55 protein-coding genes, 2 tRNA genes and 2 rRNA genes (1 of these 59 cut by a window edge) are annotated in these 57,031 nt (G+C 55.4%); 31 read left to right on the top strand and 28 right to left on the bottom strand.

Annotated elements, in window-relative coordinates; genetic code table 11:
* From lhgO to csiR, 5 genes are all read left to right on the top strand, one after another.
* Positions 1-294 carry the final stretch of an L-2-hydroxyglutarate oxidase gene (gene lhgO / locus PGR29_RS21050; protein ID WP_015704497.1) on the top strand. Its footprint begins 975 nt before the window's first position, so the window shows 294 of its 1,269 coding nt (coding positions 976-1,269); its start codon lies beyond the left edge, outside the window; its stop codon occupies positions 292-294.
* A gap of 22 nt (positions 295-316) precedes the next feature.
* A complete protein-coding gene (gene gabD, locus PGR29_RS21045) occupies positions 317-1,765 on the top strand; it encodes an NADP-dependent succinate-semialdehyde dehydrogenase (RefSeq protein ID WP_113374944.1) in 1,449 nt (482 codons plus the stop codon).
* A gap of 14 nt (positions 1,766-1,779) precedes the next feature.
* Entirely contained in the window at positions 1,780-3,063 is a 1,284-nt protein-coding gene (gene gabT, locus PGR29_RS21040; protein WP_015368062.1) for a 4-aminobutyrate--2-oxoglutarate transaminase, read from the top strand.
* 113 nt (positions 3,064-3,176) lie between these two features.
* Positions 3,177-4,577, top strand: a complete 1,401-nt coding sequence (gabP, locus tag PGR29_RS21035; RefSeq protein ID WP_015704496.1) for a GABA permease — start codon at positions 3,177-3,179, stop codon at positions 4,575-4,577.
* Positions 4,578-4,622: 45 nt separating this feature from the next.
* A complete protein-coding gene (gene csiR / locus PGR29_RS21030) occupies positions 4,623-5,315 on the top strand; it encodes a DNA-binding transcriptional regulator CsiR (protein WP_316425238.1) in 693 nt (230 codons plus the stop codon).
* 1 nt (position 5,316) lies between these two features.
* Here csiR and PGR29_RS21025 read toward each other — a convergent pair whose 3' ends face one another.
* Together PGR29_RS21025 and PGR29_RS21020 are read right to left on the bottom strand one after the other, a co-directional pair.
* Positions 5,317-5,685, bottom strand: coding sequence for a hypothetical protein (locus PGR29_RS21025; protein ID WP_228302482.1), 369 nt, complete (start codon positions 5,683-5,685; stop codon positions 5,317-5,319).
* Positions 5,686-5,793: 108 nt separating this feature from the next.
* A complete protein-coding gene (locus PGR29_RS21020) occupies positions 5,794-6,687 on the bottom strand; it encodes a LysR substrate-binding domain-containing protein (protein ID WP_015368059.1) in 894 nt (297 codons plus the stop codon).
* 150 nt (positions 6,688-6,837) lie between these two features.
* On the opposite strand from PGR29_RS21020, the gene PGR29_RS21015 reads away from it, so the two are divergent.
* The 16 genes from PGR29_RS21015 (at position 6,838) to PGR29_RS20940 (ending at position 23,469) form a co-directional block, all read left to right on the top strand.
* Positions 6,838-7,848, top strand: a complete 1,011-nt coding sequence (locus tag PGR29_RS21015; RefSeq protein ID WP_087859123.1) for an aldo/keto reductase — start codon at positions 6,838-6,840, stop codon at positions 7,846-7,848.
* 44 nt (positions 7,849-7,892) lie between these two features.
* The gene (locus tag PGR29_RS21010; protein ID WP_316425237.1) at positions 7,893-8,690 is read left to right on the top strand and encodes an SDR family NAD(P)-dependent oxidoreductase; all 798 of its coding nucleotides are present in this window, start codon (positions 7,893-7,895) and stop codon (positions 8,688-8,690) included.
* A 32-nt stretch (positions 8,691-8,722) separates the two neighbouring features.
* Complete coding sequence (locus tag PGR29_RS21005) at positions 8,723-9,139, top strand: SRPBCC family protein (protein WP_045391102.1); 417 nt, start codon at positions 8,723-8,725, stop codon at positions 9,137-9,139.
* Positions 9,140-9,296: 157 nt separating this feature from the next.
* Positions 9,297-9,509: a DUF1471 domain-containing protein gene (locus PGR29_RS21000; protein WP_087859121.1), complete on the top strand. Its 213-nt coding sequence runs from the start codon at positions 9,297-9,299 to the stop codon at positions 9,507-9,509.
* A 371-nt stretch (positions 9,510-9,880) separates the two neighbouring features.
* Positions 9,881-11,284, top strand: a complete 1,404-nt coding sequence (locus PGR29_RS20995; protein ID WP_087859120.1) for an undecaprenyl-phosphate glucose phosphotransferase — start codon at positions 9,881-9,883, stop codon at positions 11,282-11,284.
* Positions 11,274-12,560 carry an outer membrane beta-barrel protein gene (locus PGR29_RS20990; RefSeq protein ID WP_316425235.1) on the top strand — a complete coding sequence of 429 codons (1,287 nt, stop codon included), beginning with the start codon at positions 11,274-11,276 and terminating at the stop codon, positions 12,558-12,560. The genes PGR29_RS20995 and PGR29_RS20990 overlap by 11 nt, the downstream gene beginning before the upstream one ends.
* Complete coding sequence (locus PGR29_RS20985; protein WP_032707499.1) at positions 12,557-13,111, top strand: polysaccharide biosynthesis/export family protein; 555 nt, start codon at positions 12,557-12,559, stop codon at positions 13,109-13,111. Before PGR29_RS20990 ends, PGR29_RS20985 begins: the two co-directional genes overlap by 4 nt.
* Position 13,112: 1 nt before the next feature.
* Entirely contained in the window at positions 13,113-15,200 is a 2,088-nt protein-coding gene (locus PGR29_RS20980) for a GumC family protein (RefSeq protein WP_271031972.1), read from the top strand.
* A gap of 5 nt (positions 15,201-15,205) precedes the next feature.
* The gene (locus tag PGR29_RS20975; protein WP_316425234.1) at positions 15,206-16,423 is read left to right on the top strand and encodes a lipopolysaccharide biosynthesis protein; all 1,218 of its coding nucleotides are present in this window, start codon (positions 15,206-15,208) and stop codon (positions 16,421-16,423) included.
* Positions 16,414-17,796 carry a capsular biosynthesis protein gene (locus PGR29_RS20970; RefSeq protein WP_087859116.1) on the top strand — a complete coding sequence of 461 codons (1,383 nt, stop codon included), beginning with the start codon at positions 16,414-16,416 and terminating at the stop codon, positions 17,794-17,796. The genes PGR29_RS20975 and PGR29_RS20970 overlap by 10 nt, the downstream gene beginning before the upstream one ends.
* Positions 17,789-18,814 (top strand): glycosyltransferase family 2 protein, encoded by a 1,026-nt coding sequence (locus tag PGR29_RS20965; RefSeq protein ID WP_045391122.1) that lies wholly within the window; start codon positions 17,789-17,791, stop codon positions 18,812-18,814. The genes PGR29_RS20970 and PGR29_RS20965 overlap by 8 nt, the downstream gene beginning before the upstream one ends.
* Complete coding sequence (locus PGR29_RS20960; protein ID WP_271031971.1) at positions 18,795-20,009, top strand: glycosyltransferase family 4 protein; 1,215 nt, start codon at positions 18,795-18,797, stop codon at positions 20,007-20,009. The genes PGR29_RS20965 and PGR29_RS20960 overlap by 20 nt, the downstream gene beginning before the upstream one ends.
* Positions 20,006-21,106 (top strand): glycosyltransferase family 4 protein, encoded by a 1,101-nt coding sequence (locus PGR29_RS20955; RefSeq protein ID WP_113374934.1) that lies wholly within the window; start codon positions 20,006-20,008, stop codon positions 21,104-21,106. Before PGR29_RS20960 ends, PGR29_RS20955 begins: the two co-directional genes overlap by 4 nt.
* Positions 21,107-21,117: 11 nt before the next feature.
* Positions 21,118-21,531: a hypothetical protein gene (locus PGR29_RS20950; protein ID WP_015704480.1), complete on the top strand. Its 414-nt coding sequence runs from the start codon at positions 21,118-21,120 to the stop codon at positions 21,529-21,531.
* A gap of 7 nt (positions 21,532-21,538) precedes the next feature.
* The gene (locus PGR29_RS20945; RefSeq protein WP_316425232.1) at positions 21,539-22,954 is read left to right on the top strand and encodes a DUF4832 domain-containing protein; all 1,416 of its coding nucleotides are present in this window, start codon (positions 21,539-21,541) and stop codon (positions 22,952-22,954) included.
* An 11-nt stretch (positions 22,955-22,965) separates the two neighbouring features.
* Positions 22,966-23,469 carry a serine acetyltransferase gene (locus PGR29_RS20940; RefSeq protein WP_087859111.1) on the top strand — a complete coding sequence of 168 codons (504 nt, stop codon included), beginning with the start codon at positions 22,966-22,968 and terminating at the stop codon, positions 23,467-23,469.
* A 45-nt stretch (positions 23,470-23,514) separates the two neighbouring features.
* Here PGR29_RS20940 and PGR29_RS20935 read toward each other — a convergent pair whose 3' ends face one another.
* From PGR29_RS20935 to gpt, 4 genes are all read right to left on the bottom strand, one after another.
* Positions 23,515-25,779 (bottom strand): FdhF/YdeP family oxidoreductase, encoded by a 2,265-nt coding sequence (locus tag PGR29_RS20935; RefSeq protein WP_271031968.1) that lies wholly within the window; start codon positions 25,777-25,779, stop codon positions 23,515-23,517.
* A gap of 409 nt (positions 25,780-26,188) precedes the next feature.
* Entirely contained in the window at positions 26,189-26,587 is a 399-nt protein-coding gene (gene crl, locus PGR29_RS20930) for a sigma factor-binding protein Crl (RefSeq protein WP_316425231.1), read from the bottom strand.
* A gap of 57 nt (positions 26,588-26,644) precedes the next feature.
* Positions 26,645-27,889: an esterase FrsA gene (gene frsA / locus PGR29_RS20925; RefSeq protein ID WP_113374930.1), complete on the bottom strand. Its 1,245-nt coding sequence runs from the start codon at positions 27,887-27,889 to the stop codon at positions 26,645-26,647.
* A 107-nt stretch (positions 27,890-27,996) separates the two neighbouring features.
* Positions 27,997-28,455, bottom strand: coding sequence for a xanthine phosphoribosyltransferase (gene gpt, locus PGR29_RS20920; RefSeq protein WP_002889733.1), 459 nt, complete (start codon positions 28,453-28,455; stop codon positions 27,997-27,999).
* Positions 28,456-28,712: 257 nt separating this feature from the next.
* Between gpt and pepD the strand changes: the two genes are divergently transcribed.
* The gene (gene pepD, locus PGR29_RS20915) at positions 28,713-30,170 is read left to right on the top strand and encodes a cytosol nonspecific dipeptidase (protein WP_213317727.1); all 1,458 of its coding nucleotides are present in this window, start codon (positions 28,713-28,715) and stop codon (positions 30,168-30,170) included.
* Between the two features lie 248 nt (positions 30,171-30,418).
* On the opposite strand, the gene PGR29_RS20910 is transcribed toward pepD, so the two are convergent.
* A complete protein-coding gene (locus PGR29_RS20910) occupies positions 30,419-30,880 on the bottom strand; it encodes a GNAT family N-acetyltransferase (protein ID WP_308958710.1) in 462 nt (153 codons plus the stop codon).
* Between the two features lie 2 nt (positions 30,881-30,882).
* A complete protein-coding gene (gene dinB / locus PGR29_RS20905) occupies positions 30,883-31,938 on the bottom strand; it encodes a DNA polymerase IV (protein ID WP_015704475.1) in 1,056 nt (351 codons plus the stop codon).
* Positions 31,939-32,097: 159 nt separating this feature from the next.
* Between dinB and PGR29_RS20900 the strand changes: the two genes are divergently transcribed.
* Positions 32,098-32,958 (top strand): glycerophosphodiester phosphodiesterase family protein, encoded by an 861-nt coding sequence (locus tag PGR29_RS20900; RefSeq protein WP_316425228.1) that lies wholly within the window; start codon positions 32,098-32,100, stop codon positions 32,956-32,958.
* 55 nt (positions 32,959-33,013) lie between these two features.
* On the opposite strand, the gene nqrM is transcribed toward PGR29_RS20900, so the two are convergent.
* Genes nqrM through PGR29_RS20865 form a run of 7 tightly spaced genes read right to left on the bottom strand, consistent with a single transcriptional unit; the run spans position 33,014 to position 39,077 of the window.
* Positions 33,014-33,229, bottom strand: a complete 216-nt coding sequence (nqrM, locus tag PGR29_RS20895) for a (Na+)-NQR maturation NqrM (RefSeq protein ID WP_015368113.1) — start codon at positions 33,227-33,229, stop codon at positions 33,014-33,016.
* A 2-nt stretch (positions 33,230-33,231) separates the two neighbouring features.
* Positions 33,232-34,455: an NADH:ubiquinone reductase (Na(+)-transporting) subunit F gene (gene nqrF / locus PGR29_RS20890; protein ID WP_087859105.1), complete on the bottom strand. Its 1,224-nt coding sequence runs from the start codon at positions 34,453-34,455 to the stop codon at positions 33,232-33,234.
* A gap of 12 nt (positions 34,456-34,467) precedes the next feature.
* On the bottom strand, positions 34,468-35,064 hold the full coding sequence (gene nqrE, locus PGR29_RS20885; RefSeq protein WP_015368115.1) for an NADH:ubiquinone reductase (Na(+)-transporting) subunit E: 597 nt from the start codon (positions 35,062-35,064) through the stop codon (positions 34,468-34,470).
* Positions 35,065-35,070: 6 nt separating this feature from the next.
* The gene (locus tag PGR29_RS20880; RefSeq protein ID WP_002889716.1) at positions 35,071-35,709 is read right to left on the bottom strand and encodes an NADH:ubiquinone reductase (Na(+)-transporting) subunit D; all 639 of its coding nucleotides are present in this window, start codon (positions 35,707-35,709) and stop codon (positions 35,071-35,073) included.
* On the bottom strand, positions 35,702-36,496 hold the full coding sequence (locus tag PGR29_RS20875; protein WP_015704472.1) for a Na(+)-translocating NADH-quinone reductase subunit C: 795 nt from the start codon (positions 36,494-36,496) through the stop codon (positions 35,702-35,704). The genes PGR29_RS20880 and PGR29_RS20875 overlap by 8 nt, the downstream gene beginning before the upstream one ends.
* Positions 36,489-37,727: an NADH:ubiquinone reductase (Na(+)-transporting) subunit B gene (locus PGR29_RS20870; protein ID WP_015704471.1), complete on the bottom strand. Its 1,239-nt coding sequence runs from the start codon at positions 37,725-37,727 to the stop codon at positions 36,489-36,491. Before PGR29_RS20870 ends, PGR29_RS20875 begins: the two co-directional genes overlap by 8 nt.
* A gap of 3 nt (positions 37,728-37,730) precedes the next feature.
* A complete protein-coding gene (locus PGR29_RS20865; RefSeq protein ID WP_213794308.1) occupies positions 37,731-39,077 on the bottom strand; it encodes a Na(+)-translocating NADH-quinone reductase subunit A in 1,347 nt (448 codons plus the stop codon).
* Positions 39,078-39,486: 409 nt separating this feature from the next.
* Between PGR29_RS20865 and dpaA the strand changes: the two genes are divergently transcribed.
* Positions 39,487-40,227, top strand: coding sequence for a peptidoglycan meso-diaminopimelic acid protein amidase (gene dpaA / locus PGR29_RS20860; protein WP_113374924.1), 741 nt, complete (start codon positions 39,487-39,489; stop codon positions 40,225-40,227).
* Here the strand turns inward: dpaA and PGR29_RS20855 are convergent.
* Together PGR29_RS20855 and lpcA are read right to left on the bottom strand one after the other, a co-directional pair.
* The gene (locus tag PGR29_RS20855; RefSeq protein ID WP_015368120.1) at positions 40,198-40,965 is read right to left on the bottom strand and encodes a class II glutamine amidotransferase; all 768 of its coding nucleotides are present in this window, start codon (positions 40,963-40,965) and stop codon (positions 40,198-40,200) included. The two genes, dpaA and PGR29_RS20855, sit on opposite strands and share 30 nt — an antisense overlap.
* Positions 40,966-41,061: 96 nt before the next feature.
* Positions 41,062-41,643: a D-sedoheptulose 7-phosphate isomerase gene (gene lpcA / locus PGR29_RS20850; protein WP_316425226.1), complete on the bottom strand. Its 582-nt coding sequence runs from the start codon at positions 41,641-41,643 to the stop codon at positions 41,062-41,064.
* Positions 41,644-41,883: 240 nt separating this feature from the next.
* Between lpcA and fadE the strand changes: the two genes are divergently transcribed.
* Both fadE and PGR29_RS20840 read left to right on the top strand, forming a co-directional pair.
* Positions 41,884-44,328: an acyl-CoA dehydrogenase FadE gene (gene fadE, locus PGR29_RS20845; RefSeq protein ID WP_047047387.1), complete on the top strand. Its 2,445-nt coding sequence runs from the start codon at positions 41,884-41,886 to the stop codon at positions 44,326-44,328.
* 169 nt (positions 44,329-44,497) lie between these two features.
* Complete coding sequence (locus PGR29_RS20840) at positions 44,498-45,268, top strand: amidohydrolase (RefSeq protein WP_042895758.1); 771 nt, start codon at positions 44,498-44,500, stop codon at positions 45,266-45,268.
* 30 nt (positions 45,269-45,298) lie between these two features.
* Here the strand turns inward: PGR29_RS20840 and eamB are convergent, their stop codons facing one another.
* Entirely contained in the window at positions 45,299-45,889 is a 591-nt protein-coding gene (gene eamB, locus PGR29_RS20835) for a cysteine/O-acetylserine transporter (RefSeq protein ID WP_316425225.1), read from the bottom strand.
* 103 nt (positions 45,890-45,992) lie between these two features.
* On the opposite strand from eamB, the gene PGR29_RS20830 reads away from it, so the two are divergent.
* Complete coding sequence (locus PGR29_RS20830; protein ID WP_316425224.1) at positions 45,993-46,874, top strand: LysR family transcriptional regulator; 882 nt, start codon at positions 45,993-45,995, stop codon at positions 46,872-46,874.
* Positions 46,875-46,934: 60 nt separating this feature from the next.
* Here the strand turns inward: PGR29_RS20830 and PGR29_RS20825 are convergent.
* Positions 46,935-47,011: transfer RNA gene (locus PGR29_RS20825), tRNA-Asp, on the bottom strand.
* A 133-nt stretch (positions 47,012-47,144) separates the two neighbouring features.
* Positions 47,145-47,876, bottom strand: coding sequence for a DNA polymerase III subunit epsilon (gene dnaQ / locus PGR29_RS20820; protein WP_015368125.1), 732 nt, complete (start codon positions 47,874-47,876; stop codon positions 47,145-47,147).
* A 64-nt stretch (positions 47,877-47,940) separates the two neighbouring features.
* On the opposite strand from dnaQ, the gene rnhA reads away from it, so the two are divergent.
* Entirely contained in the window at positions 47,941-48,408 is a 468-nt protein-coding gene (rnhA, locus tag PGR29_RS20815; RefSeq protein WP_015368126.1) for a ribonuclease HI, read from the top strand.
* Here the strand turns inward: rnhA and PGR29_RS20810 are convergent.
* Positions 48,405-49,127 (bottom strand): class I SAM-dependent methyltransferase, encoded by a 723-nt coding sequence (locus tag PGR29_RS20810; protein WP_047047163.1) that lies wholly within the window; start codon positions 49,125-49,127, stop codon positions 48,405-48,407. The two genes, rnhA and PGR29_RS20810, sit on opposite strands and share 4 nt — an antisense overlap.
* 33 nt (positions 49,128-49,160) lie before the next feature.
* Between PGR29_RS20810 and gloB the strand changes: the two genes are divergently transcribed.
* Both gloB and mltD read left to right on the top strand, forming a co-directional pair.
* Entirely contained in the window at positions 49,161-49,916 is a 756-nt protein-coding gene (gene gloB / locus PGR29_RS20805; RefSeq protein ID WP_316425223.1) for a hydroxyacylglutathione hydrolase, read from the top strand.
* Between the two features lie 71 nt (positions 49,917-49,987).
* A complete protein-coding gene (gene mltD / locus PGR29_RS20800) occupies positions 49,988-51,355 on the top strand; it encodes a murein transglycosylase D (protein WP_316425222.1) in 1,368 nt (455 codons plus the stop codon).
* A gap of 54 nt (positions 51,356-51,409) precedes the next feature.
* Here the strand turns inward: mltD and PGR29_RS20795 are convergent, their stop codons facing one another.
* The 3 genes from PGR29_RS20795 to PGR29_RS20785 all read right to left on the bottom strand — a co-directional run bounded on the left by PGR29_RS20795 (position 51,410) and on the right by PGR29_RS20785 (position 54,358).
* The gene (locus PGR29_RS20795; RefSeq protein ID WP_316425221.1) at positions 51,410-52,180 is read right to left on the bottom strand and encodes a class I SAM-dependent methyltransferase; all 771 of its coding nucleotides are present in this window, start codon (positions 52,178-52,180) and stop codon (positions 51,410-51,412) included.
* An 86-nt stretch (positions 52,181-52,266) separates the two neighbouring features.
* A complete protein-coding gene (locus PGR29_RS20790; RefSeq protein WP_015704463.1) occupies positions 52,267-53,064 on the bottom strand; it encodes an endonuclease/exonuclease/phosphatase family protein in 798 nt (265 codons plus the stop codon).
* Between the two features lie 103 nt (positions 53,065-53,167).
* Positions 53,168-54,358, bottom strand: a complete 1,191-nt coding sequence (locus PGR29_RS20785; protein ID WP_045380776.1) for an MFS transporter — start codon at positions 54,356-54,358, stop codon at positions 53,168-53,170.
* A 104-nt stretch (positions 54,359-54,462) separates the two neighbouring features.
* On the opposite strand from PGR29_RS20785, the gene yafC reads away from it, so the two are divergent.
* On the top strand, positions 54,463-55,365 hold the full coding sequence (gene yafC / locus PGR29_RS20780; protein ID WP_123273271.1) for a DNA-binding transcriptional regulator YafC: 903 nt from the start codon (positions 54,463-54,465) through the stop codon (positions 55,363-55,365).
* A 48-nt stretch (positions 55,366-55,413) separates the two neighbouring features.
* Here the strand turns inward: yafC and dkgB are convergent, their stop codons facing one another.
* The 4 genes from dkgB to PGR29_RS20760 form a co-directional block, all read right to left on the bottom strand.
* Positions 55,414-56,217 carry a 2,5-didehydrogluconate reductase DkgB gene (gene dkgB, locus PGR29_RS20775; protein WP_049061038.1) on the bottom strand — a complete coding sequence of 268 codons (804 nt, stop codon included), beginning with the start codon at positions 56,215-56,217 and terminating at the stop codon, positions 55,414-55,416.
* Between the two features lie 167 nt (positions 56,218-56,384).
* Positions 56,385-56,461 (bottom strand) — tRNA-Asp (locus PGR29_RS20770).
* Positions 56,462-56,517: 56 nt separating this feature from the next.
* Positions 56,518-56,633, bottom strand: a 5S ribosomal RNA gene (gene rrf, locus PGR29_RS20765).
* Positions 56,634-56,828: 195 nt separating this feature from the next.
* Positions 56,829-57,031, bottom strand: a 23S ribosomal RNA gene (locus PGR29_RS20760); the annotation flags it as partial.

Genomic DNA, 57,031 nt, shown 5'->3' with positions numbered 1-57,031 from the left:
GTGCAGAAATACTGCCCCAGCCTGACATTAAGCGATTTGCGCCCGTGGCCTGCCGGCGTGCGGGCACAGGCGGTATCGCCGCAGGGCAAGCTGATCGACGATTTCCTCTTTGTCACTACCGCGCGTTCCATCCACACCTGTAACGCGCCGTCGCCGGCGGCCACGTCGGCTATCCCGATCGGCGCGCACATCGTCAGCAAGGTGCAAACCCTGCTGGCAAGCCAGAGCAATCCCGGACGCACGCTGCGTGCGGCACGTAGCGTGGAGACACTACACGCCGCTTTTACTCGTTAACCCCTTAAGACAGGAAGCGATTATGCAACTTAAAGATGCAACTCTGTTTCGCCAGCAGGCGCTAATTGATGGCCAGTGGCGCGATGCGCAAAACGGCGACGTGATTGCGGTGACCAACCCCGCCAACGGCCAGCAGCTGGGTAGCGTGCCGAAAATGGGCGCCGACGAAACCCGCGAAGCGATTGAAGCCGCCAACCGCGCCCTGCCAGCCTGGCGTGCCCTGACCGCCAAAGAGCGCGCCACGCTTCTGCGCCGCTGGTTCGATCTGATGATGGAGAACCAGGACGATCTCGCCCGCCTGATGACCCTCGAACAGGGGAAACCGCTGGCGGAAGCCAAAGGCGAAATCAGCTACGCCGCCTCCTTTATTGAGTGGTTCGCCGAAGAAGGTAAGCGCATTTACGGCGATACCATTCCCGGTCATCAGGCCGACAAGCGCCTGATTGTCATCAAGCAGCCCATCGGCGTTACCGCCGCCATCACCCCGTGGAACTTCCCGGCGGCGATGATCACCCGTAAAGCGGGCCCGGCGCTGGCCGCCGGCTGTACCATGGTCCTGAAACCGGCGAGCCAGACGCCGTTTTCCGCGCTGGCGCTGGCCGAACTGGCGAATCGCGCCGGTATTCCCGCCGGGGTATTTAACGTGGTCACCGGTTCCGCCGGGGCCGTCGGCAACGAACTGACCAGCAACCCGCTGGTACGCAAGCTCTCCTTCACCGGCTCGACCGAAATTGGCCGCCAGCTGATGGAGCAGTGTGCGAAAGACATCAAAAAAGTGTCGTTAGAACTCGGCGGCAACGCGCCGTTTATCGTCTTTGACGACGCCGACCTCGATAAAGCCGTCGAAGGGGCGCTGGCGTCGAAGTTCCGCAACGCCGGGCAGACCTGCGTCTGCGCCAACCGACTGTATGTGCAGGACGGCGTCTATGACCGTTTCGCTGAAAAACTGCAGCAGGCGGTGGAAAAACTGCATATCGGCGACGGCCTGCAGGACGGCGTCACCACTGGCCCGCTGATCGATGATAAAGCGGTAGCTAAGGTCGAAGAACATATTGCCGACGCCCTTGCGAAAGGCGCGCGCATCGTCACCGGCGGCAAACCACACGCGCTGGGCGGCAACTTCTTCCAGCCCACCATTCTGGTCAACGTCCCGAGCAGCGCCAAAGTGGCGAAAGAAGAGACCTTCGGCCCGCTGGCGCCGCTGTTCCGCTTTAAAGATGAAGCCGATGTCATTGCCCAGGCCAACGATACCGAATTCGGCCTCGCCGCCTATTTCTACGCCCGCGACCTGAGCCGCGTCTTCCGCGTCGGCGAAGCGCTGGAGTACGGCATCGTTGGCATCAATACCGGCATTATCTCCAACGAAGTCGCGCCGTTCGGCGGCATTAAAGCCTCCGGTTTGGGCCGCGAAGGTTCGAAGTACGGCATCGAAGATTATTTAGAAATCAAATATATGTGTATCGGCCTTTAACAGGAGAGCAGGACATGACCAGCAATAAAGCGTTAATGCAGCGCCGTAGCGACGCGGTGCCGCGCGGCGTCGGACAGATTCACCCTATCTTTGCCGACCGTGCGGAGAACTGCCGGGTATGGGACGTTGAAGGCCGTGAATATCTCGATTTCGCCGGCGGTATCGCGGTGTTAAATACCGGCCACCTGCATCCTGAGGTGATCGCCGCGGTGGAAGGCCAGCTGAAGAAGCTGACCCACACCTGCTTCCAGGTGCTGGCCTACGAGCCCTACCTGCAGCTTTGCGAAATGATGAACCAGAAAGTGCCCGGCGATTTCGCCAAGAAAACCCTGCTGGTGACCACCGGTTCGGAAGCGGTGGAAAACGCGGTCAAAATCGCCCGCGCGGCGACCGGGCGTAGCGGCACCATCGCCTTTACCGGCGCCTATCATGGCCGTACCCATTACACCCTGTCGTTAACCGGTAAAGTGAACCCTTACTCCGCGGGCATGGGGTTAATGCCGGGCCACGTTTATCGCGCGCTCTACCCGTGCGCACTGCACGGCATCAGCGATGATGACGCGATCGCCAGCATCCATCGCATCTTCAAAAATGACGCCGCGCCGGAAGATATCGCCGCTATCGTCATCGAACCCGTCCAGGGCGAAGGCGGGTTCTACGCCGCCTCTCCGGCCTTTATGCAGCGCCTGCGCGCGCTGTGTGACGAGCACGGTATCATGCTGATCGCCGATGAAGTCCAGAGCGGCGCGGGCCGTACCGGCACGCTGTTCGCGATGGAGCAGATGGGCGTGGCGCCGGATATCACCACCTTTGCCAAATCCATCGCCGGCGGTTTCCCGCTGGCGGGCGTCACCGGACGGGCGGAAGTCATGGACGCCATCGCGCCGGGCGGATTGGGCGGCACCTATGCCGGCAACCCGATTGCCTGCGCCGCCGCGCTGGCGGTACTCAAGGTTTTCGAACAGGAAAATCTGTTGGAAAAAGCCAATCAGCTCGGCGACAAGCTGCGTAAAGGCCTGCTCAATATCGCCGAAACGCATCGCGAAATCGGCGACGTCCGCGGCCTGGGGGCGATGATCGCCATTGAACTCTTTGAAGAGGGCGATCACAGCAAACCCAACGCCAAACTGACGGCGGATATCGTCGCCCGCGCGCGCGATAAAGGCCTGATCCTGCTCTCCTGCGGGCCGTACTACAACGTGCTGCGTATTCTGGTGCCGCTGACTATCGAAGATGCGCAGATCGCGCAGGGACTGAAGATTATCGCCGACTGTTTTAACGAAGCTAAACAAGGCTAACACTCCTGCACCGGATGGCGACGCTCATGCGCCCCGTCCGGTTGCCTGTCGGCCGGATTGGGCGCAACCGCCATCCGGCAAACGGCGCCAAAAAACAATAAAAGGGGTTAATGATGGGGCAACTGTCGCAATCACATGATTTAGGGGGCGGGCTGAAATCACGCCACGTCACCATGTTATCTATTGCCGGCGTTATCGGCGCAAGTTTGTTTGTCGGTTCCAGCGTCGCCATTGCCGAAGCGGGCCCGGCGGTGCTGCTCTCCTACCTGTTCGCCGGGCTATTGGTGGTGATGATTATGCGTATGCTGGCCGAAATGGCCGTCGCCACCCCGGATACGGGCTCCTTTTCGACCTACGCCGACAAAGCGATCGGCCGCTGGGCGGGTTATACCATCGGCTGGCTGTACTGGTGGTTTTGGGTCCTGGTTATCCCCCTGGAAGCCAATATCGCCGCCATTATTCTCAACTCATGGATCCCCGGCGTACCGGTATGGCTATTCTCGCTGGTCATCACCCTCGCCCTCACCGGCAGTAATCTGCTGAGCGTCAAGAACTACGGCGAATTCGAGTTCTGGCTGGCTATCTGTAAGGTTATCGCCATTCTGGCCTTTATCGTGCTGGGCGCGGTGGCCATCACCGGCTTCTATCCCTATGCCGAAGTGAGCGGGATTTCGCGCCTGTGGGATCACGGCGGCTTTATGCCTAACGGCTTCGGCGCGGTGCTCAGCGCGATGCTCATTACCATGTTCTCATTTATGGGCGCGGAGATAGTCACCATTGCCGCCGCCGAATCGGATACGCCGGATAAACATATTGTTCGCGCCACAAATTCCGTTATCTGGCGCATCTCTATCTTCTATCTGTGCTCCATTTTCGTGGTCGTCTCGCTGATCCCGTGGAACATGCCGGGGCTGAAGAACGTCGGTTCATACCGTTCGGTACTGGAGTTACTGCATATCCCCTACGCCAAGCTGATTATGGACGGCGTGATCCTGCTGTCGGTGACCAGTTGCCTGAACTCGGCGCTGTATACCGCTTCGCGAATGCTCTATTCCCTGAGCCGCCGCGGCGATGCGCCAGCTATAATGGGCAAAACCAACCGCAGTAAAACGCCGTATGTGGCGGTGCTGCTCTCCACCGGCGCGGCCTTCTTAACGGTGGTGGTGAACTACTATGCCCCGGCGAAAGTCTTTAAATTCCTCATCGATAGCTCCGGCGCCATCGCCCTGCTGGTCTATCTGGTCATTGCCGTATCTCAGTTGCGGATGCGCAAAATCCTGCTGGCGAAAGGCGGTGAAATTCGCCTTAAGATGTGGCTCTATCCGTGGCTCACCTGGCTGGTTATCGCCTTTATCACCTTCGTACTGGTGGTGATGCTGTTCCGTCCGGCGCAGCAGCTGGAGGTCATTTCCACTGGCGCGCTGGCGATCGCTATCATCTGTACGGTGCCGATTATGTCGCGCTGGAAAAAGCTGCTATTGTGGCAAAAACTGCCGCTACAAAATACGCGTTAACCCTGTTCCCGGCGCAGGCCGGGAAATGTATTCAGGAGCAAGACTATGACCGCCATTCCCCAAGCGACGGCCATTGATGGATACCGCTGGTTGAAGATCGACATCATCCGCGGCGTTTATCAGCCTGATGAAAAACTGCGTATGAGCCTGCTGACGTCGCGCTATGAGCTTGGCGTCGGGCCGCTGCGGGAAGCGCTCTCGCAGCTGGTGGCCGAGCGGCTGGTGACGGTGGTCAACCAAAAAGGCTATCGTGTCGCCTCGATGTCCGAGGCGGAACTCCTCGATATCTTCGATGCCCGCGCCAATATGGAAGCCATGCTGGTGCGCCTCGCCATTGAGCGCGGTGGCGATGAGTGGGAAGCCGAGCTGCTGGCCCGCGCGCATCTGCTTAATAAGCTGGAATCCAGCGAAGCCAGTGAGCGCTTACTCGATGAATGGGATCAGCGCCATCAGGCGTTTCATACCGCCATTGTCGCCGGCTGTGGTTCGCAGTATTTACTGCAGATGCGCGAACGGCTGTTCGATCTGGCGGCGCGCTACCGCTTCATCTGGCTACGCACCACCGTGCTGTCGGTAGAAATGCTGGAAGATAAACATGTCCAGCACCAGACGCTGCTGGAAGCCATCCTGGCGCGCGACGCCGAGCGAGCCAGCGCGCTCATGCGCGAGCACTTACTTACCCCCATCCCGATTATCCAACAGGCGATGGCCGGCAAACTGCAGACGCAGCAGACCTGATTCAGGCGGCGGGCTTTTTATAATACGGCAGCTGCGTGACCGGATACTCGTAGTGTTCCTCCACCACGCAGCGGTCCGGCGTCGCCATTCCCGAGTAGAAGAAAAAGTACTCCTGACTGTCCGGGAAAAAGACCAGATCGTCGCCGTTACGAAAGCTGGTTACCCGATAGGGAATATGATTTTTGGTCTGCGCCTGACGCATGCCGGAAGCGACCTGGAAATGGTCGCCCCACTTCATGGTCGATAGCTGGTAATGGAAACGCGAGATGGTCACGTTTTTGCGTAAAGAGCAGGATAATTTTACCGCTGTGCCGGCGAAAGCCGGAGAAAGGAAGCAGCTTAATAAACTGATAGATAATAAAAATTTCATGAAGATCTTATAATTTTAGGGTCAATATTTGACGGTAACATGAATTGGCTGCGCAGGCAGGGATCGCGGCGGATTTTCGTGCCGCCACGTCCTATTCCAGGAATATTCCTAATTATTCTCGCCGCGTAGCACTTCGCGAAAGTGCATCACCAGCGGGCGCTGGTTAGCTTTGTGCCATACCGCCCACAGCTGGGTCGAATAGCTCATCCACGGAATTTCCCGCAGCACGACCCCCTCAGGGGCGTTATGCCGCAGGCTGTGCTGGATCAGCGCCACGCCCAGTCCCGCAGCCACCAGCCCCAGGGCCGTTAATGGCTCTCCGGCTTCCAGACGAATATCCGGATTAAAACCCGCACGCACGCAGGCGGCGACAAAATCATCGCGCGAATGGGCATCGTCGTTATGGATAACCGCGATCCACTGCTGATCGGCCAGCTGCGCCGGCTGCAAGTTTTCCGCAGCGGCCAGCGGATGATTCTGCGGCAAAGCCAGCAGCATCCGGTCATCAAGCACCTGGGTATACTCCAGATCCTGTTCGCCCGCCGAAGGCGGCATGTCCACCAGCGAGAAGTCCAGACTGCGCTGGCGCAGGCCCTCAATCTGCGTGGCTGGCGGCTGGCTATACAGCGCGATATGCACGTCCGGGCGAGACGTTCGTAGGGTGCGCAGCGCGGTAGAAAGCACGCCGGAGTGCATGGCGTTTTCGATATAACCGATACACAACCCGCCATCTTCGCCGCGCCCCAGTCGTTTACCTAATGATTCGAGACGGTTGGCATGGGTCAGCAACGAGCGCGTTTCGGCCAAAAACGTCTGCCCGTCCGCCGTCAGGCGAATACGCTGCTGGTTACGTTCAAACAGCATGAGCCCAAGGCGCTCCTCCAGCTGGGCTATCTGGCGGCTGAGCGGCGACTGCGAAATATGTAAGCGTTCGGCGGCACGGCCAACATGCTCCTCTTCCGCTACCACCACAAAGTACTTCAACTGGCGTAAATCAATCATGTGAGACCTCAAAGGACTTAAGTCAGACGAATTATGTCCTATCAAGTCATAACACCGCAAGGTATTGTGATCTCCGTCACAGGGCGACAGCACAAATCGCCCGCACAGAACCCTTCCCAAAACGGGAACCCAATATCGAGGACATCTTAGATGAGCATCAAACATATTCTACCAGGCAACATCGGTTTAGGCGGCGCGCCGCTGGGTAACATGTTCCGCAACATCCCGGAAGACGAGGCGCACGCCACCGTCGCCGCCGCCTGGGATCTGGGCGTTCGTTACTTCGATACCGCTCCGCTGTACGGGTCCGGTCTTTCTGAAATCCGGATGGGCGAAGCGCTCTCGCAATACCCTCGCGACCAGTTCGTTCTGAGCAGCAAAGTCGGCCGCATCATGCTTGATGAAATGGAAGACCCGGCTACGCGTGATTTCGGTGAGAAAGGTGGTCTTTTCGAATACGGCCTGAAGAACAAAATCCTCAACGATTACTCGGCCGACGCCACCCTGCGTTCTATTGAAGACAGTCTAAAACGGCTGAAAACCGACCATCTCGACATCGTATGGATCCACGATCCGGCGCAGGATTTCTACGGCGACAGCTGGCTGGAGCAGTTCAACATCGCCCGTACCGGCGCCTTCCGCGCGCTGACCCGCCTGCGTGAAGAAGGCGTAATTAAGGCATGGGGGCTGGGCGTAAACCGCGTCGAACCTTGTGAATTGACCTTAGCGCTCGACGAACCGAAGCCGGATGCGTTCCTGCTGGCTGGCCGCTACTCGCTGCTGGACCACAAACGCGCCCTGCAGCGCCTGATGCCGGAAGCGCTGGAACAGAATGTCGATATCGTTGTCGGCGGCCCTTACAGCTCGGGCGTTCTCGCCGGCGGTGAACACTTCGAATACCAGAAAGCCTCTGCGGCGATCCACCAGCAGGTGGCGCAGATCAAGGCCATTGCCGCCCGTCATCAGGTGGATGTGAAAGCCGCGGCGCTGCAGTTTGCCCTGGCTCATCCGGCGGTGGCTGCCGTGATCCCAGGCTCCAGCCGTCCGGGCCGTATGGCGGAAGATCTGGCCGCGTTGAAAGCGACCATCCCTGCCGCTTTCTGGGAAGAGATGCGCAGCCAGAATCTGGTGGCTGATAACGCGCCGCTGCCGATTCGTTAATTTTAGCGGGGCCACAGGGCCCCTCTTAAAACAAGAGAGACACCATGAAACTGGATCTAACTCATAAAGTCGCCGTGGTGAGCGGCTCCACTTCCGGCATCGGGCTTGGCATCGCTAAAGGCCTTGCTCAGGCGGGCGCGACCGTGGTCATCGTCGGCCGTCAACGGCGCGGTGTTGATACCGCCATAGCGGCGATTAATGCCGAACTCCCGGATGCGCAGCTGCGCGGGGTGGTCGCCGACCTCAGCACCGAGGAGGGCGTCAGCGCGCTGCTCGTCGCCGAGCCGCATGCTGATGTGGTGGTTAACAACCTCGGCATCTTTAACGATAAAGATTTCTTTAGCGTACCGGATAGCGAGTGGATGCACTTTTATAACGTCAACGTGCTTTCCGGCGTGCGGCTGTCGCGCCACTACGCCCGGGGGATGATCGACAACGGCTGGGGACGCATTATTTTCGTCTCCTCGGAATCCGGCGTCGCGATTCCTGCCGACATGATCAACTACGGCGTGACCAAAAGCGCCAATCTCGCGGTCTCCCACGGGCTGGCGAAACGGCTCGCCGGTACCGGCGTCACCGTTAACGCTATTCTGCCCGGCCCCACCTTCACCGAAGGTTTGCAGGAGATGCTGGCGGAGGCCGCCGCGCAGTCTGGCCGCAGCCCGCGTGAACAGGCTGATGAATTTGTGAAGACCGCGCGCCCAAGCTCGATTATCCAGCGGGCGGCGGACGTCGACGAAGTGGCGAACCTGGCGGTGTATCTCGCCTCGCCGCTTTCGTCGGCCACTACCGGCGCTGCACTGCGCGTCGATGGCGGCGTCGTCGACACCCTGGCAATGTAATTCTAATCATCTGACATAAAGAGAGAAATAAAATGGCTAATACTACTGTATCTATCGAAATCCCGGCTTCTGTCGACCAGGTCTGGCAACTGATGGGCGGCTTTGACTCGCTGCCCGACTGGCTGCCGTTCATCCCGAAAAGCGTAGTGAGCGAAGGAGGACGCGTGCGTACGCTGACCACTTCCGATGGCGGCACGGTCATTGAACGTCTGGAGGCGTTTGATAACCGCCAGCGCAGCTATAGCTACTCGATAATCCAGGCGCCGTTCCCGGTTGTGGATTACCTCTCCACGATCGCGGTAGTGGCCACTGCCGATAGCAATATCACCCGCGTCGAGTGGTCCGGCAGCTTCACGCCGGTTAACGTCAGCGACGCGGATGCCGAAGCGCTGTTCAGCGGTATTTATCGCGACGGCCTGCAGGCATTGAAAAATAACTTTAGCGCCTGATTGTTGCCAGGAATGGCCAGGCCATTCCTTTTATGAACAAAAGAAGAAAAGTCTATTGCCCGTTGCCGTCTTTTTCAGACAACGGGCGGGGCATATCCTTTACGCCATCACGTTGCAACGGGCGACGTTAACGAAACAACTTACCAGGATTATGAACATGAAAACCGTATCGACTATTTTTTCCGCAGCCGCACTTTCACTTTTTGCCTTTACCGCTTCCGCGCATAGCGTCACTGCGACCGGTAATACGCTTGACTCCGCTGAAGCGGTGATTGCCAAAAAAGCGAAAGAACTGAATGCGAGTGATTATAAAATCACCAGCGCCCATATGGGGAATAAGGTGACGATGAGCGCCGAGCTGTACAAGTAAAGTCGGGTACTCTTCAGAGCCCCGGCAACTCAGCATCTTGAGTTGGCCGGGGGCTAAGAACTCTCACTCTCCAGACTCCGGTTGTTTCACCTGCAATTAGTCCTACACCCTGAATTCCACTCTATGTTTACGCTCAACAACAATTAATACTTCGGTATTAATCCTCCTCTTTCCCGCTTAAATAACTCGCATAAAGAACATTAAAAAACAGTTTTATTTTTAAAGTGAGATTTGTCGACACTACCCAACTCATAGTCTACAATGATGATTGATAACCATTTATTGCAAATGTGAATGATTATCAGGCTTTCCAGTTAGTTTAAAACTAAAGCATAACGATGTTTAAATAACTCATTTTAAACGAGCAAAAAATGGCAGATAACAATATAAAAATTTATCACTCCCGTTATAGCAAGTTGATAAAACTACTGGATTTCCTCACCGTCAACATTTTGATTTTTATCTATTTAAAATATTTTTACACTGAACCCTCTACCGCTTCCGCGCTCGTTGGCATTATCTATTCATTAGTATTCATAAGAATTAATGAGTATTTCCAACTGTATTCCGGACAATTTAAAGGCCACTATTTCACAAAATCAGCCGCACTTATATTAAGCGTATGCCTAAGTAGTATTGTTTCATTTTTATTTTTTGTCGTTGCCGAGTGGTTAATTAACGCACAATCTGTAGTTAATTTTATCCCGCTGGCCGTCAGTTTGGCTAAGTGTTCGATATTTATATTTTTAATTGTCTTTGTGGTGCGGGCAATCACCGCGCATTATCTGTTTAACTCGGTGTTACGGGTGGCGATTCTTGGTATTACGCCTGCGGGCCTGGCCATCGAGCAGGCTTTACAAAAAGAGTACTCACAGCGCGGCATCATCATCAGCTATTTTGAAGATCGCAACAACCAGCGCGATAGCCGACTGATGAGTATTGAAAGAAAAGGCAACTCGCGCGATCTGCTGGCTCTGGCGAAAACAGGCGGCGTTGATGAAATTTACATCGCGCTCCCCATGGTTGCGCAGCAGCGTATTAAGCAGTTTCTTAATGAATTCTCTGACACAACCGTCGATGTATTCCTGGTACCGGATCTATTCTCTTACAGCTCGCATATTTCCCAGCTGCGCATGTTCGGCAATCTGCAGACTATCAGTATCTTCACTTCGCCTTTTGATGGCGAAGGGGCGATCATCAAGCGTATTGAAGATATCATTCTCGGCTCTTTCTTTACCTTAATTAGCCTGCCGGCGATGCTGTTCGTGGCGATTGGTATCAAGCTCACCTCGCCGGGGCCGATTTTATTTAAACAGAATCGTTATGGCCTCAACGGCAAGCAAATAGAAGTATGGAAATTCAGGACCATGCGGGTCATGGAAAATAGCGCCGTGGTCACTCAGGCGACCCGCAACGATCCGCGCATCACCAAATTCGGCGCTTTTTTGCGTAAAACCTCACTGGATGAACTGCCGCAGTTTTTCAACGTGCTACAGGGGCGGATGTCGATCGTCGGTCCGCGCCCGCACGCGGTGGCGCATAACGAGCAGTATCGCGTGCTGGTGGAGAACTACATGATTCGCCATAAGGTTAAACCAGGGATCACGGGGCTTGCGCAGATTAACGGCTTCCGCGGCGAGACCGATACGCTGGACAAAATGGAGAAGCGAATTCAGTACGACCTGGCCTACATCCAGTCCTGGTCGCTGTTCCTCGATCTCAAAATCGTCTTTTTGACTTTCTTCCGGGGCTTTGTAGGCAAAAATGCGTTCTAGGTTCGCCGTTCTGGCCGGTTTGCTGTCTGTGCCTTACGCACACGCCGACCTGCAGGCAAAACCGCATACCGGTGTTGCCGGCATCGATTTCGAGAGCCAGTTGGGTTATGACATCGGTTACGATGACAACGTGACCTGGCAGCGCTACGACCAAAATAAAATCGGTTCCAGCTACCAGAATATTAAACCTATCGTCAAAGCCATCGGCGAACGGTATGAAGACCGCTACCTGTTGATGTATTCCGGCGATTACCGCAACTATGGCAACGATAGCGCGGATAATCGCAATAACCATTTTTTTATGTTTAACGGCAAATGGCGATTTGGCAGCATGCACGGGCTGTCATTGGATCTCGATGAGACGCTGGGTCATGAAGAGCGCGGCCGCGACACCACCGAAGGCTTTTTGCCCGAGCAGTTTAAAGAGTTTGGCATCAACAAACCGATCGGCACCCGCTTCTTTAATAGCGAGCTTCGTTACAGCTACGGCGCGCCGGAAGGCCGCGGTAAAGTTGAAGTCGCGCTACTGCATAAACAGTTGCGTTTTCGCGACCTCGACAGCATCAAAGACGCCAGCGATGACTTTAACTATTACATGCACGATCAGGAGTGGCATGAAAACAGCCTGGTGGCCGAACTGTTCGACCAGAAAGCTAAAACGCTGCGCTATCGCTATAGCTTTATCACCAACCAGCGCCGCTACGAGCTGAATCCGTTAAAAGACAGCAATGAGTATTATCTACTGGTCGGCATGAAGAATCGCCTGTCGGGTAAAACGGAGATTAACGGTAACGTCGCCTGGCTCTACAAAGACTTTATCCATAACCCGGACTCACAGGGTTTTAACGGCTTGAACTGGGATATCAACGCCGACTGGAAACCGCTGGAACAAATGAAAGTTAACCTACACAGTTCCCAGCGCATCAAGGACCCCACCGACTCCGGCGGCTATATCCTGGTGTCAAATTTCGGCGTCGGCTATGAACATCACTGGCTGGTGGATCGTTTCTCAACTCTGGTCGATTATTCATATATCACCGAAGACTATAAGCATCAGAGCAATAAGCGCAAAGATAAGTCTAATCTGCTGTCGCTGACCTTTAACTATGATTTCCGACCATCGGTTAACTTTAAGCTGAAGCTGCAATGGAACACCATGCACTCAAATAAAGATACGGACACTTTTTATATTGGCCCGGACTACTCGCATGCGGTTGACCGCACCCTGGGCTACGACGATTCGGCCATTATTTTTATGACGCAGGTACAACTATGACCTTTTTAAACAGGACACTGGTGATGCTTCCGCTGCTGGCGCTACTGCTGGCGGGCTGTTCGACGCCGCCGCAGACCATTAAAACGCCGCCGGACGCCGTCTACCTTTTGGACCAGGGCGATGAAGTCAATATTGCAGTCTCCGGGGAGCAGGATCTGACGATGCGGGTAAAAATCGATAATAGCGGCAGCATTGATTACCCCTATATCGGATCGCTGCTGTTAAAAGGCAAAACGCCTGAACAGGTGAGTAATGAAATCGCCGATAAACTGCGCGGTAACTACCTACAGGCGCCGATGGTCACGGTGAGCATCGCCGAATACCGCAAAGTTTATCTGCTCGGCGAAGTGAAAAAACCGGATGGATATGCCTGGGAGCCGGGTTTAACGGCGGAAAAAGCCATTGCCCTGGCCGGCGGTTTCACCGACCGCGCCGACCGTCATGATATTCAAATTCGACAGGCCCGCGGCGGAAGGCTGCTGGAAAATGTCGCCGCCGACTCCGCCGTGCAGGCAGGAGATACCATCATTATTGGCATGAGTTTCTTCTGATATGGCAATTTCACTGGTCGAAAACGCGAAAAAGAAAGAAGGCTTTATCGACTTCACGCCTTATTTCAACAAAATTAAGCACAAGCTTATCTGGTGCCTGGCGGTGGTGATTGTCGCCGCCGTGGCATCGTTTATTCTGACGCGCTTTATGTCCTCCAGCTACACGGCGACCGCTACCGTGCTGTTCAAAGCGCAGTCGCAGGACGTCTCTCCCCTACCGCGGCTGGAAAACTACGACTCCACGCGCAGCGATTACTACGAGACCAAGTACGCGTTAATGGGGTCACGAGTGGTGCTCGATGCCGCGGTGCGCAAATTAAAGCTGGAGCAGGATAGCGAATTTAACGGCGGCGATAATCTCGACGAAACCGCGCGTATTAATAATGCTATTCAGGCGCTGCAAAAAAGCCTGACCATTTCCGGCGTGCGCACCACCCAACTGGTTGCCGTGTCGATGGAAGCGAAATCACCGCAGAAAGCCGCCGATATCGCCAACGGCGTCGCCCAGGCATTCATCGATTACAGCCTGCAGCAGAAGCAAAATACCTTGCTTCAGGCGCAGGGCTGGAACGAAAAAATGATGGACGACCTGAAAACCAAAATGGATCAGCAGAAGGCAGACATCGATAACTTCCTCAAGCAGAACGGATTACTAACCTTCCGCAGCATGGATGGTTATGAGACCGAGCGGCTGGGGATTGTGATTAACCATCTGGCCGACGCCACCCAGCGCCGCCTGAAAGCGCAGACGGTATGGGACAAGGTCCGTCGCCAGCAGGGTAAACCGGTAGAACAGATTATCTCGCTGCCGGAAATCTCCGGTCATCCGCAGGTGCAGGATTTACGCATTGCGCTCATCCAGACGCGGCGCAATCTTTCCGAAGCGGCCAAACACTACGGCCCGCAGCATCCGAAATATCTGCAGGCCCAGGCGCAGCTACAGGCGGTGAATGCCCAGCTCGGTCAGGTACTGGGCGAGCTGTTTAACGGCCTGCGCCAGCAGTATCAAATCGCCCTCGACGATGAGCAGCACTACCAAAAAATGCTCAACGATCAGAAGGCCGATTTCCAGGCGCTCGGCGCCAAGCGCGACCAGTACAACACCATGACCACCGCGCTGAATAAAACCGAAGAGCTTTATAAGTCGCTGTACCAGCGCGCTAACGAGCAGAAATTGTCGGAGACCTTCTCGGTACCGGATGAAGTCATTTACGACGCCGCCGTGCCGCCGGACCGCCCGTCTAAACCCCAGCGCGGCCTGTTAATCGTGATGATTACCATGATGGCGCTGGCGCTGTATATCATGTACCTGATCGTCAGTACCGCGCTGGATAAAACGGTGAATAGCCTCAGCGAGCTCAAAGCGAAAACCGCCCTCGAGGCCAGCGGCGAATTTCCGCTCCTGACGCATCTGGAAAACGCGCAGCAGATTTTCCATAACGTGCTCTACGCCGATATGATCCACAGCCTACGGCTGGCGTTGCTCAATCAGCGCGATAAACCCGCCACCATCCTGGTGACTTCGGTGCAATCCCGTTCCGGCAGTTCGTTTATTGCCGAACTGCTGGCTTGCTCAGCCAGCAAATCGCGTAAAACGCTGCTGATTGACCTCGACTACCTGGCCACTCAGGGATTATCGGCCAAATTTCCGCAACATAAACAAGGCTTTAGTCAATTGCTGAACGGCGAGTGCATGCCGGAGCAGTCCGTCGTCAAACTGGATGATCAACTGGACTTTATGCCACGCGGCAAACTCAACGACTCTTCGCTGCTGTTGCTCACCTCTGAACGCCTGCCGGCGCTGCTGACAACGTTGCATCAGACTTACGATACGCTAATCATCGACGCTCCGGCGCTCAACCAGGCGCAGGATAGTCTGCTGCTGGCAGCACAAAGCGATATGACTCTGCTGGTGGTTAAGGCCGGCGAACTGGCTCCGCGGATCCGCAAAGCGGAACAACGTCTGCAGAGTGCGGGCAATCGCCGGGTGGCAAGCGTGCTCAACCAGGTGCGCGAAGAACATCTGGAAACGCAGGAAGGTAAACGCCTGCTTGAGCGCCAGATGCGCGAACTCATTGCTCCGAAATAGCGCCTATGAATCTGATTAAGAGTATTTCATCCATCGCCAGTTCATCGGTGCTTTCACAGCTGATCGGCGCCTTTTCGGTCTGGCTTATCTCTCATCGCTACGGGATGGCGGAGGTCGGCCATTACGCGATGATCTACAGCAATGTGCTGATCGGCGCGCAGGTTTGTACCTTTGCCTCGCAGTTGCTAATCCCCCGTCAGGAGGATCACGAGCTTGGGCAGAACGTGGTGTTCTGCCTGCTGCAGAGCCTGATGATGGCCCTCCCCTGGGCGGTCATTACCGGGCTTATCTTCGAACTGAACATTGTGTTTCTCTATTTGCTGACCTTTGGCTATGCGCTGGTGCTGGTGGCGGAAAACCTTTCCCTGCGCGGCGGCAACTATCCTTTCCTGACTTTCCAGCGCATTGCGGTGTCGCTGGTGGTGGCCATTGCGCTGCTGGTGATGCCCAACCCAACGCTGTTTTATCTGGCGTGGATGGTCGGGATCCTGCTGCTATTGATCGCCTGCCTGATTCGCCTGTTTAACTTCAAAAGCTTAACGCTGCGCCACTTTTCGATTGCCACGAATCTGCGTTTTTTACGCGAGCACTGGCAGCATATTAGCCGCGTCGGCAGCGCCGAGGTGCTGGCGATGGCCAGTAATAACCTGCCGACCATGCTGATTAACATCTGGTTCTCGCCGCTGGTCGCCGGCTACTTTTCGGTAGTCAGCCGTTTCTGCCTGTCGCCGGTGATGATTATCGGTAACGCCGTGCGCAACTCCATCTTTTCTAAATGGTCGATGGATTTTCGCAACCACACCTTTAACTATCCGGAATATAAAAAGGTTCGCCTGCTGCTGCTGGGCGCCGCCGCGGTATGCATCCTTGGTATCTGGATTTTCTATCCGCTGGTGATGCGCCTTGGCTTTAGCGAGGAGTGGTTGAATTCGATCCCCACCTCGCGCTACATGCTGCCTTATCTGTTCGCCGCGCTGGCGGTCAGCCCGCTCACGGTGATCGAACTGATCTTCGGCTCCCGGCGCTACTTTTTGCGTATTCAGATTGAGCAGTTGCTGATTATCGTCATCGCCTTCATCGCCCTGCCGTACTTTGGCGTCAGTTATGAAATCGCCCTGCTGGCCTTCTCGTTCCTGACCTTCGCGCGTTACTTGTTCATTTTGCTCAAAATGAATCAGCGGGCGAAAACGCTTTCGCTGCAGGAGCAGAAAATATGCAGCTAAACACCGGCCGCTATCTCGAAGCCTATGCCCTGATGACGCTGGTGTTCTGCGGTACGGTCCAGTATTTCACCGGTATCGCGGCCGTGCTGTGGCTGCCATTTTTTCTGGTGCTGGTGATGGCGGTGCTGCTCCTGATGCAGAGCCGCCCGCAGCCGCTGGCGCTCACCGGGCGGGAAAAGCTGATACTGGCGCTGTATCTCACCTTTATCGTACTCGGGCTGGTCTCAACGGTACTGCAGTCGGGGATCGTCACCGCCATCGTCGGCTTTAAAAACGAGCTGGCGCTCTCGCTGCTGATGTTCTGCATGCTGTTGGGCATGTTTAGTGAATCACAGCTGTACCGTCTGACGCGGCTTTTCTACTGGATCTACTATGTGCAGATCCCGGTCGCTATCTATCAGGTGATTTTCGTGGTGCCTAAACGGGTGGCGTTTCGCGGCGAAGATGAGAAGTGGGACTCGGTGGTCGGCACTTTCGGCGGCGACCCGATGGGCGGCGGCAACACCGCGGCGATGGGGATGTTCTGTCTGCTGATCATGCTCATGAAAGTGTCGGAGTTTAAGCACGGCATCTGCTCATTTAAATCGCTGGTGATCCACATCGCGCTGGGTTTCTTCCTCTGCGTAGTGGGGGAAGTAAAATTCGTCATTCTGCTATCGCCGTTCCTGCTGGCCCTGCTATGGATCCTGCCCGGCTACGTAAGCGGCGTGAGTAAAGTTAGCCTGCGATCGCTGCTGATCATCGCCGCCGGCATGGCGCTATTAATTTTTGTTGCTATTACCGTGTTGGCCTCCAACTATTCCTCGGCCTTCGGCGGCGACCCGACCAAAAGCGCGCTATCGGTATTTATCGATTCACTGGGCTATATTTTTGATACTAACTACATTATGCCAAGCGGCGAACTGGGGCGTTTTACCACCCTCTTCTTCTGGCTGCAGCATAACGAACTGTTCGGCCCGGGCGGCATGCTGTTTGGTTACGGTCTTAACGCCACCAACAGCGGCAGTACCGTCTCGCCGGGATATATCGGCGCCTGGTATCACCTGATCCTCGATTCCACCGCCTTAAGCATGCTGCTGTGGGAAGTGGGGATTATCGGCATCATTCTGTTCATTGGCACCATCGCCTCAATACTGGTCGCCATGCGGCCGAAAGAGACCTTTTCGCGCCACGATCTCAAGCTTGAGGATCTGCAACTCCTTAGCTCGGCGCCGGCGTTCTACGTTTTTGTCATTGGCTGTCTACTCAGCCTGCCCTACAGCCAGATCCTGATGATCATTCCCATGCTACAGTTTTTATTATGGTTATCCCTTGGGGCGCTGATTGTCATCCACCGCGCTGTCCGTCTTAACTCCGGTACCCACTATGAATAAAACGCCATCAATTACCGTCAGCATCAAGACTCTGAATGAAGCGCAGGGCATCGAAAAAACCATCGATAGCGTGCGCAAACAGCTGCAACCGTACCCGCATCAAATCATCGTCGCCGACAGCTTATCAACGGATAACACCCGCGAACTGGCTATCGCGAAAGGCGCGATGGTGGTGTGTCTGGATAACGCCGCCGACCGCTGCTGCGGTATCGGCCACCAGCTGGGCTGGCTGTATAGCGAAGGCGATTATTTGCTGCTGCTGGATGGCGATATGGAGCTGGAGCCGGGCTTTCTGGATACCGCGGTCGAATTCCTCGAGACACATCCGGAGTACGCGGGAGTCGCCGGCAGCGTCGAGATGGATGATGCCTCTAACTATGAGTTCAAATCGCGCAAGCAGCGCCTGCACCTGATCTATCCGCAGGGCGACACCGATCATCTGGGCGGCGGCGGCCTGTATCGCCGTGAAGCGATCGAGAAAATCGGCTATCTGACCAACCTCAACCTGCACGGCTACGAAGAAGCGGAGCTGGGTATTCGTTTACAGGCAGCAGGTTACAAGCTGCATCGCCTGGCGGCGCCCTACTTTAGCCACGCCTCTTACACCATGCCGACCTTTAAAATGCTGGCCTACCGTTGGAAGAACGGCTTTCTGTGGGCGCCGGGCGAGTTGCTCCGTAACTGCTGGGGTAAAGCCCATTTCCCGGCGGCGCTGCGGATTGTACGTAATGAGCTGATCTTCACCCTCTATCTGCTGGTTTTACTGATTTGTCTACTGACCTTCAATGGCAAGGTTATCGCCATCGCCCTGCTGCCGCTGCTGGCGTTTATCGCTCTGAAGGCCATTAAAAATAAATCGCTGCGCGATGGCGTGCAGAGCGCGATTAACTTATCGCTATTTTCAGCGGGGCTGCTGCGCGGGGTGATTAATTCAGTGCGCGATCCGATGAAACGCCCGGCGGTGACCGTCTCGAATCCACAGCATATTGATACTGAAAATGAAAATTCTCTTCGTTAACAAATTCTTCTTTATCAAAGGCGGCGCGGAAACCGTTTATTTTCAGGAGCGCGACGCGATGCTGCAAGCCGGCTACCAGGTGGTCGACTTCAGCATGCAGCACGCGGAAAATAAACCGTCGCCGTGGGAGGAATTTTTCGTCCATAACGTCGATTATCACGACAGTCACGGCCTGATGAGCAAAATCAAAGCCGGGGTGGACTTTATTTATAATGCCGAGGCCTGCGCGAAGCTCAACACGCTTTTGTTGCGCGAGCGGCCGGATATTGTTCATTTTCATAATATCTATCATCAACTTACGCCTGCCGTTATCGGCGTGGCGAAACGCTTTGGCTGCAAAACGGTACTCACCGCCCACGATTACAAAATCGTCTGCCCTTCCTACACCATGCTGCGCGATGGTCATGTCTGCGAAGAGTGTCTCACCGGGTCGGTGATTAACGCTTTTCGTCACCGCTGCCAGCAGGGCGATACTTTCAAAAGCCTGCTGCTATCGTTGGAAGCCTACTGGCAGAAATTCGCCCAAAATTACGCCATGCTCGACTGTATCATCGCCCCGAGCGAGTTTATGCGCCAGACCCTGCTGCGTAAGCTGCCCGACGCCCGCATTGAAGTGATCGTCAACGGTATTGATGCCAATAGCACCGTGCCCGGCGAAACCGCAGGCGACTATTTTCTCTATATTGGCCGCCTGAGTCGGGAAAAAGGCGTGCCGACGCTGGCGCAGGCGCAGCAAAAAATGCGGGAGGCGATGCCGCTTAAGATTGTCGGCGATGGCCCATTGGGCGCAGACCTGCGCGCGCGCTTCAACGGCCCGCAGTTCCTCGGCTATATGAAACACGGCGAGGAGCTGAATAACCTTATTCGCGGGGCCCGCGCGGTAGTCGTCCCCTCTGAATATTATGAAAACTGCTCCATGTCGGTGCTCGAAGCCATGGCTTTTGGCCGCCCGGTGATCGGCGGCAATATTGGCGGTATCCCGGAACAGATCCGTGACGGCGTCGACGGCTATCTGGTTGAGCCCGGCAATAGCGATGCGCTGGCGCAACTGATGGACAAACTGGCTGCGGACCCTGAACTGGCCCGCAGTATGGGAATTAACGCCCGCCGGCGGCTGGAAGAAAAATACGATCTCGCCCGCCACATGCAGGTGCTGCAGGCGCTTTATCAGCAACTTGTCGGGGAGAAAAAATGACCATCAACGTCACGGTATTAGGCACTCGCGGGATCCCCGATGTGCAGGGCGGCGTGGAAACGCACTGCCAGAATTTATACCCGGAAATCTATCGCCAGGGCAGCGCGGAAGTTTGCGTGATCGCCCGCTCGCCCTATGTGAACTACCGACGCAGCGAATATCAGGGCGTTAAACTCAAGAGCCTGTGGGCGCCGAAAAGCCGTAAATTCGAGGCTATTATTCACTCGACGCTGGCGGCATTCAGTACCTTATTCGACGGCTCCAACGTGGTTCACGTTCACGCCGTCGGCCCCGGCCTGGTGGTGCCGTTGCTGCGTCTGCTGGGAAAACGCGTCGTCTTTACCCATCATGGCCCGGATTACGATCGGCAGAAATGGGGCCGGATGGCCAAAGAGATGCTGCGCCTTGGCGAAAAATGGGCGGTGAAATACGCCAATGAAGTGATCGTCATTTCCGAGGTCATCAATAATCTGATTAAGCACAAGCATGGCCGCCATAACGCCCATGTTATCTACAACGGCGTGCGCCAGGTCGACCTGCCTCCTGCGGATCGGCAGGCGGAGATCCTCGATAAATACGGTCTAAAACCGGGCCAGTATATCGTTGCCGTGGCCCGTTTTGTCGAAGAGAAAGGACTGCACGATCTCGTTGCCGCCTATGCCGCCGCCGGATGTTCGGTACCGCTAGTGCTCATTGGCGATGCCGACCACGCCGATGAATATAGCGAGCGTCTGAAGCAACAGGCGACCGCCACGCCAAACGTTATCCTTACCGGCTTTATCAGCGGCGCGCCGCTGCATACGCTGTTCTCGCAGGCCGGGCTATTCGTGCTGCCCTCTTATCATGAGGGATTGCCGATCGCGCTGCTGGAAGCCATGTCGTGGTCGCTGCCGGTGGTAGTCAGCGACATTCCGGCCAACCTTGAAATTGGCCTACCGCCAGCAGACTACTTCCCGGTCGGCAACGTTCCGGCCCTGACGCAGAAACTGCAGCAATGGGTCGCAGGTGAAAAAGCGGATTACAGCGAGTTTATGCCGAAGTACCGCTGGCCGGAAATTGCCGCGCAAACCGCGCAAGTCTATCAGCGCTTAACGTAAGCAGGTTACTCGTGCCGAAATCTACAGCTGAACTGGTAGTCGAGCGCTTTTATGCCGCGCTTGACCAGGAGGTGGAAACCTCATTAACCGCGGAGCAGAAACGGGGAATCGAGCAGGCGCTGGTACGCGCCAACCTGGCGTCACGCCATCGCATCGATTTTCGCCACAGCTTTCCGTTCCTGCATCGTCGCTATTTTGTGGTGTTTCTTTTTGGTCGCGATCTGCGCAAAGTTTCGCGCGAAAGCACTCTGTTCGGACGCATCTTCGCGACGCTGCTGATTACGCTTGGCGTGGTATTCGCCCTGCTGTCGATCCTGCTGGCGCTCTATATGCTGAAATCAGCATTAGGCATTGATGTATTTAAAAATTTCCATGTCGGTATCTGGACGTGGTTTGTTAATCTTCATGACCACATGACAAAGTGAATTGAGTATGGCGAAATCATCTCTGCGTAGAGCCCCCCTGTTTCGCGCCCTGCTGCTGGCCAGCACGCTGGCGTCAGCATCCGTTGGCGCGCAAACCACGGTCATCACCCCGCCCCCATTCGACGGTCTGCTCACCAATCCGGGCATCGGCGTCGCCAGCTTTCATGATGGCTATGGTGAAAAACCGACCCGCGCCGAGTATCCCGATACCGGTTTTGAGTACGATCGCTTCTACTGGAGCGAGCTGGAACCACAGGAAGGGGTCTACAATTTCGCGCCGATCGATAACGCTTTTAGCGTCGCCGCCAGCCATCAGCCAGCCATGAACGTCGGCCTGCGGGTAATGGCGCTCGACGAGCCGCAAACGGGATCAAAAATTCCCGACTGGCTGATCGCTAAAGGGATCAAAGGACAGTGGGTCGCCGACGGCAAAACCTTCGTGCCGGATCTCAGCGATCCAACGTTTATCGCCTATGCGCAAAAACTGCTGAATGCCCTTGGTCAGCGCTACGACGGCAATCCGGAACTGGCCTTTATCGATATCGGCATGGTCGGATCCTGGGGCGAATGGCACAACTCCAACTTTAGCGACATTCCGCCGTTAATGGAGAAATACACGCCGGAGCAGCTCAATCGCTATGTTGATATGCATTTCGATAGCTTCCCGAAAACGCCGAAAATCATGCTGATTAGCGGCGGCGATTCGCTAGCCTCGGCCAGCCGCCGCGGCGCGGGCTGGCGGGCGGACTGCTGGGGCGACTGGCATAACTTCTCCAGCGAGTGGAGCCATATGCGCGATGATTATCCGCAGCGTCTGGCCGCCGCCCAGGCCGCCGCGCCGGGGTTTGTCGATAGCTGGAAACGAGCGCCCGTCAGCCTTGAGATCTGCGGCTATATGAGCGAATGGCAGAGCGTGCAGCACTACACGCGTGAAGAGGTGCAGGCTACCTTCGACTGGGCGCTGCAGCAACACGCCAGCAGCCTGAACCTGAAATCAAGACCGATTCCGGCGGAATACCGCGATATTGTCGATAAAGCCTTACTGCGAATCGGCTACCGTTTCCGGGTTAACAAACTCGCCTTCGAGACGCCGGTTAAGGCTGGTAAGCCGTTAGCGATCAATGTCACCTGGCGTAATGATGGCGTCGCTCCGGCCTACCTGTTCTACCCGGTACAATGGCGCGTGGTCAACGCCGCCGGCGCCACGGTTACCCAGTTAAAAACCCAGGATGATGTGCGCCGCTGGCTGCCGGGGGATATGCAAAGCACTGTCACTCTCACGCTACCCGCCTCGCTGCCCGCAGGCGATTACGCATTGCAGACCGCCATTACCGATACCCAGGGCAAGCCGCGGCTGCTGCTGGCCAACCAAGGCAAAACCGCCGACGGCTGGTATCAACTGACCACCTTTTCCCTTAAGTAAACGGAGAATTCATGCCTAATGCCATCAGTCAGGTCCGCCGCGAGATCAAACATACCGGCAGTATGAAGGCGAAAATCGCGATTCTGCTCTATCGCCTCGCGACGCTGTATCGCAGCCGCAACCCGTTTTACAAGCTGCTCGGCATTCCATTCGTTATTCTCAATAAACTGATTAACGAATGTCTGTTTTGCGTCGAACTACCGTGGCAGACGCGGATCGGCTACGGGCTGAAGCTGTATCATCCGCACTGCATCGTCCTCAACCGCGGCACCGTCATCGGTGAAAACTGTATCCTGCGTCAGGGAGCCACCATCGGCAGCCTGACGGATAGCGAAGGCCGCGAAGGGGCAAGCCCGGTGATTGGCAATAACGTCGAATTCGGCGCCCACGTGGTGGTCATCGGCCCGGTGACGTTGGGTGATAATGTTAAAATTGGCGCGGGTACCGTGGTGACGAAAGATCTGGCCGCCGGTCAGGTAGTGGTCGGCCAGCCATTTCGAGTGTTGAAATCGTAATACCGGCAACGGAGATAGCCAGCCTTAGCCTGGCTCCGTTATTCCTCAGGCCCGGCGAATAAGTACCGGTACGCTCTTATAAGCCGGCGTCAGGCTCTCTTTATCGACCGCATCCAACGACAGCAGAATATTGGCCTCCGGTAGATAAGCGGCAACCGAGGCCGCCGCCATCGATACGATAAACACCGTCTGATTCAACAGCACTTTCTCACCGTCCGGTTCGCCCCGCGCATCCAGTGCCATGATATTGACCCGATCCCCCTGCCTCAACTGACGCTTACGCGCTTCTTCCTCACTGAGGAAGATAATATCGCGGCGGCCGGTTACGCCGCGATAGCGGTCATCCATGCCGTAGATGGTGGTGTTGTATTGATCGTGGCTGCGGATGGTAGTCAATACCAGACTATCCACCGGTAGCGCATCATCAACGGCGGTCAGATTGCAGACATGGAACGTCGCTTTACCCGATTCGGTACGATATTCGCCACGCGAAGCCGGGTTATCAAGGCGGAAGCCGCCCGGCGCGGCAATGCGCGCATTAAACTGATGGAATTCCGGGATCACCGCTTCAATCGCGTCACGGATCAGACGGTAATCACCCGTCAACCGCTCCCAGGAGACTGGGCTATCCGGCAGCGTCGCGCGGGCCAGTCCGGCGACAATGGCCGGTTCGGATAGCAAATGCGGAGAAGCAGGCTTCAGCGAACCGGTAGAGGCATGTACCATGCTCATTGAATCTTCGACGGTGATCGACTGTACGCCCGAGATTTGCAGATCGCGTTCGCTGCGGCCAAGCGCCGGGAATAAAAAGGTATCTTTGCCCGCCAACAGATGCGAGCGATTCAGCTTGGTGGCGATATGGACCTGCAGTTCCAGGCGGCGCATGGCCGGGAATGTACGCAGCGGATCTGGCATCGCTACCGCCAGATTACCGCCCATGCAGATCAGGCCGCGCGCGCGTTTATCTTCAATCGCTTTGATACTTTCGACCGAGGAACGGCCATGCTGGCGCGGCGCCTTGATGCCAAAGTAGCTCTCCAGTCGCAGATTAAACTCTTCACTCGGGGCTTCGTTAATGCCGACGCTTCTGTCGCCCTGCACGTTGGAGTGACCGCGCAACGGACAGATGCCCGCGCCTTTGCGCCCCATATTACCGCGCATCAACAGTAGATTAACCAGTTGTTGTACGTTCTGCGTGCCGTTGCGATGTTGAGTGATACCCAAACCATAGCTAATGATCACCCGCTGATGACGGCTGTAGATCCCGGCAAAGTATTCGACCACTTCGCGTTTAACCCCTGCTCCACGCTCGATATCGTCCCACGATAGCGCTTCAAGATCGGCCAACAGCGCCGGATAGCTCGAAGTGTGCCCGGCAATAAAGTCGTGATGAATGACCGGATGCTGCGCATCTAAGGCCAACAGCGCTTTCATTGCTCCGCGGAAGAACCAGGCATCGCCGCCGACGCGGATCTGGAAATAGTCGCTGGAAAGGTCGGTATGCTGACCTAACAACATATCGGACGGCGACTGCGGAAAACTAAAGCGTTCCAGACCACGCTCGCGCAGCGGGTTAACCGAGATGATTTTACCACCGCGCTGCGCTACTTCCCGTAGCGTAGAGAGCATTCGCGGATGGTTCGTTCCGGGGTTATGACCCACGCAAATCACCAGATCGGCCGCCTCAAAATCGCTAAGTTCAACGGTTCCTTTACCAATACCAATAGACGAGCCCAGCCCCGTGCCGGTGGGACTATGGCACATGTTGGAGCAGTCAGGGAAATTGTTGCTGCCATATTCCCGGGCATACAGTTGATAGAGAAACGCCGCTTCGTTGGAGGTGCGCCCTGAGGTATAAAACTCCATCTCGTCCGGCGCAAAACCACGCATGATCTCGCCGATTTCGGCAAATGCCTGTTCCCAGGCGACCGGTTGATAGGTATCGCTGATGATGTCGTACTTCATCGGATGAGTGAGACGACCGTAATTTTCTAGCTCATAATCACTGCGCTGCCACAGATCCGCAAGCGTATGATGAGCAAAGAATTCAGGCGTCGCTTTCTTTGCCGTTGTCTCCCACGACACGGCCTTGACGCCGTTTTCGCACAGCTCCATCGGCGAGCGGTGTTCCGGGTCCGGCCAGGCGCAGCCAGGGCAGTCAAACCCTTTAACCTGGTTCATTTTAAATAGTGCGATGGTATCGCGCAGCGGCGTTTTTTGCCCCAAAACGTGGGCGGTACAGGCTTTAACGGCCCCCCAACCGCCGGCGGCTCCGGCGTATTGTTTCAGGCCTCGGGTATTATTAGTCATCAGAATACATCAGCGTTATTTTCAATCGCTCTTTATTAACACAGCGTTTTTGATGTACTGATTCCCACCATGGAGTAACGGTAAGCGGATAAATAATAAAAAAGAAGTAGAATTATAATTCGAATAGCACCCAGCATTAATCAAACACGAATTAACCGTTAACAAACAAATAGTTATATTTATCTTAAGCATTGATTCAGGCTGTAATATGTCACCCAAATATCATTACATGGTAAACAGAACGTAAAACCACAGCAGTAGCCCCCCAGGAAGGGGTAAATAATATTTTCGTTTAACTACCTACTATATTGCCGCCTCGTATAACGAGAGGCGGATTGGTGCGGCGGTTATTTACAATTGGTATCGATTTTTTCGGGGGGTGCCTGCGGTAACAGGCACCCGGGAGAAATTACGCGCGCAGGCGAACCGGTTCGCTGAAATCGTCAGCCGGTTCGAGTTTTAGATTGAACGTCGTCAGCAGCGCCGCAGCGCGCTCGTGGAACTCACGCAGCGTTTTTTCGAGTCTTTCACGAACTTCAGGATCGTCGATGTCGACCGCTTGCCAGTCACCCTCTTTATCAAACAGGCCGAACTGGTAGCTATAAGTGAAACGAGATTCCTGTGCTTCCATTTCCATCCACCAGCCCCAGAATTCCCGCTTCTCCGGCGCTGGTTTAACGTTGACGCAAACTGCCAGGCAGTCGAAAAAAAAGCGGTTCTCTTCACACTGCCCTTCACGGATATAGGGGCCTAGCGCCGTGAATTTTTTAATCAGCTTACTTTTCAGGTGTCCACTCGGTAACGTCATTGCGATCTCCTTTAGTGATGCAACTGTTTTACCAAACCAATAAAATTTAGCAATATATTAACCAAATCTATGGTTGATCCAGCGGGCAATCTGACGCAATGCGTGATCGAAATTACGGTAAACCGGCTTAAACGGTATCTCCAGCAGCTTGCCATCCGCCGAAGACGAGGTGATTAACCGCGACTCCTCTTCGGGGCTAAAGGGATCGTCTTTCCAGTAGCCGGAGAGCATCGGCGTAGGGCAACGGCGGCCCAGCAAGCCCTGGGTTTTTAATGAATAACGGTTGAGCTCGACGCGCAGCGCTTCGTCGGAAGCATCGTGCATGCCAAGACGCGATGCCAGCACATCGAGGAACATCTCAGGCACCCGCGCCATCAGCTGCGGATCCACCAGCAGGTTATGCACCACCGGTCCCAGACAGGCCACCGCCTTCAGCCGCTGCGATTCCAGATACCCCAGACGAACCGCAATATTGGCGCCGAAGCGGAAACCAAATGCCGCCACCCGGGTATGGTCAACCCAGGGGACATTCTGCAGATGCTGCAGCACGTACTGATGCAGCATGCTGGTGTCCTGGCTCAGCGTCCACTTGGTTGAGAAACCGATGGACGGCATGTCCAGCGTCAGCATGGCGATACCCAGCGGGGCAAAATACTTCTCATACAGGCTGTAATAATCGGTTTGCAGCGAATCCAGACCGCCGCACATCAGCACCGTCGGGAACGGGCCTTCGCCTTTCGGCATATGCAGGAAGCCCGTCACCGGCGCGCCGCCGGGGATAGCGAACTCCAGTTCACGCAGCTCGCCCGGCAGACGTTGCGCCGCCTCTTCATAGGCCCGATTGGCCAGCGTCTGCGCCTGATCGGCTAGCCCATCGCCCTTAATATGCGGGTAGGCGGCGATGCTATAGAGGTTGGAGGCGTGCAGCCAGTGGCGACCGCTCTGCAGAGGATCGGCTTCCTGAGTCGCTTTTTGCTGCCACATCATCGCTTGTTTAGTCCACTCATACACCCAGTTGCCGCCGCGATAGCCAATCACCGTATCGTAGAGTTCCGGGTCGGAGCGCTCGGCATCGCTCATCACGATGCGCGCCTGGACATCCCATATCTCTTGCGGCGAGACGCCGCGCCAGATCCACATCAGGCGATTGATTAAGCGATACCAGTGATCGACGTGATTACCGCTCAACGCGGTCTGCATGTCCTGATGCTGGCCGGATGAAAACCGACGGACCAGCGTTGAGGTTTCCGGGTATTTGAATCGGGGTTTAAACAACGTTTCGCTAAGGTTAGCCTGTGACATGTGCCGCCTCCATCATGTTGCTGCTTGCGCTATTGTAACCCGCGTCAGGGTAAAAAAAACCACGCCCGGCATAACCGGGCGTGGTAATTATTCACTATTGGCGGGAATTAACGGCCAGCGATTGGCGGTACGAAGACGACGCCCATATCCCACGGCTGTTCAATCCAGGTATCCTGCGGGATATCAACCACATAATCATCAACCAGCGGACGGCCCGCCGGCTTGGCGAAAATGGTGACAAAGTGCGCTTTAGGATACATTTCGCGGATAGCGACAGCGGTGCCGCCGGTATCGACCAGGTCATCAATAACGATGAAACCTTCGCCATCGCCTTCAGCGCGCTTCAGTACTTTCAGTTCGCGCTGGTTGTCGTGATCGTAGCTAGAGATACATACGGTATCAACATGACGAATACCCAGTTCACGCGCCAGTAAAGCTCCCGGTACCAGACCGCCACGGCTAACGGCAATGATGCCTTTCCATTGTTCAACCGGCAGCAGACGGCTTGCCAGTTTGCGGGCGTGAATCTGCAACATGTCCCAGGTGACGACGTATTTTTCGCTCATGTGAATTGTCCCAGCCTGTGTATAACGGCTTAAATATTGTTCGAGGGGGAAAATGGTTGCGCGAGATTATAGAGACCTGACGCACTAAAAACCAGTATTAAGCGCCTCCAGCAACGCTTTTTGCGTGCTTTACACTAGCAGAGCGCGCGGAAAGTGGTATTCTCAACCACATCGCGCAAGCCCGAGCTTGTAGTGAATCTTATTGCTAACCCTCGACCTGTAAACGACTTTTGCAGGTGACTGTAAGGAGACTCATCGTGTCTGAATTGTCTCAATTATCCCCGCAACCGCTTTGGGATATTTTTGCCAAAATTTGCTCCATCCCGCACCCGTCCTATCACGAAGAACAGCTCGCCGAGCACATCATGGGTTGGGCAAAAGAGAAAGGCTTACACGCGGAACGCGACCAGGTTGGCAACATTCTGATTCGTAAAGGCGCGACTGCCGGTATGGAAAACCGCAAGCCGGTGGTTCTGCAGGCGCACCTCGATATGGTGCCGCAGAAAAATAACGATACCGTCCACGACTTCACCAAAGACCCGATTCAGCCGTACATCGACGGCGAGTGGGTTAAAGCGCGCGGCACCACCCTGGGCGCGGATAACGGCATCGGTATGGCCTCCGCGCTGGCGGTGCTGGCCGACGATAGCGTTGCCCACGGCCCGCTGGAAGTGCTGCTGACCATGACCGAAGAAGCCGGCATGGATGGTGCGTTCGGTCTGCAGGCCAACTGGCTGCAGGCGGATATCCTGATCAATACCGATTCGGAAGAAGAAGGCGAAATCTACATGGGTTGCGCCGGCGGTATCGATTTCACCTCTAACCTGGCGCTGACTCGCGAAGCGATTCCTGACGGTTTCCAGAGCTTTAAACTGACCCTGAAAGGCTTAAAAGGCGGCCACTCCGGCGGTGAAATCCACGTCGGTCTGGGCAACGCTAACAAGCTGCTGGCGCGCTTCCTGGCGGGCCATGCCGATGAACTGGATCTGCGTCTGGTGGATTTCAACGGCGGTACGCTGCGTAACGCCATCCCGCGTGAAGCCTTCGCGACCGTCGCCGTCGCCGCGGATAAAGCGGATGCGCTGAAAGCACTGGTGAATACTTACCAGGAGATCCTGAAAAACGAACTGGCGGCCAAAGAGAAGAATCTGGTCGTCCTGCTGGAAGCGGTCGCGAACGATAAAGCGGCGCTGACTCAGGCTTCCCGCGACGGTTTCGTGCGCCTGCTGAACGCGACGCCGAACGGCGTGATCCGCAACTCTGACGTCGCCAAAGGCGTGGTTGAAACCTCGCTGAACGTCGGCGTCGTGACCATGACCGACGACAACGTGCAGATCCACTGCCTGATTCGCTCGCTGATCGACAGCGGTAAAGACTACGTCGTCAGCATGCTGGATTCGCTGGGCAAACTGGCCGGGGCGAAAACCGAAGCCAAAGGCGCTTACCCAGGCTGGCAGCCGGATGCCAATTCCCCGGTTATGCACCTGGTGCGCGAGACCTATCAGCGTCTGTTCAACAAGACGCCGAACATTCAGATTATCCACGCTGGCCTGGAATGCGGTCTGTTCAAAAAACCGTATCCGGACATGGACATGGTTTCCATCGGCCCAACCATTACCGGCCCGCACTCCCCGGATGAGCAGGTTCATATCGAGAGCGTCGGCCAGTACTGGACGCTGCTGACCGAACTGCTGAAAGCGATTCCGGCTAAGTAAGCCCTACACCGGCGGCGCCATGCCGTCGGTTGTCTCTCCGGCCCGGTTATGACCTGTATTGTCGGGTGGCGGCTAACGCCTTACCCGACCTACGCCGACTACAGTAATGTGCAGTTTGGTAGCCCGGATAAGGCGCAACGCGCCGCCTCCGGGAAAATTCCTGGCGGCGACTGGACCGCAACAGACTCTCAGCTTTATAAGATAAAAGCTTTTCTCAAGCTAAAGAAATCGCAAACCGATAACAGTATCTATTCAGCCTTACCCGAACCGCGTTTTTCCATTCGATAGTTGGTGAACCACTCTCCACGCGATTCTACTCGCTGCTCAGCGACGACACGGAATCCCTGACGAAGAAAACTGGATCGTGCCGTTATACTCGCATCGACCGACAGTACCTTTCCCGGATGGCTGGCGCAGACCGCCCCGATGAGCGCATGGCCTATTCCCCGGCGGGTATAATCCGGCGAGACGAATAAAAGGTCGATATAATCATTAACGGCAGTGATAAATCCAACCGGCTGATTATCAATAACCGCCACCAGCACTTGCGAATGAGCAAGTTTCTGCCGCCAGCGGGATTCATCAACCTGCGCCCAGGCGGCAATTTGCGCGGGAGAATAATCCCGGCTGGCGGTCTCTCTCACCGCGCGCAAAAAAATGGCGCACAGCGCCGGAAAATCATCTTCTAGATACGACCTGATCGTTAACATCGTTATAGTCCAAGTACCAGTTGTCTTTCGAGCTGTGGGTCGAGCAGCGTCACGTGTAACCCCACCAGCCGCACGCCGCGGCTGCCCCGACGTTCAAGCCAGGCGTTGCGTGCGGTCGCGATTAAATCCTCTTTGTTTAACCGCGGCCAGACGTGCTCCTGAGTGGTGAGCTGAAAATCGTTAAACTTCAGTTTGATACCTTGCCGGGCGATCAGTAGATCCGGTTTTACCTTCGCCAGACGGCGTTCGAGCTCGGGATAGAGATTTTCGATAATCGCTTCGCAGTCTGACCACTCGTGAATATCTTCCGCAAGAGTGCGCTCGACGCCGACCGATTTACGCTGACGATCGTTATGGATTTCGCGCTCGTCAATGCCGTGGCTGCGCTCCCACAGGATACGCCCAAACTTACCAAAGCGTTTAAGCAGCATCGCCAGATCGCTGTTCTGCACGTCGCCACAGGTACGCAGCCCCATATTTTCCAGCTTCGCCGCCGACACCTTCCCGACGCCTGGGATTTTCGCCAGCGGCAGAGACCGCACAAATTCCGCCACCTGGTGCGGGGCAATGACGAACTGACCATTCGGCTTGTTCATATCTGAAGCGATTTTGGCGAGAAATTTAACCGGCGCCACCCCCGCCGAAGCGGTGAGATTCAGTTCACGCTCGATGGTCTGGCGGATCTCCTGGGCCATCAGCGTGGCAGAGCCGTGGCAGTGTACGCTGTCGCTCACGTCAAGGTAGGCTTCATCCAGCGACAGCGGCTCGATTAACGAGGTATAGCGGGAGAAAATTTCACGGATATGGTTCGAGGCTTCTTTGTAGGCATCAAAGCGCCCCGGCAGCAGCGTGAGGTGCGGACACAGTTTAAGCGCCGTCGCCGTCGGCATCGCGCTGCGCACGCCAAACTTACGCGCAGGATAGTTCGCGGTACTAATCACGCCACGTTGTACCCGACTGCCGCCGATTGCAATGGGGATATCGCGCAACGCCGGGTTGTCACGCATTTCCACCGCTGCGAAGAAGCAGTCCATATCGACATGGATAATTTTACGCATCGCCTTGCCCAACACTGTATACCCATACAGCATAGCAAAACTACGTGCGAATTTTATTCTTTTTTTAATTCAACCGCCAAAAAAGCTGTTACAACATAAAAGTGAAATAAATCACGTTTATTTTCATGCATTTAAATAATGAATCAGGAAGATACAATCATGAAGAAAATACTCACGCTACTCTGTCTGCTGGCAACCGGCAGCGCTTTCGCCAACCCGCAGCTGATTGCCCACCGCGGCGGCACCGGCGATGCGCCGGAAAACACCCTACCGGCCATCAAGCTGGCGCTGGAAAACCACGCGCAGGCCATCTGGATTACGGTACAGCTAAGCCGCGACGGCGTACCGGTGCTCTATCGCTCAAGCGATCTCTCCGCCCTGACCAACGCCGAGGGCAAGATCTCAAGCTTAACCGCCGCCGAGCTGGCAAAAGTCGATGCCGGCTGGAAATGGGGCGATGACAGCCGTCCGTGGCGCGGCAAGCAGGCCACGATCCCGACCTTGCAAAGCGTGCTGCAGCAGTGGCCGCAGACCTTCTTCTACATCGATATAAAATCACCGGATGCCGATCCGGTGGTGATGGGCGAACGTCTGCTGGAGGTGTTAAAAAACACCCATAGCCTCGAGCGGGTACGGGTTTACTCCACCGAAGACCGCTATATCGCCGCTCTGCCGCAACCAATCCCACGCTTTGTTAGCCGCAGCGAAACCCGAACCAGGCTTGCAAACGTTTCGCTCAGCCACCAGTGTCAGCAAGACAGCCAGCGCGATGGCGATAAGTGGTACGGGCTGGAGCTGAAGCGCAAGGTGGAGGTAGTCGAGAAGTTTACCCTCGGTGAAGGCGTTTCTCCGGCGACGCTCACCTGGGATAAAGAGGCGATGGATTGCTTCCGCTCGCAGGGTAAGGCCCACATCATTTTCTTCGGTATCAATAGCGCGGAAGATTATCGTACGGCGAAAGAGCTGGGCGCCGACGGCGTGATGGTGGACTCTCCGGCGCAGGCGAAAAGCTGGCAGTAAGATAAAAAAGGCCGCGAAAGCGGCCTGAAAACGCAAGCGTAGCGCCGTCGGCGCATTAGAGAATGCGCTGCTGCTGGCGCTGCGCCTCGCGGGCGAGACGTTTCTTACGCGCGTCGCACGGTTCCGGACAGTCGCAGACTTTCTCCAGCCCCAGCGAGGAGATCCCGCCGCAGCTGCCTTGAATACTCTTACGCTTCACCAGGTAGCCCAGGGACATGCCAAGGATCACCAGCGCAAAAATCACAAAGGTCGCGACAAATACCGTCCACATCATCAGCCTCCAAAGTCGTCGAGCATGATGTTCTCATCTTCAACGCCCAGGTCTTTGAGCATTTTAATCACCGCGGCGTTCATCACCGGCGGCCCGCACATATAGAACTCGCAATCTTCCGGCGCCGGATGGTCGCGCAGATAGTTTTCATACAGAACATTATGGATAAAGCCCGTATGCCCGGTCCAGTTATCTTCCGGCAGCGGATCGGAGAGCGCGACGTGGAAGGTAAAATTGGGGTTTTCGCGCGCCAGCTGTTCAAACTCATCGTCATAGAACATTTCACGCAGCGAACGCGCGCCGTACCAGAAGCTGATTTTACGCTTGCTGTGCAGGCGCTTAAGCTGGTCAAAGATGTGCGAACGCATCGGCGCCATTCCCGCGCCACCGCCGATAAACACCATCTCGGCGTCGGTCTCTTTGGCAAAGAACTCGCCAAACGGCCCGGAAATCGTCACCTTATCGCCAGGCTTCAGCGACCAGATATAGGACGACATAATCCCCGGCGGCGCATCCGGTACCTTCGGCGGCGGCGTGGCGATACGCACGTTGAGCATAATGATGCCCTCCTCTTCCGGGTAGTTAGCCATCGAGTAGGCGCGCAGGGTCGGCTCTTTCACCTCAGAGACATAGCGGAACAGGTTGAACTTGTCCCAGTCTGAGCGATATTCATCGGGAATATCAAAGTCGGCATAGGCCACTTTATGCGACGGGCATTCGATCTGAATATAACCGCCGGCGCGGAACGGCACCGCTTCACCATCCGGCACCCGTAATTTGAGCTCTTTAATGAAGGTCGCTTTGTTATCATTAGAGATAACCTCGCACTCCCATTTTTTCACGCCGAAAATCTCTTCCGGCAGCTCAATTTTCATATTCTGCTTCACCGCCACCTGGCAGGCCAGGCGGCACCCTTCTTTGGCTTCGCGTTTGGTGATATGCGAAAGCTCGGTCGGCAAAATATCGCCGCCGCCTTCTTTGATGGTCACCCGGCACTGGCCGCAGGAGCCGCCGCCGCCGCAGGCGGAAGAGACGAAGATACCGTTGCTGGAGAGCGTGTTCAGCAGTTTGTCGCCCGCCGGCGTGCGGATCTGTTTATCCGCTTCGTTATTGATTTCAATAACCACGTCGCCCGCGTTCACCAGCTTCGAGCGCGCCACCAGGATGAGCCCCGACAGGACCAGCACGATCAGCGTGAACATCACCACGCCAAGAATAATTTCCATACTTTTCCGCCCTTATAGCTGCACACCGGAGAATGACATAAAGCCGAGCGCCATCAGTCCGGTGGTGATAAAGGTGATCCCTAACCCGCGCAGACCGGCGGGCACGTTGGCGTACTTCATTTTTTCGCGGATCCCCGCCATCGCGACAATCGCCAGCATCCAGCCAATACCGGAACCAAAGCCGTAGACAATAGATTCCGGGAAGTTGTAATCGCGCTGCACCATAAACGACACGCCGCCGAAAATAGCGCAGTTAACGGCGATAAGCGGCAGGAAGATCCCTAACGCGTTATAGAGTGCCGGGAAGTACTTATCGAGGATCATCTCAAGTATTTGCACCAGCGCCGCAATCACCCCGATAAAGGTGATGAAGTTAAGGAAGCTGAGGTCTACGCCTTCCATCAATGCGCCGTCGCGCAGCACCAGGTTATAGACCAGATTGTTGATCGGTACGGCAAGACCCAGCACCACCGTGACCGCAACGCCGAGGCCAAACGCGGTGGAAACCTTTTTCGACACCGCGAGGAAGGTACACATCCCGAGGAAGAAGGCCAGCGCCATGTTCTCAACGAACACCGCGCGGACAAACAGGCTAATGTAATGAGCCATGACCGGTTACTCCTTTTCCTGCTGTTCAGGCTTCCAGCTACGCAGGGCCCAAATCAGCAAACCGATAATGAAGAACGCGCTCGGCGCCAGCAGGAACAGGCCGTTCGGCTGATACCAGCCGCCGTTCTGCACCGTTTCCAGTACGGTGATACCGAACAGCTTGCCGCTGCCGATAAGCTCGCGCAGGAAGCCGACGATAATCAGGATCGCGCCGTAACCGAGACCGTTACCGATACCATCCATAAAGCTGGCCAGCGGCGGCGATTTCATGGCATAAGCTTCGGCACGCCCCATCACGATACAGTTCGTGATGATAAGCCCGACGAACACCGACAGCTGCTTAGAGGTCTCATAGGCGAAAGCCCGCAGCAGCTGATCCACCACGATAACCAACGAGGCGATGATCGCCATCTGCACGATGATACGTACGCTATTGGGAATATGGTGGCGAATCATAGAGATAAACATGCTGGAAAACGCCGTCACCAGCGTCACCGCAATGGTCATCACGAAGGCGGTTTCCAGTTTGGTAGTCACCGCCAGCGCGGAGCAGACGCCGAGCACCTGCAGGGCGATGGGGTTATTGGCGATAAGCGGCCCCACCAGCACGCGCTTCACCTCTTTCATATCGCTCTGTTCAGCCATTATTCAGCTCTCCCTCACGAACCTTTTTCAGGAACGGACCAAAGCCCAGTTCGCCCATCCAGAAATCAAAGCTATGCTGCACGCCGTTTGATGTCAGCGTGGCGCCGGATAAACCGTCAACCGCGTGGAGATCGCCTGCGCGCGCGCCGCCTTTTACCACCTTCAACGACGGCATGCCGTTGTCATCCAGCACCTGCTTACCGACAAACTGCTGACGCCAGTTCGGGTTTTCCACCTCACCGCCCAGCCCCGGCGTTTCGCCCTGATCGTAGTAAGTAATGCCTTTCACCGTACGCCCATCGACGTCCAGCGCCACGAAGGCGTACATCATTGACCACAGGCCATTGCCATAGATAGGCAGCACGACTTCCTGGATCTGCTGCTGCGCGTCACGCACCAGGTAAATTTCCGCCAGGTTGCTGCGGCGTTTAATCCCGGCCGGATCCTGGCTGGCGTCGAGCGCGATGCTCTGCTGTGGATCTTTCAGCGCCTGAGCCTGATTAAATTTGCCCGGGTCTTTATCCAGCAGTTCGCCGGTCGCCAGATTGACCAGCCGCGGGGTAATGCGCGCGGCGAAGGTTTCCGCCACCGCGTCAGCATCCATCCCCTGCTGCATCAGGCCGGCGACGGCCAGGATATTGCGCTGTTTATCCAGCGCGCGTTGTTCCTGCTGACGCGACTTGAGGCCCACGGCGGAACCGGCGACCACAATGGAGCACACCAGACAAAGCACCAGCACCACCAGCAGCGTTTTGCCGATGCTATCGTTACTTTTCTTCTCAGCCACGCGACTTCCTCCGCTTGATATTGGCCTGCACCACCAGGTAATCGAACAGCGGCGCAAAGAGGTTGGCGAACAGAATCGCCAACATCATCCCTTCCGGATAGGCTGGGTTGACGACGCGAATCAGTACGCACATCACGCCAATCAGCAGGCCGTAGCTCCATTTACCTTTATCGGTAAAGGAAGCCGATACCGGGTCAGTCGCCATAAACATCATGCCGAAGGCGAAACCGCCGAGCACCAGATGCCAGTACCACGGCATCGAGAACATGGGGTTGGTATCGGAACCGATAAAGTTAAACAGCGTGGCGGTGGCGATCATGCCGACCATCACCCCGGCGACGATGCGCCAGGAGGCGATACGGGCAAAGATAATGAACGCGCCGCCGATGAGGATCATCAGCGTCGACACTTCGCCAATCGAGCCGGGAATATTGCCAAGGAAGGCGTCCATCCAGCTCACCGGGATGCCGGTGGCGACGTTAACCAGCGCTTCACCGCCGCCGCTGGCCCACTGGGAGAGCGGCGTCGCGCCGGAAAAACCGTCCGCCGCCGTCCATACCAGGTCGCCGGAAATCTGCGCCGGGTAGGCAAAGAACAGAAACGCGCGCCCCGCCAGCGCCGGGTTGAGGAAATTGCGCCCGGTGCCGCCGAAAATTTCTTTGGCAATCACCACGCCGAAGGAGATCCCCAGCGCCGCCTGCCATAGCGGCATCGTGGGCGGCACAATCAGCGCGAAGAGAATCGAGGTAACGAAAAAGCCTTCGTTGATCTCATGTTTGCGCACAATCGCGAACAGTACTTCCCAAAAACCGCCAACGATGAATACGGTCAGGTAGATAGGCAGGAAAAATACCGCCCCCAGCGTCATCATGCTGAGCCACCCGGCATCGGCGCTGAAGCTCACCCCTAACCATTGGGCAACGCTATAGTGCCAGTTGTTGGCAATCACCTGCTGCAGCTGTTCGGCGCCGTATAGCTTGTGCAGCGCCGGAATTGTCTGCAAGCCGACGTTGTACATGCCCCAGAACATCGCCGGGAACACTGCAAACCAGACGAGGATCATCATCCGCTTGAGGTCGATGGCGTCACGTACGTGCGCGGCGCCGCGGGTGACTAAACCCGGGGTGTAGAAGATTGTCGCCGCCGCTTCATACAGCGGGTAATATTTTGCTAACTTGCCGCCGTGGGTGAAATGCGGCTCAAGTTTCTCAATCAGGTGCTTTAAGCCCATCTCTTATCCTTCCTGCTCAATCTGGGTTAACACGCTGCGCAGCGCCGGGCCGTATTCATATTTGCCCGGACAAACGTAGGTGCAGAGCGCCAGATCTTCTTCATCCAGCTCCAGACAGCCCAGCGCCTGGGCGCTATCGCTATCGCCGGCGAGCAGATCGCGCAGCAATATGGTGGGCAGAATATCCAGCGGCATTACCCGCTCATAGTTGCCGATCGGCACCATCGCCCGCTCACCGCCGTTAGTATCAGTGGAGAAATTAAAGCGCTTGCGCTTAAAGAAATGACCAAGGGTGGTACGGGTAATCGAGAACTTCTCTTTGCCCGGCATCACCCAACCAAAAAGCTCTTTTTCACGGCCTTCTCGTACCACGCTGACCTGCAAATGGTAGCGCCCGAGGAAAGCGTGAGGGCCGCAGGCATGGGTGCCGCTCAAGACTGAACCGGAAATTACCCGGTTTTCATCATCCACCAGCTCGCCCGCCAGCAGTTCATCGAGGCTGGCGCCGAGACAGGTTTGCAGCAATCGCGGCTGTTTTACCTGCGGGCCGCCAAGGGCAATGACGCGTTCGCTGTACAGCTCGCCGTCGAGGAACAGTCTGCCGATGGCGATGACCTCCTGATAGTTAAGATGCCAGACCTGTTTGGTCAGGCTGACCGGCTCAAGGAAGTGAATGTGCGTACCGGCAAGCCCTGCCGGATGCGGGCCACTAAACTGGTTGAATGTCACCTGCCCGGCGGGATGGCCGCCCAGCTTGCCGCCGCTGGCCTGACAGACGTGGACTTTACCGTCCGTCAGGTGCGTCAGCACCGTCAGACCGGCATCAAAGGCTTCACGCTGGGCCAGGATAATCGGCTGCGGTTCAGCCGCCAGCGGGTTGGTATCGATAGCGGTGACGAAAATAGCCGCCGGAACGCTATCCGGCGCGGGAATTTTGCTGAAAGGACGGGTACGAAACGCCGTCCACTGCCCGGAGTCCAGCAGCTGTTGCTGCACCGCTTCCCGCGCTAAATCGTTAAGATCTTCTAATGCGTAGCGGGTAAACGACACCGCATCATTACTGCCGTCGACGTCAATCACCACCGATTGCAGCACCCGGCGCTCGCCGCGATGAATGGCGCTAACTACCCCGCTGGCTGGCGCGGTAAAACGTACCCCGGCGTTCTTTTTGTCTTCGAACAGCACCTGGCCTTTCTGCACCCGATCGCCTTCGCTCACCGCCATCGAGGGGCGCATGCCGACGTACTCCTCGCCGAGCAGCGCGACGCGTTTCACCGCAGGCCGGGACGAGATCTGCTGTAATGGCATGCCAGCTATGGGCAAATCCAGCCCTTTCGTGATTTTAATCATATCGTTAGCAGGTATCCGTAACCTAAACCCCGGCTCAAGCCGAGGCCAGCATTATTGATGGAATATCAGAATAAGAAAGGAATAGCGGTGCCACGGGGGCACAAGACGGGAGAGAAGCATCCTTTCTTACCCTGGTCATAAACGGCGGGAGTGTAACATTTTGTGAGTGGCAGAAGTAGGAAAAGCGCCAATAAGTGCTTCTAAAATGCGAGCTATTGCGCAAAGTTCTCACTGCGCTTTGCGGCAATATTCGCTATAAAGGAACATTAAATTGTAAACGCAGCCACACCGTGCTTGCGAAAAACTGCCGTGATGCTAATGTGAGCGCTCTAAATCCAGAAAACTCTGATTTCGGGTATCTCTTGCCGTCCTGGCATGTGGTTTTTTGTTTTATCAAGGAACAAGCAGTATGCGCAAAATCGCATTCTTTATTGCGATGCTTCTGTTGCCGTGCGTGTCATTTGCTGGGTTACTCAGCAGTAACAGCCCGACAACGCCGGTTAGCAAAGAATATAAACAGCAGTTAATGGGCTCCCCCGTTTATATTGAGATCTTCAAAGAAGAGCGGATGCTCGATCTCTATGTCAAAATGGGCGAAACCTACCAGCTTCTCGATAGCTACCGGATCTGTAACTACTCCGGCGGCCTCGGGCCGAAGCAACGCCAGGGCGATTTTAAAAGTCCGGAAGGATTTTATAACGTCTCGCGCAGTCAGCTAAAACCAGACAGCCGCTTTTATAAAGCGATCAATATCGGCTTCCCGAATGCCTACGATCGCGCGCACGGCTATGAAGGTAAATACCTGATGATCCACGGCGCCTGCGTTTCCGTCGGCTGCTACGCGATGACCGATACCGGCATTGACGAGATCTTCCAGTTTGTCACCGGCGCGCTGGTATTTGGCCAGCCAAGCGTGCAGGTCAGCATCTACCCGTTCCGGATGACCGACGCCAACATGGCGCGGCATAAGTTCTCGTACTATTCGGATTTCTGGAAGCAGCTGAAGCCAGGCTATGACTACTTCCAGCAGACCCACAAACCGCCGGTGGTTTCGGTGATGGATGGCCGCTATATCGTCAGCAAGCCGCTCAGCCACGAGGTTATCCAGCCGCAGCTGGCCTCAAACTATACGCTCCCCGAGGCAAAATAACGCCCACTCGCCTGGCATGATTTTATTCCAGGCCTCATTGCCGGTCAGCGGCTGAGTGGCGATAACGGAGACCACATCGTTTGGTGTGGTCTCACGTTGAAAATCAATTTCCACATCCTGATCCAGCAGCTTCGCCACGCCAAACGGCGCCCGACGGGTGATCCAGTACAGGTTGGTTGAACAGTACGCCATCACATAGCGCCCGTCCGATAACAGCATATTAAACACGCCCTTCTCGCGCATTTCGCCCGCCAGCGTCGCGATGTATTTAAACACGCCGACCATATTGCCCGGCGTGCGCGGATAGCGCTCGGTTAAACGGTGCAGCAGCCAGCAGAAAGCCGTTTCGCTGTCGGTCTCGCCCACCGGGCGGAAATTCCCCGTCTTCAGCGATTTATAGCCTTTGAGCTGGCCGTTATGGGCGTAGGTCCAGTGGCGCCCCCACAGCTCGCGAGTAAACGGATGGGTGTTTTCCAGCGCCACCTCGCCGCGGTTAGCCTGACGGATATGGGCGATGACGGAACAGGATTTGATGGGATAATCCTGTACCAGTTTGGCTATCGGCGACTGAAAGCTCGGCTGCGGATCTTTAAATGTGCGACACCCTTTCCCTTCGTAAAAGGTAATGCCCCAGCCGTCTTTATGCGGCCCGGTGCCGCCCCCGCGCTGAACCAGCCCGGAGAAGCTAAAACAGATATCGGTCGGCACATTGGCGCTCATCCCGAGCAATTCGCACATAGATCACCTCATACCACTGCACAAAATATCCTGCCGCTAAAGCCTTGTCGCCGCGGCTCCTCAACATGGAAGCCACGGCGCCGTCATCATGGCAAGTTAAGCTTTAACCATCTCTTTTTCGATCAACATAATCAGAATATGAATCACCTTAATGTGAATCTCCTGAATGCGATCGGCGTAACCGAAATGCGGTACGCGGATTTCAACATCGGCGGAACCCGCCATTTTGCCGGCGTCTTTACCGGTCAGGGTGATCACTTTCATTCCCTGCGCACGAGCGGCTTCAATCGCTTTGATCACGTTGCCGGAGTTGCCGGAAGTGGAGATCCCCAGCAGAACATCGCCTGCGCGGCCAACCGATTCAACGTAGCGGGAGAAGACGTATTCATAGCCAAAATCATTACTCACGCAGGACAGATGGCTGACATCAGAGATAGCGATCGCCGGATAACCAGGGCGGTTTTCGCGATAACGCCCGGTCAGCTCTTCCGCAAAATGCATCGCATCGCAATGAGAACCGCCGTTGCCGCAGGAAAGCACTTTACCGCCAGCTTTGAAGCTATCCGCCAGCAGTACCGCCGCGCGTTGGATAGCATGAATGTTGGCCTCGTCCTGCAGAAAGTTGGCCAGCGTTTCCGCGGCTTCGTTCAGTTCGTTACGAATAAGATCCTGGTACATGAGGATAATCCTTCAGTATTGGTTGGAATAACCCTGGCAGTGTACCGGATAGCCGCCGAAGCGAGAAGCAGCAGGCGACGTTATCCCCCGTCCTTTTGATTTTACGTGCCGCTTTTCCAGCCAACAATGTGAGCAAGGTTGTAATTATTTTGTAAACACATTGCTAAAACAAATTACATCCACTACAACCAATACATCACAAGTGGTCAGACCTCCTACAAGATAAGGGAGCATTTCTCTATGATGATTTTGAGTATTGTTGCAACCGTAGTGTTACTCGGCGTGCTCTTCTATCACCGAGTCAGCCTGCTTCTCAGCAGCGTGATTTTGCTCGCCTGGACCGCGGCGCTCAGCGTGGCGGGGCTGTGGAATATCTGGCTGCTGCTGCCGCTGGCGATTATCCTGCTGCCGTTCAACTTTGCGCCGATGCGTAAATCCCTTTTCTCCGCCCCGGCGTTCCGCGCTTTCCGTAAAGTAATGCCGCCGATGTCGCGTACGGAAAAAGAAGCCATCGATGCAGGCACCACCTGGTGGGAAGGCGATCTGTTCCGCGGCAACCCGGACTGGCACAAGCTGCATAACTATCCGCAGCCGCGCCTCACCGCCGAAGAGCAGGCTTTCATCGACGGCCCGGTAGAAGAAGCCTGCCGCATGGCGAACGACTTCGAAATTACCCATGAGATGGCGGATCTGCCGCCGGAGCTGTGGGCGTACCTGAAAGAGCATCGCTTCTTTGCGATGATCATTAAGAAAGAGTACGGCGGGCTGGAGTTTTCCGCCTATGCCCAGTCTCGCGTACTGCAAAAGCTGTCCGGCGTTTCCGGGATCCTGGCGATCACCGTCGGCGTGCCTAACTCCTTAGGGCCGGGCGAACTGCTGCAACATTACGGTACCGAAGAGCAGAAAAATCACTACCTGCCGCGCCTGGCGCGTGGTCAGGAGATCCCATGCTTCGCGTTGACCAGCCCGGAAGCGGGCTCCGACGCCGGCGCGATCCCGGATACCGGCGTAGTCTGTATGGGCGACTGGCAGGGTCAGCAGGTGCTGGGTATGCGCCTGACCTGGAACAAGCGCTATATCACCCTCGCGCCGATCGCCACCGTGCTGGGCCTGGCTTTCAAACTCTCTGACCCGGACCGTCTGCTGGGAGGCGAGGAAGAGCTCGGTATCACCTGCGCGTTGATCCCTACCTCAACGCCGGGCGTGGAAATTGGCCGTCGTCACTTCCCGCTGAACGTGCCGTTCCAGAACGGCCCTACTCGCGGTAAAGATATTTTCGTACCGATCGATTACATCATCGGCGGCCCGAGCATGGCCGGCCAGGGCTGGCGTATGCTTGTTGAGTGCCTGTCCGTGGGTCGCGGCATTACTCTGCCGTCCAACGCCACCGGCGGCCTGAAATCCGTCGCCATGGCGACGGGCGCCTACGCCCACATTCGCCGTCAGTTCAAAATCTCGATTGGTAAAATGGAAGGGATCGAAGAGCCGCTGGCGCGTATCGCTGGTAACGCCTACGTAATGGACGCCGCCGCTTCGCTGATTACCTACGGGATTATGCTTGGCGAGAAACCGGCGGTGCTGTCGGCAATCGTTAAATATCATTGTACACACCGTGGCCAGCGTTCAATCATTGACGCTATGGATATTACCGGCGGTAAAGGCATCATGCTGGGCGAAGGCAACTTCCTTGCCCGCGCTTATCAGGGCGCGCCGATCGCCATTACCGTTGAAGGGGCGAATATCCTCACCCGCAGCATGATGATCTTTGGTCAAGGGGCGATTCGCTGCCATCCGTATGTACTGGATGAGATGGCCGCCGCGCAGAACAATGACGTTAACGCCTTCGACAAGCTGCTGTTTAAACATATCGGCCACGTTGGTAGCAACAAAGTACGCAGCTTCTGGCTGGGCCTGACTCGCGGCCGCACCAGCAGCGCGCCGACCCGTGACACCACGCGCCGCTACTATCAGCACATGAACCGCCTGAGCGCCAACCTGGCCCTGCTGTCGGATGTATCAATGGCGGTGCTGGGCGGCAGCCTGAAGCGTCGCGAACGTATCTCCGCGCGTCTCGGCGACGTGCTGAGCCAGCTTTATCTGGCATCGGCGGTGCTGAAACGTTATGACGATGAAGGCCGTAATGAAGCGGATCTGCCGCTGGTCCATTGGGGCGTGCAGGATGCGCTGTATCAGGCGGAGCAGGCTATCGATGACCTGCTGAAGAACTTCCCGAACCGCTTTGTCGCAGGCGCGCTGCGTCTCGCCATCTTCCCGACCGGCCGTCACTACGATGCGCCGTCCGATAAGCTGGATCATAAAGTGGCGAAAATCCTGCAGGTTCCGAGCGCGACCCGCTCTCGTATCGGTCGCGGTCAGTACCTGACGCCAAGCGAACATAACCCGGTTGGCCTGCTGGAAGAGGCGCTGCTGGATGTGATGGCGGCGGATCCAATCCACCAGCGCATCTGCAAAGAGCTGGGTAAAAATCTGCCGTTCACCCGCCTGGATGAGCTGGCCACTAATGCGCTGGCCAAAGGGTTAATTAATCAGGAGGAAGCCGCAATCCTGACCCGTGCGGAAACCAGCCGTCTGCGCAGTATTAACGTTGATGATTTCGCGGCGGATGAACTGGCGACCAAACCGGTAAAGCTGCCGGAAAAAATCCGCAAGATTGAAGCGGCATAATAAAAGCAATACTGCACATCACGACGAAGGCGGGGAATTTCCCCGCCTTTTCTTTTGTTACTCCCCCACCAAAGTAGCATTTTTTTAACAAAATATTCCATGCCGCCTCCCGCTGCTGATATGGTATTAAAATTATCTAAACGCCCTCTTTATAATGGAGTTCACCACTGTGCCTGGCTTGAAAATTACGCTGTTGCAGCAACCGCTGGTGTGGATGGATGGTCCCGCCAACCTGCGCCATTTCGATCGTCAGCTGGAAGAAGTGAGCGGGCGCGACATCATTGTACTGCCTGAGATGTTTACTACCGGTTTTGCCATGGAAGCGGCGAAGCAGTCGATGCCGCAGGAAGAGGTCGTTGAGTGGATGCAGGCGAAAGCGGAGCAGACCAACGCGCTGATTGCCGGTAGCGCGGCATTGCAGACCGAACGCGGCCCGGTGAACCGCTTTCTGCTGGTAGAGCCCGGCGGTAAAACGCATTTTTACGATAAGCGTCACCTGTTCCGCATGGCGGATGAACATCACCATTATGAGGCAGGAACCGAACGAGTGGTCTTTGAATGGCGCGGCTGGCGGATTCTGCCGCTGGTGTGCTATGACCTGCGCTTCCCGGTATGGTCGCGTAACCACAACGATTACGACCTGGCGCTGTATGTTGCTAACTGGCCTGCCCCACGTTCGCTGCACTGGCAATCGCTGCTGGTCGCCAGAGCAATTGAAAACCAGGCCTACGTCGCCGGCTGCAACCGCGTCGGCACCGATGGCAACGGCCACCACTATCGGGGCGATAGCCGTATCATTAGCCCGCAGGGAGAGATTATCGCCACCGCCGAACCGCATCAGGCGACGCGGCTCGATGCCGATCTGTCGTTGGCCGCGCTGCAGGAGTATCGCGAGAAATTTCCGGCCTGGCAGGATGCCGATCCTTTCACGATCGGCTAAACACTTTTCGGGAGCCGCTGCGCTCCCTTTTTATTCCACCACGATCCGCAAAGCGCAGTAGACCAATAACGCTGCCAACACCCAGTTTAGTTGGCGCCCGTACAGCAAAAACAGGCGCTGAAACAGATGCCCCGCCAGCGCCCAGCACAGATTTCCCAGCGCGCCAATCGCCGCCAGCAGCAGACTCACGCTGATGAGCCAAACCGGCTCGCGGGTAACGGGCAGGACAAAGGTAGAGAGCGCGGTGATGCCATACAGAATAATTTTTACGTTGACGAACTGCAGGCCCAGGCTCGCCCAGAAACCCACCGGCTCTGTACTCAGCGCGCCTGCCCCCGGTTTGCTTTTGGCTATCTGCCAGGCCAGCCACAGGATATACGCCGCGCCAATCCATCCCAATATCCGGGTAAATCGCGAGTCGAGTTCCACCAGCGAAAAGGTTAAAGCCGCGCAAATCAGCATAGTGATAATAAAACCGACGCTCATCCCCGCCAGCACCCGCAGGCTGCGGCGTAAGCCATGGGCGGTGACGCTGCTGAGGGCAAGAATATTATTGGGGCCGGGAGTCAGCGCGGTTATCAGGGTATAAGTCAAAAAAGCACTAATCAAAGCTGGGGTCACTTGTCTTCTCCTTCGTTTTGGCAGACAGTACCCGAAGCTATTCATTTAAAAAAATGAATGTTTTCTGACTCTGAATTCGATAATTTCGATAGTTGGTGGCGAAATGGATCTGCGGCGTTTTATTACTCTCAAAACGGTAGTGGAAGAAGGCTCGTTTTTACGCGCGGCACAAAAGCTATGCTGTACGCAATCCACGGTGACCTTTCATATTCAACAGCTTGAGCAAGAGCTTGCCGTTCAGCTGTTTGAAAAAATTGGCCGCCGCATGTGTCTGACCGAATCCGGTAAAAAGGTATTGCCGCACGTTCATGAACTGGCGAGGGTGATGGAAACCATTCGTGAGGCGGCTCGCGAGGATGGCGAACCGGCTGGCGAGCTGCGCGTTGCCTGTGGGGAAACCCTGCTGGCCTATAAAATGCCGCAGGTGCTACAGCGCTTTAAACAACGGGCGCCGCAGGTACGCTTATCGCTGCAGTCGCTCAACTGTTATGTCATCCGCGATGCGCTACTCAACGATAGCGCCGATTTAGGCGTGTTTTATCGGGTTGGCAACGATGACGCGTTAACCATGAAAAGCTTTGGCCAGCAGCCGCTGACGCTGGTCGCCTCGCCGCAGCATCCGGCGGTCGATTTTACCCGCTGCGGGCAACATATCCCGCTGAGCTTTGTTATCAATGAGCCACAGTGCGTATTTCGGCAAATTTTTGAAAGCACGCTGCGCCAGCGCGCCATTACCCTGGAAAATACCATTGAGCTCTGGAGTATCGAAAGTATTAAGCAGTGCGTGGCGAGCAATCTTGGCGTCAGCTATCTGCCGCGTTTCGCCGTTGAGGAAGAGCTTAAGCGCGGTACGCTGGTTGAGCTACCGTTTAGCGCTGTTCCGCTCACTATTAACGCGATATGCGCTCATCACGCCGGTAAAGTAGTTAGCCCGGCAATGCGGGTATTTATGCAGTGTGTTGAGGAGGCGTTAGGGGCGGATTAAATGATAATTCCCCCAAACGACGAAGGCCTGAATCATTGCTTATTCAGGCCTTCTGAATAGTGGCGGAACGGACGGGACTCGAACCCGCGACCCCCTGCGTGACAGGCAGGTATTCTAACCGACTGAACTACCGCTCCGCGTTGTTGTTCCGTTGGGAACGAGGCGAATATTACGGTTTCCCTACATCGTCGTCAACGCTTTTTCTTCACTTTTGAATCGTTTGCTGCAAAATTAGCCCGCCCGCCTATTTTTAGCGCATATTGTCGGCAATCAGGCGCGCCACAGGCAGCTTCCGCCCTTCTTCTGCACCAGGTCGAGACGCGATTCATGGTCCGCCAGCTCGCTGTCAGAGGCATAAACCACACGTAATTTACTGGCGGCGCGGACAACGCGCTGTATTCCAATATCGCCGGCCTGCTGTTGGCCTTCCCCTTCCATCGAAAACGCCATGCTGGTCTGCCCGCCGGTCATCATCAGATAGACGTCGGCCAGTATCTGGGCATCGAGCAACGCCCCGTGCAGCGTACGCTTGCTGTTGTCTATCTCATAACGTGAACAGAGCGCATCGAGGCTGTTACGCTTGCCGGGGAACATCTTACGCGCCAGCGCCAGGCTATCGGTGACCTTACAAAAGGTCTCCGTTTTCTCAATGCCGCGGTTCAGCTTTTTGAATTCATAATCCATAAAGCCGATATCGAACGATGCGTTATGGATGACCAGCTCCGCGCCGCGGATATACTCCATGAACTCATCGGCAACGTCGGCAAATGTCGGCTTGTCCATGAGGAATTCATCGGCAATACCGTGAACGCCGAAGGCTTCAGGGTCCACCAGCCGATCGGGCTTCAGGTAAACATGGAAGTTATTACCGGTGAGGCGACGGTTGATCACCTCTACGGCGCCGATCTCGATGATCTTATGCCCTTCATAGTGGGCGCCGATCTGGTTCATACCGGTGGTTTCGGTATCGAGAACAATCTGTCGTGTAATTGCAGTGCTCATAGCGGTCATTTATGTCAGACTTGTCGTTTACATATCGATTTCAATTACAGGAAGTCTACCAGAGATGCTCAAACAGGTAGAAATTTTCACCGATGGTTCTTGCCTGGGAAATCCTGGGCCTGGCGGCTACGGCGCTATTATGCGCTATCGCCAGCATGAAAAAACCTACAGCGCGGGCTACCGCCTGACGACTAACAACCGCATGGAACTGATGGCTGCCATCGTCGCTCTCGAAGCGCTTAAAGAGCATTGCGAAGTGGTGCTAAGCACCGATAGCCAGTACGTCCGCCAGGGGATAACCCAGTGGATCCATAACTGGAAAAAACGCGGCTGGAAAACCGCGGACAAAAAGCCGGTTAAAAATGTCGATCTGTGGAAACGTCTTGATGCCGCTCTCGGCCAGCATCAAATTAAGTGGGAATGGGTCAAAGGCCATGCCGGGCACCCGGAAAACGAACGCTGTGACGAACTCGCGCGCGCTGCGGCGTCTAACCCCACGCTGGACGACGTCGGCTACCAGCCGGAAAGCTAATTTCCCCCGTCGCGCCACTGCCTGGTGGCGCCAACGGCCGGACGCAGCTGCGTCTTCGCCTTCCCGGACTTCATCGGATTTAGCGTCAGCGGAATGGTTCTTTTCCGCGCGACGATCATCTGCAAACACCCCAAAGCCGGCAGATGAGTACTTAACATTTTTCCCCCCTGCTTCGACCAGGGCAGCACCTGATAGCGACCGTAGTGCAGCACCTCAAAATTGAGCAGCGCCAGCCAGTCAAGCTGTCGCGTCATGGTAAACATCCGGCTGTTATAGGGGATAGTTTTTCGCAGGATCGGCGTCACTTTGCGCAATCCGACGAGGCTCATCGGATTAAAGGCGGTCAAAATCATCCAGCCATCGTCAATCAGCACGCGGTCAGCTTCCCGCAACAGCCGGTGCGGATCGCTGCACCATGGCAAAGTATGCGCCAGTAAACAGGCATCCACAGATTTGGCGGCGAAAGGAAGATACAGCGGGTCGGCTTTGACCTGGATAGGACTTCCCCCCAGCGAAACGTTCACCTGATGGGAGATCGCGCAGGCTTCGGTATTGATTTCCGCGCTCAGATTGCCAATCTTAAGTAGATGAAAGCCATATAATTTAGCCAGCCACGGTTTCATATGCCGTTCCAGCGACTCGCGATAGTATTCACCCCAAGGCATACTGGACCAATGCTCTGGAGCTGTAATTGTATGAGGTATCCTTGCCGGCTTCATCGCAACCTTCCGCAACGCTTTGAGAGGTAATTTATGAATCTTATCAGTATTCCTGCATTTCAGGACAACTACATCTGGGTTCTTAGCGACGATAACCGTCGTTGTGTGATAGTCGACCCGGGCGAAGCCGCGCCGGTACTCGTGGCCATTGAAGAAAACGGCTGGCAGCCAGAAGCGATTTTGTTAACCCACCACCACCACGATCATGTTGGCGGCGTGAAAGAACTGCGGCAAAAGTTCCCGCAACTTGTGGTTTACGGGCCGGCAGAAACCCAGGATAAGGGAAGCACGGATATTGTATCTGATGGCGATAGCATTACTGTTTTGGGCCGCGAATTTTCTATTTTCTCCACTCCCGGTCACACATTAGGACATATCTGTTTCTACAGCGAACCTTATCTATTTTGTGGCGATACAATGTTTTCCGGAGGCTGTGGCAGACTGTTCGAAGGTACAGCAGACCAAATGTATCAATCATTTATGAAAATAAACGCCCTTCCCGATGACACACTAATTTGTTGCGCACATGAGTACACTTTAGCAAACATGAAGTTTGCATTGAGTATCCTGCCACATGATATGGATATAAAGGATTACTACCATAAAGTTAATGAGTTACGCGCAAAAAACCAAAAGACACTACCCGTTACTCTGAAAAATGAACGCCGTATAAATTTATTTTTACGTACGGATGACAATGATTTAATTAAAGAAATATCCAAAGAAACAAATTTGCAACACTCAGCGCAGAGATTTGCATGGTTAAGGTCAAAGAAAGATGACTTCTGAGATTTAACGCTTGTCATCCTCGGCCTTCACCGTTATCCTTGCTCGTCTTTTAAGCAACTATTGACACACACATGAAGGCACGAGCGATATTACTCGCCTCTGTCCTGCTGGTAGGGTGCCAGGCGTCGAAGCACGACGGCACCGTAGAGCAGCGAGCACAGAGCCTTTCTGCAGCTGGTCAAGGGGAAGCAGGCAAGTTCACAAGTCAGGCGCGATGGTTAGATGATGGAACCCTCTACGCGCAAGACCAGGATCTGTGGACTTCCATAAGCGACGAGCTAAAGATGGGAATTCCGGAAAACCCCCGGATTCGCGAACAGAAACAGAAGTACTTACGTAATAAGAGCTATCTCCACGATGTAACTTTACGGGCTGAACCGTATATGTACTGGATAGCCGGGCAAGTTAAGAAACGTAACATGCCAATGGAACTGGTATTACTACCCATAGTGGAGAGCGCTTTTGACCCACACGCGACGTCTGGCGCCAATGCCGCAGGCATTTGGCAGATCATTCCGAGCACAGGGCGCAATTATGGTTTAAAACAGACCCGCAGTTACGATGCGCGTCGTGATGTCGTCGCGTCTACTACCGCGGCGCTGGACATGATGCAACGTCTGAACAAAATGTTCGACGGCGACTGGTTACTGACCGTCGCGGCATATAACAGCGGCGAAGGCCGGGTAATGAAGGCCGTGAAGGCGAACCGTTCGCGTGGTAAACCCACCGATTTCTGGTCGCTCTCGCTGCCGCATGAAACCAAGGTCTACGTGCCAAAAATGCTGGCTTTGAGCGATATTCTCAAAAACAGCAAGCGTTACGGCGTGAAGCTGCCCACGGCTGATGAAAGCCGGGCGCTGGCGCGCGTTCGCCTCGATAGCCCGGTTGAGATTTCTCAGCTCGCGGACATGGCAGGAATGCCGGTTAGCAAGCTGAAAACCTTCAACGCTGGCGTAAAGGGGTCCACGCTTGGCGCTAGCGGACCAAAGTACGTTATGGTGCCTCAGAAGCACGCTGCTCAACTGCGTGAATCTCTGGCCTCTGGTGACATTGCCGCCGTACAGCCGACGCTGCTTGCTGACAATACGCCGCTGACCAGCCGTAGCTATAAAGTACGTTCTGGCGATACGATTTCCGGGATTGCTTCGCGTCTCGGCGTCACCACCAGGGATCTACAGCAGTGGAACAACCTGCGCGGTTCTGGGCTTAAAGTCGGGCAAAATCTGGTTGTCGGCGCAGGCAGCAGCGCGCAACGTCTGGCGAACAACAGCGATAGCATCACCTATCGTGTTCGTAAGGGCGACTCGCTGTCGAGCATCGCAAAACGCCACGGCGTCAATATCCGCGACGTTATGCGCTGGAACAGCGATACCGATAACCTGAAGCCAGGGGATCAGCTAACGTTGTTTGTGAAAAACAACGACAGACCTGAATCCTGATTCCAGGATAATGAGAAAGGCACCGCTTCCCCGGTGCCTTTTTTATTGCCAGCGTTACACTGCTTTATGCGCTTCAAACATGATGGTATCGCTGGTAAACGATCCATCCTGCTGTAATTCGAAGTAGGCTTTAACCTCTGCCGATGCGCTATGCTGATATAAGCGAATCGCCTCCACCAGCGCCTCGGGCGTGCGCATCCGCGCGACCCACGAGCTAAACTCCAGCGGCAGACGGTCGGTCAATAAATGATTGATCGCCAGGCCTGCGTCATTGGCCAGCGCCAGCCACTCGCCGCTGGAGTAGTTACGCACGTGCGAAGTGTCGCGCAGCGCTTCTACGGTTTGCAGCCAGACATCACGCACCGGATGCCCCGGAGACATCACGTCCATCATGATCATCACCCCACCCGGCTTCAGCACGCGTTTCACCTCACGCAGCGCCTGGCCGACATCATGCCAATGGTGAGCGGAGTAGCGGCTAATCACCACATCAAAACTGGCGTCGGCGAACGGCAGCGTTTCAGCATACCCCTGCTGAGTGACGATGTTGGTAAAACCTTTGTCTTTTGCCGCCTGAGCGACAACCTCCAGCATCTGGCTCGATAAATCATACGCGGTAACCTGCGCTACCTGGCCGGCAGCGGTAAAGCTGGCGTGCCCTGCCCCGCATCCCATATCCAGCAACGTTGCCTGCGGGAAATCCGCCAGCCGTTCCGCCAGACGCTGCAGATCGCTCCCGGAGGCGTGCACGGCGCTGGTCAGATAGGCGCTTGCCTGTGAGCCAAACTGCTTTTCGACGTTGTCATGATGAGAGCGTGTTGTCATTGTGTTGTCCTTCGGTGGTTTGAGTAATAAAGGGCAGCATCGTGCTGAACGCAGACCTGCCCGATGGCAGGCCTGACATACCTTAATTAATCAGGCTTGCCGGGACTGAATTCGACTAGTAGCGGGTTGTGATCGGAGGCGCGGGTCACCAGCACGGAAGCATCGTGCACGCTTAATCCACGGTAGAACACAAAATCGAGCGGGCGACCAAACGCGCGGCGGCGCTGATCGTCAGAGAAACGAACCTCGCGTAACGACATCTCACGCGCAAAGCGGTACAACGCATTCATCCGCGGGCGGCTCCAGGCGTTGAAATCACCAGCCATGATTACCGGCCCGCTGTGATGGGCAATCTGATCGCCAATTGGCAGCAGCTGTTTACTATAGACATCGACGCCAAGACTAAAATTAACCGCATGGATATTCACCACCATTAACAGCCGCGCATCGGGCAGCGGATAAACGGTCACTAACGCCGATTTAGGCAAACGTAAAATAGGTTCGCGCTCGCGCAAGGGACAGCAATAGATGGGGTGAGCGGAGGCCAGCGTCATCACGCCGGAAGGATGCTGCGGCAATACCAGCGCCGGCACCTGATCGGCGGCCAGATAGTTTGAAGTCGCGAATCTGACCAGTTCTGGGGTGGTTTGCGCCTCCTGCAACAGGACCAGATGCGCGTCTTTGCCGAAATTTTTGAGTACCGACTGCCATTCAGCACGCTGCTGCTTGAAGATATTCCACACCAGCACGCGAATTTTCTCATCGCTGCTTAATGGCGCGCCGGCGGGATAAACCGGACTGACGCCCGCAAACGCCCCCGGAGGCAAGATTCTCTCCGCAGGTTGTCCGGCGACATAGCGCATGGCATAGGTATTCTTTCGCAATTTGGGCATTGAACCTCGATAACAGGAAACCAGCCCGACTGCGGCTGGTTCTTCTGTTATAGGGATTTTCCCATACACTTTCAATGCAATTTGCGAGAAAGCCTTATCCTTCGAGAGAAACGGCTGCCGAACGGCGTGGAGATTTATCTAAACGACCGCTCAGTACGACCAGTAGCAAAGCAACCAGCACAATCAGCGCGCCAATCCACGGCGTCTGCGCCAGACCGTACAGCTCGACCGTCTGTCCACCAATGACCGAACCGAGGGCAATACCAATATTGAAGGCAGCGATGTTCAAACCAGAAGCAACATCAACGGCGCCCGGCGTGTACTGTTCAGCCTTTTGTACCACATAGACCTGCAGACCCGGAACGTTGCCGAAGGCGAAAATCCCCATCACCAGCACCGTTGCCAGAGCGGCGTAGTGCAGATTAGCCGTGAACTGGAAGACCAGCAACAGTACCACCAACGCAGCGAAGATAAACTTCAACGCGGCGACAGCGCCATGTTTATCGGCGAGCTTACCGCCCCATACGTTACCGATAGCGACGGAAATACCATAACCCAGCAGGATCCAACTGACCGCTGACGGGCTAAAGCCTGCCAACTCCTGCATCATCGGCGCAAGGAAAGTAAACGCCGTAAACACGCCGCCATAGCCCAGCGCGGTAATCGCGTAGATCATCAACAGGCGCGGATGAGTCAAAACTTTCATCTGATCGCGAAGGCTGGCGCCGGCACGGCCCGGAATATTATTTGGTACCAGGATCAGGCTGCTGATAAGCGCAATGACGCCCAGAATCGATACCGCGAGGAACGTTTCACGCCAGCCAAAATGCTGACCGATGAATGTCCCGAACGGCACCCCGGTTACCAGCGCGACCGTCAGGCCACCGAACATGATAGCAATGGCCGAGGCGGCTTTCTCTTTTGGCACCAAGCTGGTGGCAATCGTCGAGCCGATAGAAAAGAATACGCCGTGCGCCAGGCCGGTCAGCAGGCGGGCCACAATCAAAGTGCCATAACCCGGAGCCTGCCACGCTAGCAGGTTACCGGCGGTAAAAAGCACCATTAACGCCAGCAGGAGCTGCTTACGGGGCATACGCCCGGTTAACGCGGTCAGCACCGGGGCGCCAATCGCCACGCCTAGCGCATAGATGGAAACCAGCAGGCCCGCAGACGGCAGCGAGATAGCCAGTTGTTCGGCGATGGTCGGTACCAGGCCGACGATCACAAATTCGGTAGTGCCAATAGCAAAGGCACCGATGGTTAATGCAAGTAGCGCCAGTGGCATAATTTACTCCGTAGCATCAGGATTAAGATGACACGTAGTATGAAGGGATGTTTAAATAACAAAAACCATCAAAATCTCAATAGAATTTTGCTATAGGTGCAACAATGAGAGCCACGTCAGAAGAGATCGCTATCTTCGTCGCCGTAGTGGAAAGCGGCAGTTTTAGCCGGGCGGCCGAGCAGCTCGGACAGGCAAACTCTGCCGTCAGCCGGGCAGTCAAAAAGCTGGAATCAAAGCTAGGCGTTAGTTTGTTAAACCGGACCACGCGCCAGCTGAGCCTGACAGAAGAAGGCGAGCGTTATTTCCGCCGCATGCAGGTAGTGTTGCAGGAAATGGCGGCTGCCGAAAATGAGCTTCTGGAGACGCGTACCACCCCTCGCGGATTGCTCCGCGTTGATGCCGCCACGCCGGTGATGCTGCATTTTTTAATGCCGCTGGTAAAACCGTTTCGTGAACGTTATCCGGAAATGACGCTCTCGCTGGTCTCCTCGGAAACCTTCATTAATCTTATCGAACGCAAAGTCGACGTTGCGATCCGCGCGGGTACCCTCACAGATTCCAGCCTGCGCGCCCGTCCGCTATTCAATAGTTACCGTAAGATCATCGCTTCGCCTGATTATATCACCCGCTACGGCACGCCGGTAAATGCGGAAGATCTTGCGGATCATCTCTGTCTGGGATTCACCGAACCCGTCTCGTTGAATACCTGGCCTATTGCCGCCAACGATGGACAATTACTGGAAGTGGGTTGCGAAATTACCTCTAACAGTGGCGAAACGCTAAAACAGCTCTGTCTTGGCGGCAATGGTATTGCCTGTCTATCGGATTATATGGTGGATAAAGAGATTGCCAGCGGGGAGTTTGTGGAGCTACTTGCCGACAAGCGCTTGCCGGTGGAGATGCCTTTCAGTGCGGTGTACTACAGTGATAGAGCCGTCAGCACGCGTATCAGGGCATTTATTGACTTTCTGAGTGAGCATGTCAAACAGCTCCCGAAGGAGCTGTAAAAAACTATCGTCCGGCAGCAGCATCAACCGTCTGCCGGAATCGGTGGATTAATCCCACTTCGGCGCCAGACCTTCCGGACTTACCAGACGGTCATTGCAATCCAGCGCGGCAATCGCTTTACGATCTTCATCATCCAGCTTCAGATCCAGCGCTTTCAGGTTGCTCGCCAGGTTTTCACGCTTGGTGGAAGATGGAATAACCGCATAGCCTTCGCCCATCGCCCACGCCAGGATTACCTGTGCCGGGGTCGCATTATGTTTCGCCGCGATACGGGCAATCACTTCATCTTTCAGCGCTTTACCGTAGGCCAGCGTCATATAAGAGGTGATGTGGATACCGTGTTCACGCGCCCAATCCACCACTTTACGGTTCTGCAGGTACGGAGACAGTTCAACCTGGTTGGTCGCGATATTTTCAGCGCCAACGGCGGCAATCGCACGCTCCATCAGTGGAATAGTGAAGTTAGAGATACCGATCTGACGGGTCAGCCCCAGTTTCTTCGCTTCCATCAGCGCAGCCATAAACTCTTCAACAGCAACCGCATCGTTCGGCGACGGCCAGTGAATCAGCGTCAGATCAACATAATCGGTACGCAGCTTCTGAAGACTCTCTTTCAGGCTGGCGATCAGCTTGTCTTTACTCAGGTTTTCGATCCAGATTTTGGTGGTGATGAACAGTTCATCACGCGGCACGCCGCTTTCCGCGATAGCCTGACCAACAGCGGCTTCATTTTCATAGATCTGTGCGGTATCGATAGTACGATAGCCCAGCTCCAGCGCCATTTTTACAGAGTTGATGACTACGTCGTCTTGCAGACGGAAAGTGCCAAGACCAAATGCAGGGATTGCCATGATAGATGTTCCTCGTTAATTATTCATTTCGCTTAACTGAGACCATTATGGTTGAAGGTCGGGCTGGGAAAAAGATCGATAAATGCAGAGGATTTTTGCTGATTTAGCAATAATTAGAATGGAGAAAACAAAAAAGCCCTGAGCAGATGCTCAGGGCTTCAAATAAGTGGCGGAACGGACGGGACTCGAACCCGCGACCCCCTGCGTGACAGGCAGGTATTCTAACCGACTGAACTACCGCTCCACCGAATTTTTTCTACATCTACCGGTTTAATGCCCCGGTTTTACTGCAAATTTGATGCCTGGCAGTTCCCTACTCTCACATGGGGAGACCCCACACTACCATCGGCGCTACGGCGTTTCACTTCTGAGTTCGGCATGGGGTCAGGTGGGACCACCGCGCTAGTGCCGCCAGGCAAATTCTTTGTGCTCAGTACGCAATTCTTTATCGCATCAGCGGCGTTGCCTGCGCTCGTCAACTCAGTCACATACTTCTGTATGCTCCTTCCTTTCCTTCGCTTGCCGCCTTGCTGCTGCGCAAATTATTGCGTACTCAACTCTGAATCTAAGCTGAAAATCATCTCAAATCGCCAAAACAGCTTCGGCGTTGTAAGGTTAAGCCTCACGGTTCATTAGTATCGGTTAGCTCAACGTATCGCTACGCTTACACACCCGACCTATCAACGTCATCGTCTTTAACGTTCCTTCAGGAGACTTATAGTCTCAGGGAGAACTCATCTCGGGGCAAGTTTCGTGCTTAGATGCTTTCAGCACTTATCTCTTCCGCATTTAGCTACCGGGCAATGCCATTGGC

The organism is Klebsiella sp. 141203, from assembly GCF_032601985.1.
Taxonomy (GTDB): domain Bacteria; phylum Pseudomonadota; class Gammaproteobacteria; order Enterobacterales; family Enterobacteriaceae; genus Klebsiella; species Klebsiella aerogenes.
This window is presented reverse-complemented; position numbering and strand designations above follow the sequence as displayed.

What these genes read in the sequence shown, in the direction of transcription:
- gabD (WP_113374944.1), top strand. Translation starts at nt 317, where the DNA reads ATGCAACTTAAAGATGCAACTCTGTTTCGCCAGCAGGCGCTAATTGAT.
- gabT (WP_015368062.1), top strand. Translation starts at nt 1,780, where the DNA reads ATGACCAGCAATAAAGCGTTAATGCAGCGCCGTAGCGACGCGGTGCCG.
- gabP (WP_015704496.1), top strand. Translation starts at nt 3,177, where the DNA reads ATGGGGCAACTGTCGCAATCACATGATTTAGGGGGCGGGCTGAAATCA.
- csiR (WP_316425238.1), top strand. Translation starts at nt 4,623, where the DNA reads ATGACCGCCATTCCCCAAGCGACGGCCATTGATGGATACCGCTGGTTG.
- PGR29_RS21025 (WP_228302482.1), bottom strand. Translation starts at nt 5,685, where the DNA reads ATGAAATTTTTATTATCTATCAGTTTATTAAGCTGCTTCCTTTCTCCG.
- PGR29_RS21020 (WP_015368059.1), bottom strand. Translation starts at nt 6,687, where the DNA reads ATGATTGATTTACGCCAGTTGAAGTACTTTGTGGTGGTAGCGGAAGAG.
- PGR29_RS21015 (WP_087859123.1), top strand. Translation starts at nt 6,838, where the DNA reads ATGAGCATCAAACATATTCTACCAGGCAACATCGGTTTAGGCGGCGCG.
- PGR29_RS21010 (WP_316425237.1), top strand. Translation starts at nt 7,893, where the DNA reads ATGAAACTGGATCTAACTCATAAAGTCGCCGTGGTGAGCGGCTCCACT.
- PGR29_RS21005 (WP_045391102.1), top strand. Translation starts at nt 8,723, where the DNA reads ATGGCTAATACTACTGTATCTATCGAAATCCCGGCTTCTGTCGACCAG.
- PGR29_RS21000 (WP_087859121.1), top strand. Translation starts at nt 9,297, where the DNA reads ATGAAAACCGTATCGACTATTTTTTCCGCAGCCGCACTTTCACTTTTT.
- PGR29_RS20995 (WP_087859120.1), top strand. Translation starts at nt 9,881, where the DNA reads ATGGCAGATAACAATATAAAAATTTATCACTCCCGTTATAGCAAGTTG.
- PGR29_RS20990 (WP_316425235.1), top strand. Translation starts at nt 11,274, where the DNA reads ATGCGTTCTAGGTTCGCCGTTCTGGCCGGTTTGCTGTCTGTGCCTTAC.
- PGR29_RS20985 (WP_032707499.1), top strand. Translation starts at nt 12,557, where the DNA reads ATGACCTTTTTAAACAGGACACTGGTGATGCTTCCGCTGCTGGCGCTA.
- PGR29_RS20980 (WP_271031972.1), top strand. Translation starts at nt 13,113, where the DNA reads ATGGCAATTTCACTGGTCGAAAACGCGAAAAAGAAAGAAGGCTTTATC.
- PGR29_RS20975 (WP_316425234.1), top strand. Translation starts at nt 15,206, where the DNA reads ATGAATCTGATTAAGAGTATTTCATCCATCGCCAGTTCATCGGTGCTT.
- PGR29_RS20970 (WP_087859116.1), top strand. Translation starts at nt 16,414, where the DNA reads ATGCAGCTAAACACCGGCCGCTATCTCGAAGCCTATGCCCTGATGACG.
- PGR29_RS20965 (WP_045391122.1), top strand. Translation starts at nt 17,789, where the DNA reads ATGAATAAAACGCCATCAATTACCGTCAGCATCAAGACTCTGAATGAA.
- PGR29_RS20960 (WP_271031971.1), top strand. Translation starts at nt 18,795, where the DNA reads ATGAAAATTCTCTTCGTTAACAAATTCTTCTTTATCAAAGGCGGCGCG.
- PGR29_RS20955 (WP_113374934.1), top strand. Translation starts at nt 20,006, where the DNA reads ATGACCATCAACGTCACGGTATTAGGCACTCGCGGGATCCCCGATGTG.
- PGR29_RS20945 (WP_316425232.1), top strand. Translation starts at nt 21,539, where the DNA reads ATGGCGAAATCATCTCTGCGTAGAGCCCCCCTGTTTCGCGCCCTGCTG.
- PGR29_RS20940 (WP_087859111.1), top strand. Translation starts at nt 22,966, where the DNA reads ATGCCTAATGCCATCAGTCAGGTCCGCCGCGAGATCAAACATACCGGC.
- PGR29_RS20935 (WP_271031968.1), bottom strand. Translation starts at nt 25,779, where the DNA reads ATGACTAATAATACCCGAGGCCTGAAACAATACGCCGGAGCCGCCGGC.
- crl (WP_316425231.1), bottom strand. Translation starts at nt 26,587, where the DNA reads ATGACGTTACCGAGTGGACACCTGAAAAGTAAGCTGATTAAAAAATTC.
- frsA (WP_113374930.1), bottom strand. Translation starts at nt 27,889, where the DNA reads ATGTCACAGGCTAACCTTAGCGAAACGTTGTTTAAACCCCGATTCAAA.
- gpt (WP_002889733.1), bottom strand. Translation starts at nt 28,455, where the DNA reads ATGAGCGAAAAATACGTCGTCACCTGGGACATGTTGCAGATTCACGCC.
- PGR29_RS20910 (WP_308958710.1), bottom strand. Translation starts at nt 30,880, where the DNA reads ATGTTAACGATCAGGTCGTATCTAGAAGATGATTTTCCGGCGCTGTGC.
- dinB (WP_015704475.1), bottom strand. Translation starts at nt 31,938, where the DNA reads ATGCGTAAAATTATCCATGTCGATATGGACTGCTTCTTCGCAGCGGTG.
- PGR29_RS20900 (WP_316425228.1), top strand. Translation starts at nt 32,098, where the DNA reads ATGAAGAAAATACTCACGCTACTCTGTCTGCTGGCAACCGGCAGCGCT.
- nqrM (WP_015368113.1), bottom strand. Translation starts at nt 33,229, where the DNA reads ATGTGGACGGTATTTGTCGCGACCTTTGTGATTTTTGCGCTGGTGATC.
- nqrF (WP_087859105.1), bottom strand. Translation starts at nt 34,455, where the DNA reads ATGGAAATTATTCTTGGCGTGGTGATGTTCACGCTGATCGTGCTGGTC.
- nqrE (WP_015368115.1), bottom strand. Translation starts at nt 35,064, where the DNA reads ATGGCTCATTACATTAGCCTGTTTGTCCGCGCGGTGTTCGTTGAGAAC.
- PGR29_RS20880 (WP_002889716.1), bottom strand. Translation starts at nt 35,709, where the DNA reads ATGGCTGAACAGAGCGATATGAAAGAGGTGAAGCGCGTGCTGGTGGGG.
- PGR29_RS20870 (WP_015704471.1), bottom strand. Translation starts at nt 37,727, where the DNA reads ATGGGCTTAAAGCACCTGATTGAGAAACTTGAGCCGCATTTCACCCAC.
- PGR29_RS20865 (WP_213794308.1), bottom strand. Translation starts at nt 39,077, where the DNA reads ATGATTAAAATCACGAAAGGGCTGGATTTGCCCATAGCTGGCATGCCA.
- dpaA (WP_113374924.1), top strand. Translation starts at nt 39,487, where the DNA reads ATGCGCAAAATCGCATTCTTTATTGCGATGCTTCTGTTGCCGTGCGTG.
- PGR29_RS20855 (WP_015368120.1), bottom strand. Translation starts at nt 40,965, where the DNA reads ATGTGCGAATTGCTCGGGATGAGCGCCAATGTGCCGACCGATATCTGT.
- lpcA (WP_316425226.1), bottom strand. Translation starts at nt 41,643, where the DNA reads ATGTACCAGGATCTTATTCGTAACGAACTGAACGAAGCCGCGGAAACG.
- fadE (WP_047047387.1), top strand. Translation starts at nt 41,884, where the DNA reads ATGATGATTTTGAGTATTGTTGCAACCGTAGTGTTACTCGGCGTGCTC.
- PGR29_RS20830 (WP_316425224.1), top strand. Translation starts at nt 45,993, where the DNA reads ATGGATCTGCGGCGTTTTATTACTCTCAAAACGGTAGTGGAAGAAGGC.
- dnaQ (WP_015368125.1), bottom strand. Translation starts at nt 47,876, where the DNA reads ATGAGCACTGCAATTACACGACAGATTGTTCTCGATACCGAAACCACC.
- rnhA (WP_015368126.1), top strand. Translation starts at nt 47,941, where the DNA reads ATGCTCAAACAGGTAGAAATTTTCACCGATGGTTCTTGCCTGGGAAAT.
- PGR29_RS20810 (WP_047047163.1), bottom strand. Translation starts at nt 49,127, where the DNA reads ATGAAGCCGGCAAGGATACCTCATACAATTACAGCTCCAGAGCATTGG.
- gloB (WP_316425223.1), top strand. Translation starts at nt 49,161, where the DNA reads ATGAATCTTATCAGTATTCCTGCATTTCAGGACAACTACATCTGGGTT.
- mltD (WP_316425222.1), top strand. Translation starts at nt 49,988, where the DNA reads ATGAAGGCACGAGCGATATTACTCGCCTCTGTCCTGCTGGTAGGGTGC.
- PGR29_RS20795 (WP_316425221.1), bottom strand. Translation starts at nt 52,180, where the DNA reads ATGACAACACGCTCTCATCATGACAACGTCGAAAAGCAGTTTGGCTCA.
- PGR29_RS20785 (WP_045380776.1), bottom strand. Translation starts at nt 54,358, where the DNA reads ATGCCACTGGCGCTACTTGCATTAACCATCGGTGCCTTTGCTATTGGC.
- yafC (WP_123273271.1), top strand. Translation starts at nt 54,463, where the DNA reads ATGAGAGCCACGTCAGAAGAGATCGCTATCTTCGTCGCCGTAGTGGAA.
- dkgB (WP_049061038.1), bottom strand. Translation starts at nt 56,217, where the DNA reads ATGGCAATCCCTGCATTTGGTCTTGGCACTTTCCGTCTGCAAGACGAC.